The sequence below is a fragment of the Pseudomonas sp. D47 genome (assembly GCF_045447305.1).
In the GTDB taxonomy this organism is placed as follows: domain Bacteria; phylum Pseudomonadota; class Gammaproteobacteria; order Pseudomonadales; family Pseudomonadaceae; genus Aquipseudomonas.
Window position 1 is genome coordinate 1 of the sequence record NZ_JBJGXU010000032.1, and the last position, 56,940, is coordinate 56,940.

Annotated in this window: 48 protein-coding genes and 6 pseudogenes (1 of these 54 only partly in view); 33 read left to right on the top strand and 21 right to left on the bottom strand. The window is 59.2% G+C overall.

The genetic code is table 11. The features are described from left to right. Positions 1-241 precede the first annotated feature (241 nt). Both ACI77I_RS19845 and ACI77I_RS19850 read right to left on the bottom strand, forming a co-directional pair. Complete coding sequence (locus ACI77I_RS19845) at positions 242-517, bottom strand: DUF6124 family protein (RefSeq protein WP_406998240.1); 276 nt, start codon at positions 515-517, stop codon at positions 242-244. A 443-nt stretch (positions 518-960) separates the two neighbouring features. Beyond that, positions 961-1,376 (bottom strand): annotated as a pseudogene (locus ACI77I_RS19850) (NUDIX domain-containing protein). Positions 1,377-1,513: 137 nt separating this feature from the next. On the opposite strand from ACI77I_RS19850, the pseudogene ACI77I_RS19855 reads away from it, so the two are divergent. The 5 genes and pseudogenes from ACI77I_RS19855 to ACI77I_RS19875 form a co-directional block, all read left to right on the top strand. Continuing rightward, positions 1,514-1,867 (top strand): annotated as a pseudogene (locus tag ACI77I_RS19855) (alpha-D-ribose 1-methylphosphonate 5-triphosphate diphosphatase); the annotation flags it as partial. After that, complete coding sequence (phnN, locus tag ACI77I_RS19860) at positions 1,867-2,439, top strand: phosphonate metabolism protein/1,5-bisphosphokinase (PRPP-forming) PhnN (RefSeq protein ID WP_263274771.1); 573 nt, start codon at positions 1,867-1,869, stop codon at positions 2,437-2,439. The pseudogene ACI77I_RS19855 and the gene phnN, both read left to right, overlap by 1 nt. Then, positions 2,430-2,555 (top strand): annotated as a pseudogene (locus tag ACI77I_RS19865) (phosphonate metabolism protein PhnP); the annotation flags it as partial. The gene phnN and the pseudogene ACI77I_RS19865, both read left to right, overlap by 10 nt. Beyond that, a pseudogene (locus ACI77I_RS19870) lies at positions 2,540-2,714 on the top strand (phosphonate metabolism protein PhnP); the annotation flags it as partial. The pseudogenes ACI77I_RS19865 and ACI77I_RS19870, both read left to right, overlap by 16 nt. A 468-nt stretch (positions 2,715-3,182) precedes the next feature. Beyond that, positions 3,183-4,688, top strand: a complete 1,506-nt coding sequence (locus ACI77I_RS19875; protein ID WP_406998241.1) for a M10 family metallopeptidase C-terminal domain-containing protein — start codon at positions 3,183-3,185, stop codon at positions 4,686-4,688. A 17-nt stretch (positions 4,689-4,705) separates the two neighbouring features. On the opposite strand, the gene ACI77I_RS19880 is transcribed toward ACI77I_RS19875, so the two are convergent. Beyond that, positions 4,706-5,419 (bottom strand): ArsR/SmtB family transcription factor, encoded by a 714-nt coding sequence (locus ACI77I_RS19880; protein WP_406998242.1) that lies wholly within the window; start codon positions 5,417-5,419, stop codon positions 4,706-4,708. 75 nt (positions 5,420-5,494) lie between these two features. Here ACI77I_RS19880 and ACI77I_RS19885 point away from each other — a divergent pair, with 75 nt between their 5' ends. From ACI77I_RS19885 to ACI77I_RS19895, 3 genes and pseudogenes are all read left to right on the top strand, one after another. Further along, entirely contained in the window at positions 5,495-6,604 is a 1,110-nt protein-coding gene (locus tag ACI77I_RS19885; RefSeq protein WP_406998243.1) for a cytochrome P450, read from the top strand. A 277-nt stretch (positions 6,605-6,881) separates the two neighbouring features. Further along, positions 6,882-8,903 (top strand): M10 family metallopeptidase C-terminal domain-containing protein, encoded by a 2,022-nt coding sequence (locus ACI77I_RS19890; protein ID WP_242155166.1) that lies wholly within the window; start codon positions 6,882-6,884, stop codon positions 8,901-8,903. 149 nt (positions 8,904-9,052) lie between these two features. Next, positions 9,053-9,250, top strand: a pseudogene (locus ACI77I_RS19895) (type II toxin-antitoxin system HicB family antitoxin); the annotation flags it as partial. Positions 9,251-9,256: 6 nt separating this feature from the next. Here ACI77I_RS19895 and ACI77I_RS19900 read toward each other — a convergent pair. Next, the gene (locus ACI77I_RS19900) at positions 9,257-10,453 is read right to left on the bottom strand and encodes an MFS transporter (RefSeq protein WP_094950739.1); all 1,197 of its coding nucleotides are present in this window, start codon (positions 10,451-10,453) and stop codon (positions 9,257-9,259) included. A 178-nt stretch (positions 10,454-10,631) separates the two neighbouring features. On the opposite strand from ACI77I_RS19900, the gene ACI77I_RS19905 reads away from it, so the two are divergent. After that, the gene (locus tag ACI77I_RS19905; RefSeq protein ID WP_094950738.1) at positions 10,632-11,246 is read left to right on the top strand and encodes a DUF5666 domain-containing protein; all 615 of its coding nucleotides are present in this window, start codon (positions 10,632-10,634) and stop codon (positions 11,244-11,246) included. Positions 11,247-11,359: 113 nt separating this feature from the next. On the opposite strand, the gene ACI77I_RS19910 is transcribed toward ACI77I_RS19905, so the two are convergent. The 8 genes from ACI77I_RS19910 to gcl form a co-directional block, all read right to left on the bottom strand. Continuing rightward, on the bottom strand, positions 11,360-12,364 hold the full coding sequence (locus ACI77I_RS19910) for a sulfate ABC transporter substrate-binding protein (protein WP_406998244.1): 1,005 nt from the start codon (positions 12,362-12,364) through the stop codon (positions 11,360-11,362). Between the two features lie 105 nt (positions 12,365-12,469). Next, positions 12,470-13,294 (bottom strand): ion transporter, encoded by an 825-nt coding sequence (locus ACI77I_RS19915; RefSeq protein WP_406998245.1) that lies wholly within the window; start codon positions 13,292-13,294, stop codon positions 12,470-12,472. 31 nt (positions 13,295-13,325) lie between these two features. Then, positions 13,326-14,198: an urea transporter gene (locus tag ACI77I_RS19920; RefSeq protein WP_242155172.1), complete on the bottom strand. Its 873-nt coding sequence runs from the start codon at positions 14,196-14,198 to the stop codon at positions 13,326-13,328. A gap of 122 nt (positions 14,199-14,320) precedes the next feature. Then, complete coding sequence (pyk, locus tag ACI77I_RS19925; protein ID WP_406998246.1) at positions 14,321-15,736, bottom strand: pyruvate kinase; 1,416 nt, start codon at positions 15,734-15,736, stop codon at positions 14,321-14,323. Next, a complete protein-coding gene (locus tag ACI77I_RS19930; RefSeq protein WP_406998247.1) occupies positions 15,726-17,006 on the bottom strand; it encodes a glycerate kinase in 1,281 nt (426 codons plus the stop codon). Before ACI77I_RS19930 ends, pyk begins: the two co-directional genes overlap by 11 nt. A 169-nt stretch (positions 17,007-17,175) precedes the next feature. After that, positions 17,176-18,066 carry a 2-hydroxy-3-oxopropionate reductase gene (locus ACI77I_RS19935; RefSeq protein ID WP_094950732.1) on the bottom strand — a complete coding sequence of 297 codons (891 nt, stop codon included), beginning with the start codon at positions 18,064-18,066 and terminating at the stop codon, positions 17,176-17,178. 174 nt (positions 18,067-18,240) lie between these two features. Beyond that, positions 18,241-19,023: a hydroxypyruvate isomerase gene (hyi, locus tag ACI77I_RS19940; protein WP_242155176.1), complete on the bottom strand. Its 783-nt coding sequence runs from the start codon at positions 19,021-19,023 to the stop codon at positions 18,241-18,243. A 10-nt stretch (positions 19,024-19,033) separates the two neighbouring features. Continuing rightward, on the bottom strand, positions 19,034-20,809 hold the full coding sequence (gene gcl, locus ACI77I_RS19945; protein WP_094950730.1) for a glyoxylate carboligase: 1,776 nt from the start codon (positions 20,807-20,809) through the stop codon (positions 19,034-19,036). A 256-nt stretch (positions 20,810-21,065) separates the two neighbouring features. On the opposite strand from gcl, the gene ACI77I_RS19950 reads away from it, so the two are divergent. Next, positions 21,066-21,506, top strand: a complete 441-nt coding sequence (locus ACI77I_RS19950) for a heme-binding protein (RefSeq protein ID WP_094950729.1) — start codon at positions 21,066-21,068, stop codon at positions 21,504-21,506. Between the two features lie 117 nt (positions 21,507-21,623). Here the strand turns inward: ACI77I_RS19950 and ACI77I_RS19955 are convergent, their stop codons facing one another. Further along, positions 21,624-22,082 (bottom strand): REP-associated tyrosine transposase, encoded by a 459-nt coding sequence (locus ACI77I_RS19955; protein ID WP_406998248.1) that lies wholly within the window; start codon positions 22,080-22,082, stop codon positions 21,624-21,626. A gap of 207 nt (positions 22,083-22,289) precedes the next feature. Next, on the bottom strand, positions 22,290-22,895 hold the full coding sequence (locus ACI77I_RS19960) for a TetR/AcrR family transcriptional regulator (RefSeq protein ID WP_083359383.1): 606 nt from the start codon (positions 22,893-22,895) through the stop codon (positions 22,290-22,292). Positions 22,896-23,421: 526 nt separating this feature from the next. Between ACI77I_RS19960 and ACI77I_RS19965 the strand changes: the two are divergent. The 4 genes and pseudogenes from ACI77I_RS19965 to ACI77I_RS19980 form a co-directional block, all read left to right on the top strand. Then, positions 23,422-23,816, top strand: a pseudogene (locus tag ACI77I_RS19965) (TolC family protein); the annotation flags it as partial. A 218-nt stretch (positions 23,817-24,034) separates the two neighbouring features. After that, entirely contained in the window at positions 24,035-24,940 is a 906-nt protein-coding gene (locus tag ACI77I_RS19970) for a DUF808 domain-containing protein (RefSeq protein ID WP_094950727.1), read from the top strand. A gap of 65 nt (positions 24,941-25,005) precedes the next feature. After that, entirely contained in the window at positions 25,006-27,015 is a 2,010-nt protein-coding gene (locus ACI77I_RS19975; protein WP_406998250.1) for an FUSC family protein, read from the top strand. 352 nt (positions 27,016-27,367) lie between these two features. Next, the gene (locus tag ACI77I_RS19980) at positions 27,368-27,550 is read left to right on the top strand and encodes a DUF805 domain-containing protein (RefSeq protein WP_263275095.1); all 183 of its coding nucleotides are present in this window, start codon (positions 27,368-27,370) and stop codon (positions 27,548-27,550) included. A 64-nt stretch (positions 27,551-27,614) separates the two neighbouring features. On the opposite strand, the gene ACI77I_RS19985 is transcribed toward ACI77I_RS19980, so the two are convergent. Together ACI77I_RS19985 and ACI77I_RS19990 are read right to left on the bottom strand one after the other, a co-directional pair. After that, the gene (locus ACI77I_RS19985; RefSeq protein WP_406998252.1) at positions 27,615-28,403 is read right to left on the bottom strand and encodes a VacJ family lipoprotein; all 789 of its coding nucleotides are present in this window, start codon (positions 28,401-28,403) and stop codon (positions 27,615-27,617) included. Next, positions 28,396-29,694, bottom strand: coding sequence for a serine/threonine protein kinase (locus ACI77I_RS19990; RefSeq protein ID WP_094950723.1), 1,299 nt, complete (start codon positions 29,692-29,694; stop codon positions 28,396-28,398). The genes ACI77I_RS19985 and ACI77I_RS19990 overlap by 8 nt, the downstream gene beginning before the upstream one ends. A 236-nt stretch (positions 29,695-29,930) precedes the next feature. On the opposite strand from ACI77I_RS19990, the gene ACI77I_RS19995 reads away from it, so the two are divergent. After that, entirely contained in the window at positions 29,931-30,299 is a 369-nt protein-coding gene (locus ACI77I_RS19995) for a hypothetical protein (RefSeq protein ID WP_094950722.1), read from the top strand. Between the two features lie 104 nt (positions 30,300-30,403). Here the strand turns inward: ACI77I_RS19995 and ACI77I_RS20000 are convergent, their stop codons facing one another. Next, positions 30,404-31,957 carry a glycosyl hydrolase family 17 protein gene (locus ACI77I_RS20000; RefSeq protein WP_406998253.1) on the bottom strand — a complete coding sequence of 518 codons (1,554 nt, stop codon included), beginning with the start codon at positions 31,955-31,957 and terminating at the stop codon, positions 30,404-30,406. Positions 31,958-32,289: 332 nt separating this feature from the next. Between ACI77I_RS20000 and ACI77I_RS20005 the strand changes: the two genes are divergently transcribed. From ACI77I_RS20005 to ACI77I_RS20015, 3 genes are all read left to right on the top strand, one after another. Continuing rightward, positions 32,290-33,141, top strand: a complete 852-nt coding sequence (locus tag ACI77I_RS20005; protein WP_094950720.1) for a glycine betaine ABC transporter substrate-binding protein — start codon at positions 32,290-32,292, stop codon at positions 33,139-33,141. A 217-nt stretch (positions 33,142-33,358) separates the two neighbouring features. After that, positions 33,359-33,670, top strand: a complete 312-nt coding sequence (locus ACI77I_RS20010) for a DUF485 domain-containing protein (protein ID WP_094950719.1) — start codon at positions 33,359-33,361, stop codon at positions 33,668-33,670. After that, on the top strand, positions 33,667-35,325 hold the full coding sequence (locus tag ACI77I_RS20015; RefSeq protein ID WP_242155185.1) for a cation acetate symporter: 1,659 nt from the start codon (positions 33,667-33,669) through the stop codon (positions 35,323-35,325). Before ACI77I_RS20010 ends, ACI77I_RS20015 begins: the two co-directional genes overlap by 4 nt. 245 nt (positions 35,326-35,570) lie before the next feature. Here ACI77I_RS20015 and gltA read toward each other — a convergent pair whose 3' ends face one another. Beyond that, positions 35,571-36,860 carry a citrate synthase gene (gene gltA, locus ACI77I_RS20020; RefSeq protein ID WP_094950717.1) on the bottom strand — a complete coding sequence of 430 codons (1,290 nt, stop codon included), beginning with the start codon at positions 36,858-36,860 and terminating at the stop codon, positions 35,571-35,573. A 351-nt stretch (positions 36,861-37,211) separates the two neighbouring features. Between gltA and sdhC the strand changes: the two genes are divergently transcribed. The 11 genes from sdhC (at position 37,212) to ACI77I_RS20075 (ending at position 51,338) form a co-directional block, all read left to right on the top strand. Next, positions 37,212-37,598 (top strand): succinate dehydrogenase, cytochrome b556 subunit, encoded by a 387-nt coding sequence (gene sdhC, locus ACI77I_RS20025; protein WP_094950716.1) that lies wholly within the window; start codon positions 37,212-37,214, stop codon positions 37,596-37,598. Then, the gene (gene sdhD / locus ACI77I_RS20030; RefSeq protein ID WP_003172805.1) at positions 37,592-37,960 is read left to right on the top strand and encodes a succinate dehydrogenase, hydrophobic membrane anchor protein; all 369 of its coding nucleotides are present in this window, start codon (positions 37,592-37,594) and stop codon (positions 37,958-37,960) included. The genes sdhC and sdhD overlap by 7 nt, the downstream gene beginning before the upstream one ends. Positions 37,961-37,963: 3 nt before the next feature. Next, complete coding sequence (gene sdhA / locus ACI77I_RS20035; RefSeq protein ID WP_094950715.1) at positions 37,964-39,736, top strand: succinate dehydrogenase flavoprotein subunit; 1,773 nt, start codon at positions 37,964-37,966, stop codon at positions 39,734-39,736. An 11-nt stretch (positions 39,737-39,747) separates the two neighbouring features. Continuing rightward, positions 39,748-40,452: a succinate dehydrogenase iron-sulfur subunit gene (locus ACI77I_RS20040; RefSeq protein WP_003172807.1), complete on the top strand. Its 705-nt coding sequence runs from the start codon at positions 39,748-39,750 to the stop codon at positions 40,450-40,452. Between the two features lie 261 nt (positions 40,453-40,713). Continuing rightward, the gene (locus ACI77I_RS20045) at positions 40,714-43,545 is read left to right on the top strand and encodes a 2-oxoglutarate dehydrogenase E1 component (RefSeq protein ID WP_242155187.1); all 2,832 of its coding nucleotides are present in this window, start codon (positions 40,714-40,716) and stop codon (positions 43,543-43,545) included. Between the two features lie 44 nt (positions 43,546-43,589). Further along, positions 43,590-44,816: a 2-oxoglutarate dehydrogenase complex dihydrolipoyllysine-residue succinyltransferase gene (gene odhB / locus ACI77I_RS20050; protein WP_242155188.1), complete on the top strand. Its 1,227-nt coding sequence runs from the start codon at positions 43,590-43,592 to the stop codon at positions 44,814-44,816. Between the two features lie 101 nt (positions 44,817-44,917). Further along, complete coding sequence (lpdA, locus tag ACI77I_RS20055; protein ID WP_094950712.1) at positions 44,918-46,354, top strand: dihydrolipoyl dehydrogenase; 1,437 nt, start codon at positions 44,918-44,920, stop codon at positions 46,352-46,354. 202 nt (positions 46,355-46,556) lie between these two features. Beyond that, the gene (sucC, locus tag ACI77I_RS20060) at positions 46,557-47,723 is read left to right on the top strand and encodes an ADP-forming succinate--CoA ligase subunit beta (RefSeq protein WP_094950711.1); all 1,167 of its coding nucleotides are present in this window, start codon (positions 46,557-46,559) and stop codon (positions 47,721-47,723) included. Next, complete coding sequence (sucD, locus tag ACI77I_RS20065) at positions 47,723-48,604, top strand: succinate--CoA ligase subunit alpha (RefSeq protein WP_065872666.1); 882 nt, start codon at positions 47,723-47,725, stop codon at positions 48,602-48,604. Before sucC ends, sucD begins: the two co-directional genes overlap by 1 nt. Before the next feature lie 428 nt (positions 48,605-49,032). Continuing rightward, positions 49,033-50,346 carry a branched-chain amino acid transport system II carrier protein gene (gene brnQ, locus ACI77I_RS20070; protein ID WP_094950710.1) on the top strand — a complete coding sequence of 438 codons (1,314 nt, stop codon included), beginning with the start codon at positions 49,033-49,035 and terminating at the stop codon, positions 50,344-50,346. Positions 50,347-50,579: 233 nt separating this feature from the next. After that, positions 50,580-51,338: a DUF599 domain-containing protein gene (locus ACI77I_RS20075; RefSeq protein ID WP_094950709.1), complete on the top strand. Its 759-nt coding sequence runs from the start codon at positions 50,580-50,582 to the stop codon at positions 51,336-51,338. A gap of 84 nt (positions 51,339-51,422) precedes the next feature. On the opposite strand, the gene ACI77I_RS20080 is transcribed toward ACI77I_RS20075, so the two are convergent. After that, entirely contained in the window at positions 51,423-51,680 is a 258-nt protein-coding gene (locus tag ACI77I_RS20080) for a hypothetical protein (protein ID WP_094950708.1), read from the bottom strand. A gap of 158 nt (positions 51,681-51,838) precedes the next feature. Between ACI77I_RS20080 and ACI77I_RS20085 the strand changes: the two genes are divergently transcribed. The 4 genes from ACI77I_RS20085 (at position 51,839) to ACI77I_RS20100 (ending at position 55,553) form a co-directional block, all read left to right on the top strand. After that, on the top strand, positions 51,839-52,315 hold the full coding sequence (locus ACI77I_RS20085; RefSeq protein ID WP_094950707.1) for a PaaI family thioesterase: 477 nt from the start codon (positions 51,839-51,841) through the stop codon (positions 52,313-52,315). Beyond that, a complete protein-coding gene (locus tag ACI77I_RS20090; protein ID WP_094950706.1) occupies positions 52,312-52,764 on the top strand; it encodes a PaaI family thioesterase in 453 nt (150 codons plus the stop codon). Before ACI77I_RS20085 ends, ACI77I_RS20090 begins: the two co-directional genes overlap by 4 nt. An 89-nt stretch (positions 52,765-52,853) precedes the next feature. Then, entirely contained in the window at positions 52,854-54,758 is a 1,905-nt protein-coding gene (gene htpG / locus ACI77I_RS20095) for a molecular chaperone HtpG (RefSeq protein WP_094950746.1), read from the top strand. 66 nt (positions 54,759-54,824) lie between these two features. Next, on the top strand, positions 54,825-55,553 hold the full coding sequence (locus ACI77I_RS20100) for a dienelactone hydrolase family protein (RefSeq protein ID WP_406998254.1): 729 nt from the start codon (positions 54,825-54,827) through the stop codon (positions 55,551-55,553). Between the two features lie 122 nt (positions 55,554-55,675). On the opposite strand, the gene ACI77I_RS20105 is transcribed toward ACI77I_RS20100, so the two are convergent. Both ACI77I_RS20105 and ACI77I_RS20110 read right to left on the bottom strand, forming a co-directional pair. Then, positions 55,676-56,542, bottom strand: a complete 867-nt coding sequence (locus tag ACI77I_RS20105) for a pirin family protein (RefSeq protein ID WP_406998255.1) — start codon at positions 56,540-56,542, stop codon at positions 55,676-55,678. A gap of 64 nt (positions 56,543-56,606) precedes the next feature. Beyond that, positions 56,607-56,940 carry the 3' portion of an OsmC family protein gene (locus ACI77I_RS20110; protein WP_094950703.1) on the bottom strand. Its footprint extends 83 nt past the window's final position, so the window shows 334 of its 417 coding nt (coding positions 84-417); its start codon lies off the right edge, out of view; its stop codon occupies positions 56,607-56,609.

A 56,940-nucleotide genomic window follows, 5' to 3' on the forward strand; every position in this document is an offset into this window, starting at 1 on the left:
AGCGGAGTGTCAGCCTAAGATGCGGTGACTGACCTGCCGCCTTCGCGAGCAAGCCCGCTCCCACAGGGGATCTCTTCACGGCCCGGTTTTTTCGCAAGCGTTGACATGCATTCGCGCCAACAACAAAGCCCAAGTGTGGGAGCCGGGCTTGCCCGCGATGGCGGCCTATCAGCCAGACATTTATTGCCTGACCCACCGCCATCGCAGGCAAGCCAGCTCCCACAGGAGATCGCCTCAGCCATCAGGCCACGGGACACTCCCGATTCAGCGCTTGATCCACCAACAACTGCGCAATTTCAAGCATCTGCACCACCGCCAGCACTTGCTTGCGGCTTGAGCCATCCAAGTGCTCGGCGCAGTCGTAGGCGCACACAGTCGCGGACTCCAGCATCTCGCTGGCATTGCTCAAGGCAACTTCGGTGCTGAGGCCGGGGCGGACGGTGAAGATGAGGTCGGGTGGGGTTTGTGGGGTGTCATCCGAGGGGGATGGCGGAGGGTTAGGCGTGACTTTTTTCATGCGGTTACTCCTGGAGTTAAAGGAGTCGCCACGATCACTTCCACATGATTGGGTGGCGACTGTACGCAGGTGTGGAAGACCGGACTCCAGGACCCCGGCGCACCCGAAGGTGCCCCGCGCACAGCCGCCATAACACTTTATAGCGGGCATGAAAAAAGCGCCCGCTAGAGGCTATGGGCGCTTATACGCCTGGAGAGTTCGGGCTTCCACACCCGTTCGCTGAATTTGCAGCGACCCGCGAAGGTTAGCGGCGAGGTTGACCGGACGCAACCCGAAATCTGTGTAGGGCAGGTCCTAATGACAACACGGCATCAAAAAGGGTGAGCCGTACGCAGATTGGTCGACCGGGGAATGGGAAACCCGGCAGGGCTTGGCCCTCCTGCGTACGGCTCGGTTCACATAATGCAGAGCGGTTAAATGACTGGCCGTAGGGAAAGTCTTGTTCAGCTTTCGTCAGCACCAAGCCTCTCGATCAGCGTGGTTAGCGCGGCCTTGAAAATCGGATGCCATTCATGGGTGAGTTCGCTGCTCAAGGGATGCCAGAAGAATCGAAACTCATGGCCTCCATCATCTTCTGCAAAATGGAACCCTGTATCTGGAAGGTCTATCGAGACCTGGCATTGGTGAAAAGCCCAGGTTTGGCGGGTGAGCTCGCCATGCCAGGTTCCCAAGTCGCCTATAACTTTGCCGGTTATTCCAGCTTCTTCCTGCAATTCTCGAATAACGGCGGTGTTTGTTGTTTCGCCAGGCTTTACGCTGCCTTTGACCAGCTGGAAACCGGCCTGGGGTGTTCGAATGCCAGTATTTCCAAAGACTGTCTGGTTCGAAGGACTACGGGGCACGCTTTGACGATGATCATTGGGTTTTGTCTTCCACGTTTTTGCGCCCATCAGAAAATCACAGGGCCACTGAATACCTTAAGGCAAGCTCGCTCGCCACAGGGTTGAGTCAGGCAGCCTCCCAACCTTTCACAAAACCTTCATCAGCCCGCCCCCCGCCAGCCATGACGACGCGACGTTGGCCCATGTTGAAGAGTCGGCGCGCTACGGCATGACCATCGCCGAATTCCCCACTACGCTTGAAGCGGCGAAGGGCTGCCAGGCGCTGAACATGAAAGTCTTGATGGGCGCGCCGAACGTGGTGCGCGGTGGGGCGCACTCGGGTAATGTGGCCGCCGTCGGCCTGGCCCGCGCGGTCAAGATGATCAGCCTGGCGCCCGCACACGCGGCGGGCCTGACGGACCGTGGTGAAATTGCTATTGGCCTGCGCGCCGACCTCGTCCAAGCCAGGCGCCGCGAAGGGCTGCCCGTAGTGCAACACGTATGGCGACAAGCGAAGAGGGTGTTTTGATGGCAGGCAGGTTGATCTATCTCATCGGGCCATCGGGTTCGGGCAAGGACAGCCTGCTGGATGCCGCGCGCCCGCGTCTGGCCGAACGCGGTTGCCGCATTGTGCGCCGCGTGATCACCCGTTCGGCGGAGGCTGTGGGCGAGGCGGCCCAGGGCGTGAGCGCGCAGCAGTTTGCCGCGATGGACGCTGAGGGTGCGTTTGCCCTCAGCTGGCACGCCAATGGGTTGTCCTATGGCATTCCCGCGCAAATTGATGACTGGCTGGCGGCGGGGGACGACGTGTTGGTCAACGGCTCCCGTGCGCACCTGGCGCAGACCCGCGAGCGCTATCCCACGGTGCTGGTGTTGCTGCTGACGGTTGATCAAACCGTGTTGCGTCAGCGTTTGATCGCGCGCGGGCGTGAGTCCCTGGCGGAAATAGAGGAGCGCCTGGCGCGCAATGCGCGGTTCACCGCTGACCTGATCGCCGGCAACGGTTCGGGGTTGTTTGTGCTGGATAATTCCGGCCCGCTTGAACACACCGTCGAGCGTTTGCTGTGTTGCCTGGACCCTGGGCACTCGGCATGCGCCTGACCCTGCTCGGCACCGGCGGCGCGCGGCAAGTGCCGGTGTAGGGCTGTGAGTGCATCGCTTGCGCCATGGCGCGCAGCGATGAGCGCCTGCGCCGTCGGCCGTGCAGCGCAAGCCTGTGGAGGTACTGGTGCCAGACTGCTCCATGCCGCCGCAGCCGCAAGCACCGCGTAATCACAATGACCCATGTGGGGCATACGCTGGATAAGTGGTTGCTGGAACACCGTCGGGAACTGCACAAATCTGTGAGTGTAGGTTGGAATGGGCGGGTGATCTGAGTGCAATCCTACTTGGGCGGTTAATTAAAAGGCAGAAGATTGACCACAGCCTGTAGGCGTTGCTTTTATTCAGTGCCGGATAGGGATAGCGGGTCTGAGGTATTTTTTTCTGCGGTGTTTGAATAAGTTTCTTAATGTGCGCAACTCAATATTTGACGATATTGAGTTGGTTTTTCTGAGTGCGTTATGTCACGTCTTTATTGTGGTGTTTGGCGTGATGGCTGCGAAGCGACGCATAAACGTTATGCGCATTTCTTGCAGGTGTGTTTACTGGTTTGCATTGTGAAAAGAATGGCGCTGGCGAGGGCCTTTTCAATGTGGGACTTTTATCGAGCTGGCAACGGAATAGTCAGGTTCGGTAAACACTATAGGGATGGATAATTCTCAATACTCAGAGTATTCATTGCCATGATTCCTTCCGTAAGACCCCAGTCCAGTACACATGCCACTCTCTCGTCCGGAGGGCAGGTGCGTGAGTTTTATAATGGTTTTTCTTCCTTGAGCAGTAATAAGACGTCGTTTACCACCGACCAGGCGGCAAAACACATCACGCGCGCAAACTTCAAGTTTCATGATCGAAATGGCGACAATAAGATTGTGGTGGGTTTTAATTTTTCGGGCGCCTTTAGTGCTGCTCAAAAAGAGCGAGCCAGGCAGGCATTGCAGTCTTATGCAGATGTCGCCAATATTTCCTTTGTCGAAAACGCTAGCCATAGTGATGGTTTCATCACGATCAGGGGCGTGCCGGGTTCAATGTCGGGTGTCGCAACGTTACCCAATCAATACCAATCTCGAGTAACGGCTAATATCGGCACAGGCGGTGCTCAAGATAATCCGCAAATGGGCAGCCAATTTTTGTCCTTGTTGGTGCATGAGTTGGGGCACACCCTAGGGCTGGAACACCCCGGACGTTACGACGGCGGTGGCACTTACGAGCGCAATGCCGATTATGCACAGGACACCAAGGCCCGCAGCGTCATGAGCTATTGGTCGGAACGTAAACAACCGGGGCATGCCTTTAACGAAGTGGAACCCTGCGCCGCTATGATTGACGATATTGCAGCCATCCAACGCTTGTACGGGGCCAATACGCGGACCCGTAATACCGACACCGTTTATGGGTTCAACTCCAACACCGGTCGCGAGGTCTACAGCCTCAAGAGCGCCCGCGACAGGCCGGTGTTCAGTGTTTGGGATGGCGGTGGCAATGACACTCTGGATTTTTCGGGCTTTACCGGCAAACAAAACATCAGCCTCAAGGCCGAGACATTTTCGGACGTTGGGGGATTGCGCGGGAATGTGTCGATTGCCAAGGGCGTCACCGTGGAAAATGCCATTGGCGGTTCCGGCAGCGATACGTTAACGGGGAACGAGCAGAGCAACCGTTTAAAAGGCGGCGGCGGCGCAGACACGCTACACGGCGGTGGCGGGGCCGACACGTTCGTCTATGACCGCGTCAGTGATTCAACGCCGCAGAACCCGGACATCATCAAGGACTTCACCAGCGGTATCGACAAGATCGATGTCGCCGGCGTACTTCGTGAGGCGGGCCTCAAGTCGTTGAACTTCGCTGATCGGTTCAGCGGCCGTGCAGGCGACGCAGTGATCACCCATGACTCGACTACCGGGCGTTCGACGCTGGCCGTGGACACCAAGGGCAGCGGTACGGCTGATATGTTGATTACCAGTCATGGTCAAATTAAACCGTCGGATGTGACCTGGAGCGCTCAGGTGCCGACGGTCACGCCGACGGTGGACGTGATTCCCGCCCCGGTTCCTGAACCAACACCTGCTCCAACACCTGCTCCAATCCCAACCCCAACCCCAACCCCAACCCCAACCCCAGAGCCCACTCCAGAGCCTATTCCAGCCCCCACGCCCACTCCGAAGCCCCGGCTTAGCGGGCAGTTCGCCGAAAAGCTGTTTACGTTGTTAAGGACATTCATGGACAAGGCTTTTTCGATATTCAAGTAAGTGCAGAGCCCATTCGATCAAGCCTCGGTCAGCGCGGGGCAGGCCGGCGCTTCGAGACCAAACCGGCTCGCCAGCGCCTTGCGGCCCTTGGGCGTCAAACCGAGCGCCCGACTATCCAGGTCCTGGGTGACCCAATGGTGGCCAATAGCATTTTGTAGAAACGCTGCTCCCAACGCGCCGGCCAAATGCGGACGGCGCACGCTCCAGTCCAGGCACGCGCACGCAAAATGCCGTCGTTGCGTGCGCAGTGTTGCCACATCAATCCCCAGTTCTATCAGCGCTGTTTCACCGGGCGCGGTGAGCTGGTAAGTCCCCTCGCCAATCAGCCAGCCGGACGCGATGAAATGGTCATGCAGCTGCACCGCCAGCGTGCCGGCCATGTGGTCGTAGCAGGTGCGTGCGAACTGCAGGCGGGTGGGCGTGGTCGGGACGAAGGCCTTGCGGGTATTGCGGCTGATCACCATCAAACCCTCGATGGCCTGGGCCACATGGGGGCCGGCCAGGCGGTAGTAGCGATGGCGTCCCTGGGTGTGCAGCTTGAGCAGGCCATCGTCCTTGAGCCTGGCCAGGTGGGCGCTGGCGGTGGAGGCGCTCACCCCGGCAATCGCGGCCAGCTCGGTGCTGGTGCGCGCATGGCCATCCATCAGCGAGCAGAGCATTTTCGTGCGCGCAGGCTCGGCGATCGCCCCCGCCACTTGTGAAAGCGCCGTGTCATCGTCATGGGCGTTCATATTTCGTTCCTGAGCGAATCATTGCCGTGAGAGAGGGCAGATAGTAACGCTTCTTTTGCGAACAGGACGTACCGAATGACACCGCTGCAAGCCGCTACCCATGCTGACCCTTATGCGTATTACGCAGCCCTGAGACGCAACGATGAGCTGTTGTTCGATGCTGACCTTGGACTGTGGATCGCCAGTAGCGCCAAGGCCGTCGAAGCCGTGCTGAAGCATCCCGACTGTCGGGTACGCCCGTCACACGAGCCCGTGCCTGCGGCTATCGCAAACGGTGCGGCGGGGCAGGTCTTCGCCAGGTTGATGCGTATGAACGAGGGGGTGGCCCACCAATGCCCGAGGGCCGCGGTCGAGCCTGCGCTGGCCAGGTTGGATGCGCTGCACATTGCAGGAGTGGTGAGGCAACTCAGCGCTTGCATGCATAGCCTGGATGATTGGATGTTTACCTTGCCCGTCTCGGTAGTCGCGTATCTGCTGGGTGTGCCCGGCGAACGGTTAAGCACGGTCGCCGGTTTGACACGGGATTTTGTCGCCTGCCTCTCGCCGCTGAGCCGCGAAGCTCAATTGCGTAATGCCGATGCCGCCGCTGCAGATTTGGGGCAGATGTTCAGTGGTGTACTTGAGCAGACAGGGTTGCTTAAGCCGCTTCTCGAAGGCGATTGGGGTAACCCCGACGCACTGACTCCCAACTTGATTGGGTTACTGTCCCAAACGTGCGAAGCGAGTGCCGGCCTGATTGGCAATACGCTGGTGACACTTGTTCGGCGGCCCGACCTGCTTGAGCACATCCAGCGAGTGCCGGCCTTGGTGACAGCGCTGGTGGAAGAGGTGGCCCGCTATGATTCGCCGGTACAGAACACCCGGCGATTTGTGGCCGGCCGCTGCTCGATTGGCAAGCGTAGCTTAGGCAAGGGCGACACCGTTCTGGTGTTGCTGGCTGCTGCGAATCGGGACCCCGAAGCGAACCCCGATCCGGACAGTTTTCTGCTTCAGCGACCCCATCGGCGGTTGTTCAGTTTTGGCGTTGGCAGGCATCAATGCCCAGGCCAAAAGCTCGCGTTGGCCATCGCATCACAAGCGCTGCGGGAATTGCTGCGTCAGCCGAGTGTATGGGCCAATGCTTGCCAGTACGGTTACTGGCCGTCGCTGAATGGGCGTATCCCGCGGTTTCAAAGTGGGGTGTAAACCCATAACCCGTTCATAAAAAACTGTGGCTTAACGGTCGTGCGGGAACGCAATGTTTAAGTGGCTGTGTAATTGTAGAATTTTATGTGCGTTGTTGCCTTGGTTAATCAATAACTGCGGTCGTATGGTGGGGTTCAGGTGTTTTAATGTTTGAACATGAAATACTATCGGGTTGGCGTTAGATAGTTATCTGTGGGAGTTTGTGGTCGCCGTTAACTGGGGTTGCTGCCATTGCGACCCTTGTTGGCTGATTATAAAGTTTTCCAAAGGGTGTTTTATGAGAGTCGCTAATTCGCTTGTTAATCAATCTGTACGCAGCAATGAACTTCCTACGTTAAATGCTCCTGCTGTCTCACGCGTTACGTCTGTTTCCGGTGGCGTCACTCAAAAAGCCTCTTACAGTACAGACGATGCGGCCAAGCAGATCCTGCGAGGCGGCTATCGGCATTACGACCGCAATGGCGACGGCAAAATTGAGCTTTCTTTTACGTTGGGTGAGCAGTTTTCAACGCAACAAAAAGTGTCTATTCGCCAAGCACTGCAGGCCTGGCAGGATGTGGCCAATATTGTATTCAAAGAAGGCTCAACCGACAGCGACGGTTCAATAACGATCAACGCCGACCCTAATACCAGTGGCGGGAGGGCGCAGTTACCTAATGGGTATTACGGTGACGTGGCGGCCACTATCGGAACGCAGGGGGCTGCCGAATCCCCTAATAATGGCGATTATTTTTTATTAGCCGCCATTCATGAAGTGGGGCATGCGCTGGGCCTTGGTCATCCAGGCGATTATGGTAAAACCGTGCTCAGCTATGCCGATGCCGTCTACAAGCAAGACACCAGAGCCCACAACGTCATGAGTTATTGGGACGCGAACAATCAACCGGAGCATGACTTCAAGCACCTGCAACCCTCAGTGCCACTGAAAGATGATATAGCGGCCATACAGAAACTCTACGGTGCCAACCCCGACACTCGCAATACCGACACCGTTTACGGTTTCAACTCCACGACTGGCCGTGACCACTTGAGTCTTAAGTCGGCGAACGACACGGCTATATTTTCTGTCTGGGACGGCGGTGGCAATGACACGCTGGATTTTTCCGGTTTTTCCCAGGATCAGATCATCAATCTGCACGCTGAGTCGTATTCCAGTGTTGGCGGCTTGAAGGGCAATGTTTCCATTGCCAAGGGCGTTGTCCTGGAAAACGCTATCGGCGGTTCAGGCGACGACGATATCTATGGCAACGACGTTGGCAACAGGCTCCGTGGTGGGGGCGGTGCAGACAGGTTGATAGGTGGCGGTGGCGCGGATGTTTTTGTTTACGACAGGGCAAGCGACTCTACGCTCAGCAGGCCAGACGAAATTCTGGATTTCACCAGCGGGACGGACAAAATTGATCTTTGCGGTCTATTGAAAAACGCCCCGACCAAGCACTTCAATGTGGTTAAGCAGTTTACCGGGCGCCCCGGCGAGATCGTCCTGAGCCACGATCCGCGCAGCGGGAACGCCAGCTTGAGCCTTGACCTGACGGGCCAGGGCAAGGCGGATTTCTTTATCAAGAGTGTCGGGCGCATTCAGGCCAGTGACATTGTCACGGGCGGGGAGCCCGCGCCTGGGGCTACCACGCTTAAACCAACCCCCAAGCCTGGCCTCAACCCCGACGATACTGTCTATGGGTTCAACGCCAACACCGGCGATAGCTCCACCAGCCTCCACGCCGGCAGCGGTGCACCGAGCTTTCTGGTAGAGGATACCGGCGGCAATGACACCCTGGACTTTTCCGGCTTCAAGCAAGACCAGCGCATCGACTTGCGCCATAACGCCTCCTCCAGCGTGGGCGGCTTGCGCAACAACGTTGCAATAGCCAAAGGCGTCATGGTGGAGAATGCGGTCGGCGGCTCAGGCAGAGACCGAATCGTAGGCAACGCCGTGAGCAACGTCATCACTGGTGGTGGCGGCGGTGATGAACTCTGGGGCGTGGGCGGTAAAAACACGTTCAAATATGACAAGGTCACTGACTCAAGCGGTTACGATCCTGATCGCATCATGGATTTCGCCAGTGGCGAAGACACGATTGACCTGACGGCACTGGCCGCAGAGTTGGGAACCCCTTTGCGCCTCGTCGACGCCTACACGGGGCGTATTGGCGATACCGTCGTCAAACACGACCGACACAGCGGCCGTTCCATTGTGGGAATAGACCTGTTGGGGCGGCGTCAGTCGGACTTCCTGATTAAAAGCGCGCGTTTGATCAGGCCGCAGGATGTGCTCGGTCTGACTTCTCGTCAGCGCTGAAAAGCGACACGGCAAAGCGCTGACAGCGCTTAGGCGTTGATCAGCGCCTGCACATACTCGACCCACGACGACGTCGCCCTGGAATAAATTCAGCGGGTTTCCAATATTCCGTCATACAGCCGTCAATCCGACCTGGGCATTATCACGCCCACGAAGATTACGCGGGGATGGGCTGGGGCATGTTGGAGTTGGACATCTCGCCTTATCTGGGCAAGACCGAGAAGGTCAATGTGACCTTGCCCGGTTATGTCATTCAGCGCATCGACCGTGACGTGCGTGAACACAAGGTCAAAAGCCGCTCGTCATTTCTGGCAGGTGCGGCTTTGGAGAAGTTGGTGCGCTCCTAAGCGCAATCAGGCTGTCGCGACCGACACCTGGCGCGACGCACTCAGGAACCGCAACAACGCCAGCAGCGGGAACGCACTGCCCACTAGCATCACGCCCAGCCAGCCGCCGTGTTCATACACGCTGCTGGCAATCGCCGAACCGAAGGCGCCGCCGATGAAGATGCTGGTCATGTACAGCGCGTTCAGGCGGCTGCGGCTGTTAGCGTCGAGGGCGTAGACGGCGCGTTGGCCCAGGACCATGTTCATCTGCACGCAGAAGTCCAGGACCACGCCGGTCACCGCCAGGCCAATCACGCTGTACAGCGGGTGTACGAAGGCCGGCAGGAAGCTCAAGGCGCCAAACAACATGGCCAGCAGCGAGGCGCGATGCGTGTGGCCGGCATCGGCCAGGCGGCCGGCGATGGGCGCGGCGATGGCGCCGATGGCACCCACCAGGGCGAAGATCGCGATCTGGGTTTGGCTCAGGCCATGGTTACGTACCAACTCCAGCGGGGCGGCGGTCCAGAACAGGCTGAAGGTGGCAAACATGCAGCCTTGGTAGAACGCGCGTTGGCGCAGCACCGGTTGCTCGCGCAGCAGGGTGCCGAGGGAGCGCAGCAACTGGCCGTAGCTGGCGCTGTGGTCGGGCTGGCGCTTGGGGATGGTCATCAACAGCACCACGCTGATAAACGCCATCAACGCGGCGGCGGCCATGAACATCGTGCGCCAGCCGAAGTGATCGGCCACCACACTGGACACCGGCCGTGCCAGCAAAATACCCAGCAACAGTCCGCCCATGATGCTGCCGACCACACGGCCACGGGATTCGGCAGGCGCTAGGTGCGCGGCCAGCGGGATCAGAATTTGCACCGAGACGGAACTGAATCCGATCAGCAACGACACAAGAAGGAACAAATTCGGCTGCTCGGTGAACGCAGCACCCAGTAGGCTGGCGATGGCCAGCACCGTTGTGGCGATCATCAGCTTGCGGTTTTCCAACAGATCGCCCAGCGGCACCAGGAAGAACAGGCCCAGGGCATAGCCGATTTGCGTGAGGGACACGATCAGGCTGGCCATCGCGGGAGTCAGGCCGATGTCTGGCGCGATCAACTCGATGATCGGTTGGGCGTAGTAGATGTTGGCAACAATGGCGCCGCAACAGAACGCAAACAGCATCACCATCCCGCGGGTCATGGTGCTCGTAGCGTGTGGGGTAGCGTTCATGGTGTTCTCGTAAAAGCGAAGGAAGATGGCGTGCGAGAATAAAGACAAGACCTGGCAGCGAGTAGGCCGTTGACGGTGATAACACTCATGCCCGGAATTAATGACTGAAACGTTAACTTTCGGGTCGAAGGGCAATGATACATTCAGTCACAACTGCCGAAACAGGAAATCCACTTTCATGAAAATCACGCTGAACAAGATGATCCTGGCTTCAACCCTCGCCGCGGCCATGGCCATTGGGCTGGCGAACGCCGCCGATGCCCCGCGCGTTGGTGTACGTGGCGCCATCACGGCGATGGACGGCGATGCGATGCACGTCAAGGTCAACAGCGGTGAGGACGTCATCGTGCACCTGACCAAAGACACCCAAGTGCGTGCCGTGACCCTGGCCAAGATCGATGAAATCAAGCCCGGCAGCTACATTGGCTCCGCCGCCATGCCCAACGCCGATGGCACCCTCACGGCCCTGGAAGTCCACGTGTTTCCACCGGCCATGGCCGGCACGGGCGACGGGCACCGCGCGTTTGACTTGAAAGAAGGCAGCAGCATGACCAACGGCACCGTCGGCGACTTGGTGGTCAGCAACGGGCGCACCTTGACCGTGAAATACAAAGGCGGCGAACAGAAGATTGTGGTGCCCGATGATGTGCCGATCGTCAACCTGGAGCCAGGGGATCGCAGCTTGCTCAAACCGGGGGTGAAGGTGGTGATGTTTGCGGCGCAGGGCGCGGATGGGACCATCACCGCACAGGCCATCTCAGCCGGCAAAGACGGCGTGACACCGCCGATGTAACTGACCCAATGATGAGCAAAATGTGGGAGCTGGCTTGCCTGCGATAGCATCACCTAGGTATGCCTGACACACCAAGGTGCCTGCATCGCAGGCAAGCCAGCTCCCACATTCAGTTATTGGCCGCTGTAGATCTGGTCAAAAACCCCACCATCATTGAAGTGGGTTTTCTGCACGGTGCGCCAGTCGCCAAAGGTCTTCTCGACCGACAGGAAGTCGACTTTCGGGAAGCGGTCGGTGTACTTGGCCAGCACCTTTGGGTCACGTGGGCGCAGGTAGTTGTTGGCGGCGATTTCCTGGCCTTGCGGCGACCACAGGTATTTCAGGTAGTCTTCGGCGGCGACGCGGGTGCCTTTCTTCTCGACCACTTTGTCGACCACCGATACCGGCGGCTCAGCTTCGGCGGAGACGCTTGGGTAGATCACTTCGAACTGATCACGGCCGAATTCACGCGCGATCATTTCCGCTTCGTTTTCAAAGGTCACCAGCACGTCGCCAATCTGGTTGGTCATGAACGTGGTGGTGGCTGCACGGCCGCCGGTATCCAGCACAGGCGCCTGCTTGAACAGCTTGCCGACAAAGGCCTTGGCCTTGTCTTCATCGCCGCCGTTCTTCAGCACATAACCCCAGGCCGACAGGTAGGTGTAGCGGCCGTTACCCGAAGTTTTCGGGTTCGGCACGATCACCTGCACACCCTCTTTGAGCAGGTCTGGCCAGTCTTTCAGGGCTTTGGGGTTGCCTTTGCGCACGATAAACACGGTGGCGGAGGTGAACGGCGCGCTGTTGTTCGGCAGCCGGGTCACCCAGTTGTCCGGCACCAGTTTGCCGTTGTCGACCAGGGCGTTGATGTCGGTGGCCATGTTCATGGTGATCACGTCAGCCGGCAGGCCGTCGATCACCGAGCGCGCTTGTTTGCTGGAACCGCCGAAGGACATCTGCAAGGTCAGCTTGTCGTTCGGATGCTCGGCTTCCCAGTGCTTCTGGAAGGCAGCGTTGTAATCCTTGTAGAAGTCGCGCATCACGTCATAGGAGACGTTGAGCAGTGTGACGGGGGCAGCCTGGACGGCGCCCGCCAGGGCAAGGCCGGCGGCCAGAAGAGAGGCGCTAACGAGTTTTTTCACTGCTCATTCCTTGTTGTTCGAGAAGCTTGTCGATTGAGTGGGGGCAATTTGCCACCGACTATAGCCGCGCCCGCATAGACGTTTAAAGATTAAAACGAACTTTGCTTATTCCACTTTACGAAACAGATTGCTGCCACAGCGCGAGCAAAACGCCGCGTTGGGTTCATGGCTGTCTTTTTTGCACACCGGGCAGTCGTGTTGCAACTGCTCCCCGCGCATGGCGCTGGCCAATTCGGCGGTAAAAATCCCGGTGGGCACGGCGATGATCGAGTAACCGGTGATCATCACCAGCGACGAGATCACCTGGCCTAATGGCGTCTTCGGCACGATGTCGCCAAAGCCCACGGTGGTCAGGGTCACAATCGCCCAATAGATGCCCTTGGGAATGCTGGTAAACCCATGTTCCGGGCCTTCGATCACGTACATCAAGGTGCCGAACACCGTGACCAGGGTGCACACGCTCACCAGGAACACCACGATCTTTTGTTTGCTGCCGCGCAGCGCCGCCATCAGGTAGTTGGCCTGCTTGAGGTACGGGCTGAGCTTGAGCACGCGGAAGATCCGCAGCATCCGAATGATGCGGATGATCAGCAGGTACTGCGCGTCGCTGTAATACAGCGCGAGAATGCCGGGCACGATGGCGAGCAAATCCACCAGCCCATAAAAACTGAAGGCGTAGCGCAACGGCTTGGGCGAGCAATACAGGCGCAAGCCGTACTCGATGGCGAAGATCACCGTGAAGCCCCACTCGATATAGGCCAGCAGATTCGAGTAGTTCTGGTGAACCTGGTCGATGCTGTCGAGCATCACGATCACAATGCTGGCGAGGATGATCAGCAACAAAATGCCGTCAAAGCGGCGCCCGGCCGCTGTATCGCTTTGGAAAACCATGACGTAGAGGCGCTGACGCCAGTCGTTGTTACTGTCCATAAAACCCGCCTAAATCGAATATCGGGCAAGCCTAGGGGGATTCGAACGGGCTGTCCACGCGGGCTTTGAACAATCGCTGGCTGGCGCGTACCAGCCAGCAGGCGAGGATAAACGGCGCGGTCAGCGCCGGCAGTTGCAGGGCGCTGAACCCCGGCGTGAGCGTGATTGCCAGGCCGATGCCGAGCAGCGGCAACCAAGGCTGGCGGCGCGTCTGGCTCAACGCCAGCGCGGCCAATGCTGGGTTATAGCTGTGCAGGCCGAGAAGGGCGCTGCTGGTTTCGCCCATCAGCAGGGCGATCAGCACGCCACTGGCGGCACCGATCAGCGCCCACAGCGCGGCACGACGGTCGGCCAGCAACAGCCCAAACGCAATCAGGGCGCCGGCCAGTGGCTGGTCCAGCAGCATGATTTGTGCGAGCCCGGTGAAGGGCGCAGTGAGCACGCCGAGGGTGTCGGGTTCGCTCAAGGTGAAGGTGCCTGCAGGCACTGTGCCCAGCAGCAACCAGGCGAGGCCGACAAAAGGCGCGGTATAGGCGGGCAAGTCATCCGCTTGCGTGGCATGTTTTAACCATTGGCGCGTGAGCATCGCACTCAAGCCGCCGCACGCCAGGATCAGCGGCGGCAATAAGGCCGACCACGCGAAGTGCTGGCTGATCAACAAGCCCAGCAGCACGCCGTTGTAGCTATAAAGGCCGGCCTGGCGCTCAGCCTTGGGGTAACCCCGGCGCTGGGCCGTGAGTAAACCCGCCACACCACCCAGCAGCGCCCCGCCGAACAAGGCCGGGGCGCCGATCAGGATGGCCAGCAGGCACAGCAGGCCACACAGTGGCTGGCGTTGCAGGAAGATCTGGCTGAAGCCGTTGAGCAAGGCTTCGGCCCAGTCGGGGCAGGGTGGGTTGTGCATTGTGGTTTAGTCAGTGAGACCGAGTTGCCCCCAATCGCAGGCAAGCCAGCTCCCACTTTTGAATGTATTGGCACATCAAAATGTGGGGGCCGGGCTTGCCCGCGATGAGGCCCCAACAGGCGCTAAATCAATGTCTCGATGCGCAGCGAATTGGTCGACCCCGGCTTGCCAAACGGCACCCCGGCGGTAATCACCAACGTATCCCCGCGCTGCGCCATCCCTTGGGCCTGGGCAATCTCCAACGCGGTGGAACACACCTCATCCACTTGGCGCAGCCGATCATTCACAACCGAATGCACGCCCCACGCCACGCTCAAGCGCCGCGCCGTGGACAGGTTCGGCGTGAGGTTGAGGATCGGCGCCACCGGCCGTTCCCGCGCGGCGCGCAGGCTGGAGCTGCCGGACTCGCTGTAGTTCACCAGCACCGCCACCGGCAGGATGCTGCTGATGCGCCGGATCGCGCAGCTGATTGCATCCGACACCGTGGCATCGGCCTTGGGCCGGCTGACGTCCAGCTGTGTCTGGTAATCCGGGCCGTTTTCCACTTGGCGGATGATCTTGCTCATCATCTGCACGGCTTCCAGTGGGTATTCGCCCGAGGCGGTTTCCGCCGACAGCATCACCGCGTCCGCGCCTTCGGCCACCGCATTGGCGACATCGGTGACTTCAGCACGGGTCGGCGCCGGCGAGAAGCGCATGGACTCAAGCATCTGCGTGGCCACCACCACTGGCTTGCCCAACTGGCGGCAGGTGCTGATGATGTCTTTCTGGATCTGCGGCACGCTTTCGGCGGGCACTTCAACGCCCAGGTCGCCTCTTGCCACCATGATTGCGTCACTCAGCTCGGCGATTTCCTGCAAACGTTGCACGGCCGATGGCTTTTCGATCTTGGCCATCAGGAACGCCTTGTCGCCGATCAACTCGCGGGCCTCGCGGATATCTTCCGGGCGCTGCACAAACGACAGCGCCACCCAGTCCACGCCCAGTTCCAGGCCGAAGCTCAGGTCGCGGCGGTCCTTGGCGGTCAGCGGGCTGAGTTCCAGCAAGGCTTGCGGGACATTCACGCCTTTGCGGTCAGACAGTTCGCCGCCATTCAGTACGGTGGTGTCGATGGCGTTGGCATGTTTGGTGATCACCCGCAGGCGCAACTTGCCGTCGTCCAACAACAGGTCCATGCCCGGCTCCAGCGCCGCGATGATTTCCGGGTGGGGCAGGTTGACCCGGCATTGGTCGCCCAGTGTCGGGTCCAAGTCCAGGCGCAGGGCCTGGCCGCGCACCAGTTGCACTTTGCCCTCGGCAAATCGCCCGACCCGCAGCTTCGGTCCTTGCAGGTCCATGAGGATGCCCAGCGGATAATTCAGCTGGCGCTCCACCTGGCGAATCCACTGGTAGCGCTGGGCGTGATCGGCGTGATCACCGTGGCTGAAATTCAGGCGGAAAATATTCACCCCGGCTTCCACCAACTCGCGAATATCGTCAATGCTGTCGGTCGCCGGGCCGAGGGTGGCGAGGATTTTGACCTTCTTGTCAGGCGTCATGTTGGGCAGTCTCAAGAATCAGGATGGCGCGGAAATCGTTGACGTTGGTGCGGGTCGGCTCGGTGACGATCAAACCGTCGAGGGCAGCGAAATAACCGTAGCCATTGTTGTTATCAAGCTCATCGCTGGCCGATAGGCCCAAGGCTTCGGCGCGGGCGTAGCTGGTTGGGGTCATGATCGCGCCGGCGTTGTCTTCCGAGCCGTCGATGCCGTCGGTGTCACCGGCCAGGGCGTAGACGCCGGGCAGGCCCTTGAGGCTGTCGGTGAGGCTCAGCAGGAATTCGGCATTGCGCCCGCCACGGCCATCGCCGCGCACGGTGACGGTGGTTTCACCGCCGGAGAGGATCACGCACGGCGCCGCCAATGGCTGGCCGTGTTGCACGATCTGGCGGGCGATACCGGCATGAACCTTGGCCACGTCCCGTGCTTCGCCTTCGAGGTCGCCGAGGATCAACGGGCTGAACCCGGCTTGGCGCACTTTCACCGCCACCGCTTCGAGGGATTGTTGTGGGCGGGCGATCAATTGGAAATGGCTGCGCGCGAGCAGCGGGTCGCCGGGTTTGACGGTTTCCGACGCCGGGTTCTGCAACCAGCTGCGCACCGAGGCGGGCGCATCGATGCCGTAGCGCTTGAGAATCGCCAGGGCTTGTTGCGAGGTGCTTGGGTCACCGACGGTGGGGCCGGACGCGATGACGGTGGCCTGGTCGCCCGGCACATCGGAGATCGCGTAGGTGTACACCGTCGCCGGCCAGGCTGCCTTGGCCAGTCGCCCGCCCTTGATCGCCGAGAGGTGCTTGCGCACGCAACTCATCTCGCCGATGGTCGCGCCGGATTTGAGCAGGGCTTTGTTGATGGCCTGTTTGTCGGCCAGGGTGATGCCTTCGGCGGGCAGCGCCAGCAAGGCAGAGCCGCCACCGGAGAGCAGGAAAATCACGCGGTCGTCTTCGGTCAGGTTGCTGATCAGTGCCAGCACGCGCTTGGCCACCGCCAAGCCCGCCGCATCGGGGACCGGGTGCGCAGCTTCGACCACTTCGATTTTTTTGCACGGAGCGCCGTGGCCGTAGCGGGTGACCACCAGGCCCGAGACGTCGCCCTGCCAGCAGTTCTCGACAACGAGGGCCATGGCCGCCGCGGCTTTGCCGGCGCCGATCACAATCACCCGGCCGCTGCGGTCGGCGGGCAGGTAAGGTTCAAGGACTTGCCGGGGGTGGGCGGCGTCGATGGCTGTGGCAAACAGCTCGCGAAGCAGGTGTTGCGGATCGACCGACATAAGCGGGCTCCCGGGGGATTTTTGTTTTTAGGTTTGAAACGTGGAACTGGGACAAAAATGTGGGCGCTGGCTTGCCTGCGATAGCGGTCTGTCAGACAACTGATCTGTCACTGAAAAACCGCCATCGCAGGCAAGCCAGCTCCCACACAGGTGTGCATTTCAAATTGAATTACTTATCGCGAATCGAAAAATTCGCCATATGCTCCAACCCCTTGATCAGCGCCGAGTGGTCCCAGTTGCCACCGCCAATCGCTGTGCAGGTGCTGAACACCTGCTGGGTGCCGGCGGTGTTCGGCAGGTTGATCCCCAGTTCCTTGGCCCCGGCCAGCGCCAGGTTCAAATCCTTCTGGTGCAGGTTGATACGGAAGCCCGGATCAAAGGTGCCCTTGATCATGCGTTCGCCATGCACTTCGAGGATCTTCGACGAAGCAAAACCACCCATCAGCGCTTCACGCACCTTGGCCGGGTCGGCGCCGTTTTTCGAGGCGAACAGCAGCGCTTCGGCCACCGCCTGAATATTCAACGCGACGATAATCTGGTTGGCCACCTTGGCGGTCTGGCCATCGCCATTGCCGCCGACCAGGGTGATGTTCTTGCCCATGCTCTGGAACAGCGCCAGGGCGCGTTCGAAGGTGTGCGGCTCGCCCCCGACCATGATGCTCAAGGTGCCGGCCTTGGCGCCGACTTCACCACCGGACACCGGGGCGTCGAGGTACTGCGCGCCGGTCTTATTGATCTTGGCGGCAAAGGCTTTGGTGGCGGTGGGCGAGATTGAACTCATGTCGATCACCACCTTGTTCGGCGACAAACCGGCCGCAACGCCATCGGCGCGGAACAGCACGTCATCGACCTGCGGGGTGTCCGGCACCATCACGATGATGAACTCGGCTTCCTGGGCCACTTGCTGCGGGTTGGCCAGGGCCACGGCGCCGGCGTCGATCAGCTCGGCCGGGGCTTTGCCGTGGTGCTCGGACAGGAACAGTTGGTGGCCGGCCTTTTGCAGGTTGGCGGCCATGGGTTGGCCCATGATGCCGGTGCCGATAAATCCGATTTTAGCCATGATCAAAATCCTCTTTTTATTAGATGGGCAGGCCTGTCTCGGGTCTGCCAAACACCGAAGATCTGCTGTGGGAGCTGGCTTGCCTGCGATAGCGCTCGATCCGTTACAGATTGATCGCCTGATACACCGCCATCGCAGGCAAGCCAGCTCCCACATTGTTCTGTGGTGTGTCTGTTAGATCGCGTTGTGGGTTTTGAGCCAGCCCAAACCCGCTTCAGTGGTGGTCAACGGCTTGTACTCACAACCAACCCAACCCGCGTAACCAATGCGGTCCAAATGCTCGAACAGGAAGCGGTAGTTGATCTCCCCGGTTCCGGGCTCGTTACGCCCCGGGTTGTCGGCCAGTTGGATGTGGTTGATCTCACCCAGGTGCGCAGCCAGGGTCCGGGCGAGGTCGCCTTCCATGATTTGCATGTGATAGATGTCGTATTGCAGGAACAGGTTGGCGCTGCCCACTTGCTCGCGAATCGCCAGGGCCTGGGCGGTGTTGTTGAGGTAAAAGCCGGGGATGTCACGGGTGTTGATCATCTCCATCACCAGCTTGATGCCCGCGGCTTGCAGCTTGTCGGCGGCGTACTTGAGGTTGGCGACAAAGGTTTTTTCCACGGTTTCGTCGTCAACGCCTTGCGGCCGGATTCCCGCCAGGCAATTGATCTGGGTATTGCCCAGCACCTGGGCGTAGGCGATGGCCAGCTTTACCCCAGCACGGAATTCCTCGACTCGGTCCGGGTGGCACGCCAGGCCGCGTTCGCCCTTGGCCCAGTCGCCGGCCGGCAGGTTGAACAGCACTTGGGTCAGGCCGTTGGCGTCCAGTTGCGCCTTGATTTGGGCGGAGCTGAATTCGTACGGGAACAGGTACTCGACACCCTGGAAGCCGGCATCGGCAGCCGCTTTGAAACGGGCGAGAAAGTCCTGTTCGGTAAACAGCATCGACAGGTTGGCGGCAAAACGCGGCATAAGGTTCTCCTTAATCGAGCAGGGAAATGGCAGTCGGCGCATCGTTGCCGACCAGGGCCAAATCTTCGAATTCGTTGACGGCGTTGATCTCGGTGCCCATGGAAATATTGGTCACGCGCTCCAGAATAATCTCAACAATCACTGGCACCTTGAACTCTTCGATCATTTCCTTGGCCTTGCGCAACGCCGGCGCAATCTGGTCCGGTTCGAATACGCGCAGGGCCTTGCAACCCAGGCCTTCGGCGACGGCGACGTGGTCGACGCCATAACCGTTGAGTTCCGGGGCGTTGAGATTGTCGAAAGACAGCTGCACGCAGTAGTCCATTTCAAACCCGCGCTGGGCCTGGCGGATCAAACCCAGGTAGGAGTTGTTCACCACCACGTGGATATACGGCAGCTTGAATTGCGCGCCCACGGCCAATTCTTCGATCATGAACTGGAAGTCATAGTCGCCCGAAAGCGCCACGACTTTGCGGCTTGGGTCAGCCTTGACCACCCCGAGCGCCGCCGGAATGGTCCATCCCAACGGGCCGGCTTGGCCGCAGTTGATCCAGTGGCGTGGCTTGTAGACGTGTAGGAACTGCGCGCCGGCAATCTGCGACAGGCCGATGGTGCTGACGTAGCAGGTGTCTTTGCCGAACACCTGGTTCATCTCTTCGTACACGCGTTGCGGCTTGACCGGCACGTTGTCGAAGTGGGTCTTGCGGTGCAAGGTGGCCTTGCGTTGCTGGCAGTCATGCAGCCAGGCGCTGCGGTCCTTGAGCTTGCCTGCGGCTTTCCACTCGCGGGCCACTTCAATGAACATCGTCAGCGCAGACCCTGCGTCGGAAACGATGCCCAGGTCCGGGGTGAACACGCGGCCAATCTGCGTGGGCTCAATGTCGACGTGAATGAATTTGCGCCCCTCGGTGTACACCTCCACCGAACCGGTGTGGCGGTTGGCCCAACGGTTGCCGATGCCCAGCACCACGTCCGATTTGAGCATCGTCGCGTTGCCATAACGGTGCGAGGTTTGCAGGCCGACCATGCCCACCATCTGCGGGTGATCGTCCGGGATCGTGCCCCAGCCCATCAGGGTCGGGATCACCGGGATGCCGGTCAATTCGGCGAACTCCACCAGCAGCTCGCTGGCGTCGGCGTTGATCACGCCGCCGCCGCTCACCAGCAAGGGGCGTTCGGCTTGGTCCAGCAGCGCCAGGGCTTTCTCGACCTGGATGCGCGTGGCCAATGGCTTGGCCAGCGGCAGCGGTTGGTAGGCGTCGATGTCGAATTCGATCTCGGCCATCTGCACGTCGAACGGCAGGTCGATCAGCACCGGGCCAGGACGGCCGGAGCGCATTTCATAGAAGGCTTTCTGGAAGGCATACGGCACTTGGCCAGGCTCCAGCACAGTGGTCGCCCACTTGGTCACCGGCTTGACGATGCTGGTGATGTCGACGGCTTGGAAGTCCTCTTTGTGCATCCGTGCACGCGGGGCTTGGCCGGTGATGCACAGAATCGGGATCGAGTCGGCCGAGGCGCTGTACAGGCCGGTGACCATGTCAGTGCCCGCCGGGCCCGAGGTGCCAATGCACACGCCGATATTGCCGGCCTTGGTGCGGGTGTAGCCCTCGGCCATGTGCGAGGCGCCTTCAACGTGGCGAGCAAGGACGTGATCGATGCCACCGACCTTCTGCAAGGCCGAATACAGCGGGTTGATGGCGGCGCCTGGGATACCGAAGGCGGTGTCCACACCTTCACGGCGCATCACCAGGACGGCGGCTTCGATTGCTCTCATTTTGCTCATGGTTTTGGTGCCTCTTGCGTTTTGTAATTGTATACAAGTTGTGTCTGGTCAAAGTGTATTCACGGCGAGCGGCGCAGGTCAATGCATTTTATAAATGCGCCTTTACGTTCGTCGGAAGCGCTTTTTTCGACGTATGGAGCGTTTGTGCGAAAATATTGTATACAAAAACAAATGTCATTGTGTTCTATTTGTTCGATTGGGCATCTGATCAAACAGACCTCCACCGCTTTCTCAATAACAAAAGAAGGACGGCACCATGAGCGCTTTAACCTTGAAACTCGCCACCCAACTGGCCAGCCAGGCCCTTCACGCAGGCCGAACCATTTCAGCCGCACCGCTGACCATTGCAGTGCTCGACAGCGGCGGGCACTTGGTCACCCTGCAACGCGAAGACGGCGCCAGCCTGCTACGCCCGCAAATCGCCATCGGCAAGGCCTGGGGCGCGATTGCCCTGGGCAAGGGCTCACGTTTGCTGGCACTGGACGCCCAGCAGCGCCCGGCGTTTATCGCGGCGTTGAACAGCCTGGGGCAGGGCAGCGTGGTGCCGGCGCCGGGCGGGGTATTGATTCGGGATCAGGCGGGTGCGGTGCTGGGGGCGATTGGGATCAGTGGGGATACGTCGGATATTGATGAACAGTGTGCGATTACGGCGATTGAGGGGGTGGGGTTGTTGGCGGATGCAGGGGTTTCTGCCTAGCCTTCGGTGACAGGTAGATTGCTATCGCGGGCAAGCCCGCTCCCACATTGGTCGGTGTGCACACCACTAACCCTGTGGGAGCGGGCTTGCCCGCGATGGCGGCGACTCGGTCTACAGTCAAAGCCAGGTCGCATCCCATAAGGGGTAGTCGCCAAACTTCTTCACCAGGCCTGCTCTCAATGGGTTGGCCACAATGTAGCGAGCTATGCCCTCCAGGCTTTCCTCACGGCGCACGGCATGATCGTGAAAGCCAGGTTGCCAAAGACGGCCTTGGCGACCGGCAACACCATTAATGATTCGAGTACTTTTGGATTTTACTTGGCGCATCAGGTCGCAAAGGGAGCCTTTCTCCAGAGAGATAAGCCAGTGGAAATGGTCAGGCATGACCACCCATGCCAAGGATGTCGCCAGGCCTTGGTTCTGGGCGATTCGAAATTGTTGTACCACCAGTCGGCCTAGCTTGAAGTCCTGGAAAATGGGCTCGCGATCAAGGGTGTTGCTGGTCAGCAAGTAGATACGGTTGGATTCGTTGTAACGACCGATGCGCAGTCGTTTTGATGCGGGGAGATCAGGCATTCCATGGCCTCTCTTCAGATGGTGTTCTGAGAGGCTAGGTGTGGAAAGCTGGGGTTGATTAGCAGGCTTTTGGCAGGATGTGTCTGGGAGGGCGCTATCGCGGGCAAGCCCGCTCCCACATTGGTTTTGCGGTGTTCATACATAGTGTGTCTGGCATAGATTCCAATGTGGGAGCTGGCTTGCCTGCGATGGCCACACCACGGTCTATCAGTCCGGCTCACACCCCTTCAACACCAACCGAATAATCGTCTGCGCCGCTGCTTCATAATCCGCCTCATCCAGCTTGGCTTTCCCGGTTACCGCCGATATCTGCCAATCAAAATCGGCATACGTCTGCGTCGCCGCCCAGATGCTGAACATCAGGTGATTGGGGTCAATGGCCGCGATCAGGCCACGGTCCACCCAGCTCTGGATGCAGTCGATGTTGTGCTTGGCCTGGGCGTTCAGCTGCTCGACCTGCTGGCTGCTCAGGTGCGGCGCGCCGTGCATGATTTCGCTGGCGAATACTTTGGAGGCAAACGGCAGGTCGCGGGAGATGCGGATTTTCGAGCGGATGTAATTGCTCAGCACCACCGCCGGCTCACCGTCGGGATTGAACGGCGTGGACGCCGCCAGGATCGGCTCGATAATACTCTCGAGCACCTCGCGATAGAGGTTGTCCTTGGACTTGAAGTAGTAGTAAACGTTGGGCTTGGGCAGCCCGGCCTTGGCGGCGATGTCGCTGGTTTTGGTCGCGGCGAAGCCCTTGTCGGCAAACTCCTCGCTCGCCGCCCGCAGGATCATTTCTTTATTGCGCTCGCGGATGGTGCTCATAGACCAGCAGTTTCCTTGCCAAGACAGGCGGTTGCGCATGGTAGCACCGGCTTGACGCAGCGCTCAAGAATGCAGGCGCAGCCTTGCACGCCGGGCGTTGCAGCTGACTTTTTCTGTGTGGATGCTGAACGTATTCATGGTAGTACCGGCACCGGCTGGGCGCGCTGCTAGAGTTCGGATCAGCGACGCGGCCAATACGGTCGCCGTTCAGTCCAGTATTGGGCGTTCGAGTGAGAAACCGTGGAGAAAAGCAGGCCACGTACGTTCGCCTGAGTCATAGGCGCGTTGTTGCTGGTCGCGCTGTCGATTGGCCTGGGCATGCACTTCTTTGGCGGCGCCCACAAAGGCAGGCCAGTACCAGCCCGGTGCTAACGTGATCAAAGTGCTCGACCGCGTGCAGCAACGGCTGCCCACGTTACGCGCGAGCCTGCCGGGCACCCAGACCATCCGCGCCTCGTTTACCGATGTGCAGTACGAGCTGGGGCTGGCGATATTGCTGGTGGTGATCGTGATCTCGCTGTCCATCGCGCTGGGTGGGTTGTTTTCGTTGCCGAACCGCATTTGGACGTTGGGCCCGGCGTTGGAGACGACTGTTGATGGCGGTGCGCGGGAGGCGGCGGCCAAGCAGGCTGAGGCGAGTTATGACCAGATCGCGGCGAATTATCGGGGCACGGTGCTGAGTGCGTTGCAGAATGTTGAGGACAATTTGTCGGCGATCAATCATCTGCAAACCCAGGCGGATGCTTTCCAGCAGGTGTACCAGCGCAATCAGCAGCTGTTTGGGAGTCAGGAGGCGCAGTTGCGTGCTCAGCAGTGGGTGTTGCTGCAAGCTGAGCAAAACTTGCGCGACACCCAAGGCAGTTGAGCCAAGGCCGTGTCGCGCTGATTCAGAGCCTGGGCGGCGGCAGGCAGGCACCCTGATTAGCTGAGACATCGTAATCCAACTGTGGGAGCTGGCTTGCCTGCGATGGCGGCCTGTCGGTTGGCCGGGTTACCCACTGATTCAAACCTGCGTGCGGCCAGCGGGGTTAACGGGGCGAATCAGATCAACAGCAATCCTCCGTGCAGTAGAGAGACCTATATTCCCTCCCGGTCGCCGCGTTATATTCGCGGCACTTTAACCGCAGGATGAACGCGTCATGGCAGGAAGCAGTTTGCTGGTACTGATCGACGACATCGCCGCCGTCCTCGACGATGTGGCGTTGATGACCAAGATGGCTGCCAAAAAGACCGCCGGGGTGCTCGGTGATGATTTGGCGCTTAACGCCCAGCAGGTCTCCGGGGTTCGTGCCGAGCGGGAAATTCCGGTGGTGTGGGCGGTGGCCAAGGGCTCGTTTCTCAACAAGTTGATCCTGGTGCCCGCGGCGCTGTTGATCAGTGCGTTTGCACCGTGGGCGGTCACGCCGTTGTTGATGTTGGGCGGCGCTTATCTGTGTTTCGAGGGCTTTGAAAAGCTCGCGCATACGTTTTTGCACAAGCGCACCGAGGAGCAGGCGCATCTGGTCGAGGCGGTGGCGGACCCGGCGACTGATCTGGTGGCGTTTGAGAAGGACAAGATCAAGGGCGCGATCCGTACCGACTTCATTCTCTCGGCGGAAATCATCGCCATCACCCTGGGCACTGTGGCCGATGCGCCGCTGATGCAGCAAGTGGTCGTGTTGTCGGGCATTGCCATTGTGATGACCATCGGCGTTTACGGCCTGGTTGCCGGTATCGTCAAGCTCGATGACCTGGGCCTGTGGCTGACGCAAAAGCCCGGCCAGGCGGCGCGTAGCATCGGTGGGGCGATTCTTCGCGCCGCGCCTTACATGATGAAAAGCCTGTCGGTGATCGGCACGGCGGCGATGTTCATGGTCGGCGGCGGGATTCTCACCCATGGCGTGCCGGTGGTGCACCACTGGATCGAGACGGTAAGCCAGAGTGTCGGCGCGATGGCGTGGTTGATGCCGACGCTGCTCAATGCGGTGGCTGGGATTATCGCCGGGGCAGTGGTGCTGGCGGTGGTTTCGCTGGTGGGCAAGCTGTGGAGTGCGGTGAAACGCTAGATTGGCATTCGCTGCGAATATAGATACGATGCTAATCATTAGCTTGCTATCTAAGTGTTCGCTGAATGAAGCTTCCCGCGTTTCAACTGCCTGACTTCTGGCAAGCCACCCTGGCGCCCTCGCGTACCGATCTGCTGTTTGCCTTGCGCAACATGATCGCTGGCGGGGTCGCGTTGTATCTGGCCTTTTGCTTTGACTTGCAGCAGCCGCAATGGGCGCTGACCACGGTGTTTATCGTCGGCCAGTCCACCAGCGGCATGGTCCTGGCCAAGGGCGCCTATCGGTTGCTGGGCACGTTTGTGGGCGCCGTGGCTTCCATCGCGATGATTGGCATGTTCGGTCAGGCGCCATTGCTGTTCCTGCTGTGCATGGCGTTGTGGTTGGCGTTTTGCACCACGGGGGCGTCGTTGCTGCGCAATCATGCCTCTTATGGCTTTGTGCTGGCGGGCTACACCACGGCCATTATTGCCTTGCCCGCGACCGCCGCGCCGCTGGGCGTGTTCGATGAGGCAGTGGCGCGCTGCCAGGAGATCAGCCTGGGGATCCTCTGCGCCACGATCGCCAGCACGATCTTATGGCCGCGCCGGGTTGAGCAGACCCTCGCGGTTCAAGGTCGTGGCGCCTGGCAGGCGGGAATGCGCGCAGCGGCCTCGGAGCTGCTGGGGGCGGATCAGCGCAAGGGCTTGCTGGAGGCACTGGGCCGCTTGGTCGCGGTGGACGCCCAGCGCGACCATGCCTGGTTTGAAGGCCCCAAGGGGCGGCGCCGCTCCCAGGCGTTGCGGGTGCTCAGTCGGGATCTGCTTGGCCTGCTGCGCGCAGCGCGAGGCGTGGCCCGTCAACGGATGATGCTGCCTGACACGACGCTCATTGCGCCTTGGGTGGATGAGGTGGCCGCGACGTTGCAGCAAGAGCGGCATGAGGCGCTGCCTGAATTGTCCCGTCGCCTCATGCTGGCGCTGGATGACCCAGATTTGAGCCCAGAGGCGCACTTTTGCCTGATGCAATTGGCCCAGGTTCTGCGGTGGGTGAAGCTGGGCGAGCTGACCCTGGCGGCCGTTGAGGCGGGCAGGGTGCCGCCCGGCGCGCCTGGGGCCATGTCCTGGCATCGGGATATCGAGCAGGGCGTGCTGGGTGGGTTACGCAGTGCATTGGCGTTTTTGGCCGTCGCGGCGTTCTGGGTGTTTACCGCCTGGCCGTCGGGGTTGGGTGCGGTGTCGATCAGCGGTGTGGTACTGAGCCTGTTTGCCGCGCGGGAAAACCCTTCGGCCGCCAGCCTGAATTTTCTCAAGGGCATCGCGCTGTCGATCCCGGTAGCCGGCGTTGTGCGTTTTGCTTTGCTGCCTGGGTTTGATGGTTTTCCGTTGCTCTGCCTGGCGTTGGGTGTGCCGCTGTTTTTCGCTTCGCTGTGCATGAGCCGGGTGAAGCTTGCGGCCACCGCTTCGGCGTTCTGCATCTTCTTCGTCAATAACATCGGGCCGAGCAACCTGATGACCTACGACATCGCCGCCTTTCTGAACAAGGCCATCGCAACCCTAGTGGGCGTCGGGATTGCGGTGGTGGTGTTTCGGTTGATCCAGCTCAACCCCGGCGAGCACCACTATCGGCGGATGTTCAAGGCTTCGTTGTTTGACCTGGCGCAGCTGACATCGCGCCCTTTGGAGCAGGCCGAGAGCTGGTTTGGCGGGCGTATGGCCGATCGCTTGATTCGCCTGTCGCGCTACAGCGAAGCCTTGCCCGCCGACCGCCGCCGCCATTGGGACAACGGCTTGTTGGGGCTGGACCTGGGCGATGAATTGCTGGAACTGCGCGCAAGCCTATCGAACAGCCAAGGCTTGCTGGCGATTGAACGCGATGGGTATTTACGGCAGTTGGCGGCGGCGCTCAAGCGAGGTGGGCCGAGCAAGCCAAATGCGTCGTTGCTGGATGCGCCCAGCGCTGCGTTACTGGAAGCGCTCGAACAGCCATTGGCGCTGGCCGAGCAGGATCGCGAGATGGCCCGGGCGGCGGTGCTGCAGTTGCGGTTTACCTGGCAGAAGTGGTGTCAGCGGGGCAGCTATTCGACCACTGGGTTCTAGGCGTGGAACGGCATAGCGAGCAACGAATAGCTGATTCATTCTCTGGTACAGATTTAAAGCTGTTTAAGCTGAACCCTACAGTTCGGATTTACAGGCATTTATAGGACGCGTCGAGCTGCTTCATGTGAAGCGGCACGATAAAAGTGGATCGTTAAGAGGTTAAGGATGAACTGGTGTTTTCAAGCGATAAAAAACTATGCCAAGTTCAGTGGGCGAGCCTGTAGACGCGAGTACTGGGCGTTTGCATTGATGGACATAATGATCGTTTGGGGGGGCTATTTTAGTGGCGTATCTGGCAAATGTTTCTTCGAGTCCGTGGTTTATCGTCCCATTTGGTTTGTACGTGTTATTGATGATTCCCCCCGCAGTGTCGGTGACATTCCGCAGGCTTCATGATGTAAACATTACGGGGGCGTATGCACTGTGGTTTTTGATACCGGTTGTTGGTTTTATAATGGTGTCCATCCAGTTGTTCACTCAAGGCGATAAGGGGGAGAACGATTACGGTGAGCCTCCTGGTAAAAATATTAGCTGAGTAAGTGAGTAAAATCAGCGCAATAAAAAAGGCCATTCAATCGAATGGCCTTTTTTGTGGGCGTTTACTCGGCGATCTGCAACTTGCGCGATTCGGTATAGATGTAGCGCACTTTTTCATACTCAAACGGCGAGTTCATCTGACCGTAGCGGAAGCTGGTCTGGTAGCGCTTGTCGACCGCGCGCAAGGCCCAGATTTCCGGGTGGTTTTCGCTGACTTTGGACACGTTGAGGAAGTTGATCTGGGTTTCGGCGCCGTAGTCGACGATCAGGCCGGCGGTGTCGCGCAGGTTCGAGGGGCCGAAGATCGGCAGCATAACGTAGGCGCCGCCGGGTACGCCGTAGAAGCCCAGGGTCTGGCCGAAGTCTTCGCTCTGGCGCGGCAGGCCCATGGCGGTGGCCGGGTCCCACAGGCCGGCGATGCCGATGGTGGTGTTGAGCAGCAGGCGCCCGGTGGTTTCCAGGGAGCGATGGCCCTTGAGTTGCAGCAGGCTGTTCATCAGGTTGGGCACGTCGCCCAGGTTGTTGAAGAAGTTGCTCACGCCGGTGCGCAGGAAGCTCGGTGTGACATAGCGGTAGCCGTCAACCACTGGCAGGAACACCCATTGGTCGAAGCGGTAGTTGAAGTGGTACACGCGGCGGTTCCACGATTCCAGCGGGTCGTACACGTTGAGCGCGGTCAGCGATGAGCGCTCGAACTCGCGCTGGTCCAGGCCCGGGTTGAACTTGAGCTTGGTCAGCAGCTCCTTGAAGCCGTCAGAGTCGACCTTGACCGGTTCGTGCGCCTTGCTGTTGTCGGCATTGGCGACGCCCGCGCACATCAGGGCGGCGAGCAGCAGAAGATATTTAGCCACGGAAGAACTCCAGCATGGCGTCGGCGTTGACGCGGTAATTGAGGTTGCCGCAGTGGCCGCCCAGCGGGTAGACGGTCAAGCGATCGCCGAAGGTTTTACGCAGGAAGCCGAGGTCGCCCGGGCCGAGGATCACGTCGTCGGCGTTGTGCATGACCGCGATTTTCGGGCTGCTGTGCAGGTAGTCCTTGAGCGCATACAGGCTCACTTGGTCAACCAGTTGCAGCAGGCTGCCGCCGTCGGAGCGCGCGCGCCACATCGGGATCACTTGTTCGGTGAGGTAGCAGTCGAAGTCGCATTGCAGCGCACGCTTGAGGAACGGCGTGAGGCTGGTGCCTTCGGTGATCGGGTATTTAGGCGGGATGATCAGGCCGCGACGGTTGATCAGGTCCGAGGTGAAGGCAATGTCGGCCGCCGAGAAGCGGAATGAGGTGCCGATCAGCATCGCCATCTGTTCGTTGGTCAGGTGCTGCTTGGAGTTCTGGAAGTCGTAGAGCAGGGCGTCATTGAGGTCGATGTAGCCCTTTTGCTGGAAGTAACGGGTCAGTTTGCTCAACACCAGCTCATAGAAGGTGGTGGTGTTGTTGATGCCCTTGACCTCGGTCTGTACCAGCTTGTCGAGGTTGGTGATCGAGGTGTAGAGGTTGACCGGCGGGTTGAGCAGCAGCACTTTCTTGAAGTTGAAGCTGCGACGGGTTTCGTCGAGCTTGCTGACAAACGCCGCATCCAGGGCACCCAGGCTGTAGCCGGTGAGGTAAAAGTCGGTCACCGGCAGCGAGGCGTTTTGCGCGCGCACGGCCTGCATGACGCGGTACATGTCTTCGGCGTCTTCCTGGGTGATACCCGGCGTGGCGAAGCGCGAGGCGGCGCTGATGAAGTCGAAGCTGGTCGGCGACGACAGCTGCACCACGTGGTAGCCGGCCTGGTAATAGAGCTTTTTCAGGTATTCGTTGATGCTGCTGTCAAACCGCGCACCGGTGCCTGCGATCAGGAAGATCAGCGGCGCGGCGCGGTCTTGCTTGGCGATGCGGTAGGTGAGTTTCTTCACCGCCCAGAAGTTGTCCGGCAGGCTGAACTCGCGCTCGGGGCGCATGTTCAGCGTGTAGTCGGACTGGTTGATCTCGTCGTCGCTCGGCAGTTTAGGCCGCAGGTCAGGCGGCGTGGTGGCGATGGTCGCTTCGAACGGGTTGGTCAAAGGGTAGCCATAGCTGGCCTGGTCGATATCGACGGCCAGTGCTGACGCACTCAAAAATAGGCTGCCCAGAAAGGCAGCGCAGCGCAAGGAACGGAGCATGACTTAATCCCTAAGAGGAAAGGTGCTGAATGAAGTTCGCAGGCTATGACCACCGCGTTGCCACCGAAGTGCCAGCGTTCGGCACGAAAAGTCGGAAAAAAACGTCGGAATCGGGGTAATAGTAGCCAGAAGATACACTTTGCCACGCGTTGATGGACACTAATTGTGTGTATGCGCCTTGCTAACGGCCGCAGGCGCATTAAGCTGAGCGCCGTTTTTGCCTATCGGAGTGCTACATGTCCCGCCGTCTGCCGTTGATTTTGCTGCTTATTGCCTTGCCGTTATGGCTGGCCGCCAGTTATGGCGCACGTTACGGTTTTATGGAGGATGGCCAGTGGGTTGGCATCTGCGCCGATGAGGCCAGCCGTTGGGAATGTCAGCTGCGTTCGAACTTGGGGCTGATGATCCACTTCAAGGTGCTGGGCTGGGCGGCGCTGGTTGCGTCGGTGCTGGCGTTCTTTGTGCCGGGCCGTTTGGGATGGGGGTTAGCGGTACTGGGGCTGGTGTTCGGGTTTCCCGCGCTGGCGTTGTACAACACTACGTTTGCGGTGTTTGCGGTGGTGATTGCGGGGCTGCGGTTGGTCAGGAAGCCTCGGGCTGCCTGATAGGGCCTCATCGCGGGCAAGCCCGCTCCCACATTTTGACGGTGTGAACACAATCAAATGTGGGAGTTGGCTTGCCGAGTCGTCGCAACGCTGCGATAGCGGTCTTAAGCCTTGCGCACCCGCAAGCAACGCCACAACGCTACAACCATCAGCACGCTGACCACCGCCCAACCCCACGCCTGCTGGTTCAGCAACCCTTCGCGATACAGTTGCGGCGCGATGCCGGCACCGATGATAAAGGCCAGCAGCGCAATCTCCCGACGCGGCCCAGTCACCGGGCGAATCAGGTAAACCAAGGCCGGCAGCACCAGTGCCGCACTTGGGAAGCTGCGATAACGCGGGTCAAACACCAGCGCCAACATCATCACCGCACCGGCGAATCCGGCGATTGCCAGCAGCCAGCCCGCGCGTCGCTCCAGCCAGTTGAAGGCCTGCTCGCGCCAACCTTCGCGGGCGCTCAGTGTCAGCGCGGCATGGGCCAACACCAGCAGGTTCAACACCACCAGCAAGCCTGCCCACACCCATTCATCGTTGAAGCGCGCGGTCACGCGGGTCAGTTCGGCCCAGGTGCCGATGGAGCAGGCTGCCACGGCGCCGAGCAATGGCAGCATGAGTGCGGCGCGAGTACTGCGAACGCGCCCGCCGAGTGCCAGGGTGCCCAGCAGGATAGTCCCGCCCACGCCCAGCCATAGCGGCCAGTACGGCACATTGGTCACCGGCCCGGCAAGGATGCCCTTGTCCTGGCGATCGGCATCAAACAGCCCCCAATAACCGCCGACGGCGCCTTCACTGGCGCGTTTCCACGGTTGGTCAAAGGCTTCGATCAGGTTGTAGCGCCAGCCATTGGCCTCGGCCATCGCCACAAAGCCGCGCATGAACTTGGCCTCGTTGACCCGGCTAGGCACCGCGGTTTCACGCTGGCGGCCTTCACTGGGCCAGCCGGTCTCGCCGATCAGCACGTCTTTGGGCGCGAACTTGTGGCCGAAGGTCTGGCGTACATCACCTACGTGTTTGAGCGCCTGGTCGATCCCCGATGGGTCATCTTCCCAGTACGGCAGCAGGTGAATGGTCAGGAAGTCTACCGCCGGGGCGATTTGCGGGTGTTGCAGCCAGAACTCCCACACGTCGGCATAGGTGACTGGCTGCTTTATCTGGCTTTTGACTTTATGGATCAGCGTCACCAACTGCTTGGCGGTGACTTCCTTGCGCAGCAGGGCTTCGTTGCCGACGATGACCGAGGTGATCACATCGGGGTTGGCGTTGGCCGCCGCGATCAACTCGTCGACTTCTGTTTCGGTGGCCACCGGGTCACTGCTGACCCAGGCGCCGGCCATCACCTTCAGCCCGTGCTTGCGCGCCATGCCCGGCAGGGCTTCCAAGCCGGTCATGGAGTAGGTGCGGATGCACTCGAAGCGGGTGGCCAGCAGCGCCAGGTCGGCGTCCATGCGCTCGGGGCGCAGCGTGAACGGCTGATCGAACGGCGATTGGTCTTTGTCGAACGGCGTGTAGGAGGCACATTGCATTTTGTGGCTGGCGCTGGCCACGTCCGGCAACACCACTGGCCGGCCGAGGCCGTACCAATAGCCGACAAGGGCGAGCACGCCGAGGATTAAGGCGAAGAAATAGGGCAGGGCAGGGAAGCGGGCAGTCGCGGGCATGGTCGGCTTATCTGGAGGAGCAAAGGCGCGCATCTTACCCGGAATTAGCCCGTCCCAGTGGGGCTGCATAATTTAGACATGCAAAGTTCGGGCGGGATTTTGTTGCGATGTCCTACAAATCGTCCTGCTGGCGATGTGATGTCGTTTCCTGCTTACCTGAGGTCGCAGTCAGAGCAGGTCCAAGGCCCCGTCAGGTTGATGATCGAAGCGTCAGCACTCCACTGATGTCGCCGCCGTCGGATCGATGCGCGTGAAGGGGGCGCGGTGCACCACATAACAACAGGTTGACGTCGCTCGGCATCCGCCGGGCGCAGCACTTTCGGGGAAGTACTATGAAGATGCGACGACTCTTGGGCGCAGCTGCCACTCTGGTAGTTGCGATGGGCTCCACACTGGCCAGCGCCGACAGCAAAACCCTGAGCATCGGCTATGTAGACGGCTGGTCCGACAGCGTTGCCACCACTCACGTGGCGGCAGAAGTGATCAAGGAAAAGCTCGGCTATGACGTGAAACTGCAAGCCGTCGCCACCGGGATCATGTGGCAGGGCGTGGCCACCGGCAAGCTCGACGCCATGCTCTCTGCCTGGCTGCCCGTGACCCACGGTGAGTACTGGGCCAAGAACAAGGACAAGGTGGTCGACTACGGCCCCAACTTCAAGGATGCAAAAATTGGCCTGATCGTGCCGGAGTACGTCAAGGCCAAGTCCATCGAAGACCTCAAGACCGACACCACCTTTAAGAACAAGATCGTCGGCATTGACGCAGGCTCAGGCGTGATGCTCAAGACCGACGAAGCCATCAAGGCCTATGGCCTGGACTACAAGCTGCAAGCCAGCTCGGGCGCCGCGATGATCGCCGAGCTGACCCGTGCCGAAGACAAGCAGGATTCCATTGCGGTGACCGGTTGGGTGCCGCATTGGATGTTCGCCAAGTGGAAACTGCGTTTCCTGGACGATCCAAAAGGGATTTATGGTGCTGCTGAAACCGTCAACAGCATCGGCAGCAAGGGCCTGGAGAAGAAAGCGCCGGAAGTTGCCGCTTTCCTGAAGAAATTCCAGTGGGCCTCCAAGGATGAAATCGGCGAAGTCATGCTCGCGATTCAAGAGGGCGCCAAGCCTGAAGCAGCGGCCAAGGACTGGGTTGCCAAGCACCCTGAGCGTGTGGCTGAGTGGATCGGTAAATAACACCCGAAGCGTCTAAATAGCACCTTGCAAGCCCGCCTGGCGTTCTCGTCCGGCGGGTTTTGTCGTTTCTGGGGTAAAGGCTGTCACTTTAATCAGTTCAAAGTTGGCGCGAACCCTAATGTCGTTCTAATACTAAGGTCGTCTGGAACCTGTTCTGCAGCCGCATACAGTGGATACGTTCCAATAATAAAAAAGCTGTGCTGCGAGGATAAAAACAATGAACGACAGCATTTACCTCTCGATTCAAAACAGCCCGCGTTTCAAGGAGCTGGTGAGAAAAAGGGAAAGGTTCGCCTGGATTCTCTCGGCGATCATGCTAGGGCTGTACTCCGGATTCATCCTGTTGATCGCCTACGGGCCACACATTCTGGGGGCCAAACTCAGCCCCGGCTCATCCATCACCTGGGGCATCCCCATCGGGGTCGGGCTGATTATCTCGGCCTTTGTCCTCACCGCTATCTATGTGCGACGCGCCAACGGCGAATTCGACGACCTGAACAATGCGATTCTCAAGGAGGCTGCGCAATGATCCGTCGTCTATTGGCTGTATCCGGCGTTTCGCTGTTTGCTCCAGCTGTTTGGGCGGCGGATGCATTGACCGGTGAAGTGCACAAACAACCGCTGAATATTGCAGCGATCCTGATGTTCGTGGCGTTTGTCGGTGCGACGTTGTGCATCACCTACTGGGCGTCCAAGCGCAACAAGTCGGCGGCCGACTACTATGCAGCCGGCGGCAAGATCACCGGTTTCCAGAACGGCCTGGCGATTGCGGGCGACTATATGTCGGCGGCGTCCTTTCTAGGCATTTCCGCGCTGGTGTTCACCTCCGGTTACGATGGCCTGATCTACTCGATCGGCTTCCTGGTGGGCTGGCCGATCATTCTGTTCCTGATCGCCGAGCGCCTGCGTAACCTGGGCAAGTACACCTTTGCTGACGTAGCGTCCTATCGCTTGGGGCAAACCCAGATCCGCAGCCTGTCGGCCTGTGGCTCGCTGGTGGTGGTGGCGTTCTACTTGATCGCGCAGATGGTCGGCGCGGGCAAGCTGATCCAGCTGCTGTTCGGCCTCGATTACCATGTGGCGGTGATCCTGGTGGGCATCCTGATGTGCATGTATGTGTTGTTCGGCGGCATGCTGGCAACCACCTGGGTGCAGATCATCAAGGCGGTGCTGTTGCTGTCCGGTGCCTCGTTCATGGCGCTGATGGTGATGAAGCACGTCAACTTCGACTTCAACATGCTGTTCTCTGAGGCGATCAAGGTTCACCCTAAAGGTGAAGCGATCATGAGCCCGGGCGGCCTGGTGAAAGATCCGATCTCGGCATTCTCCTTAGGCCTGGCGCTGATGTTCGGTACCGCGGGCCTGCCACACATCCTGATGCGCTTCTTCACCGTCAGCGACGCCAAGGAAGCGCGTAAGAGCGTGCTGTATGCCACTGGCTTCATCGGCTACTTCTACATCCTGACCTTTATCATCGGCTTCGGCGCGATCCTGCTGGTCAGCACCAACCCGGCGTTCAAGGATGCTGCAGGCGCCTTGCTCGGCGGTAACAACATGGCGGCGGTGCACCTGGCCAATGCGGTGGGTGGCAGTATCTTCCTGGGCTTCATCTCGGCCGTGGCGTTTGCCACCATCCTCGCGGTGGTTGCCGGTTTGACCCTGGCCGGTGCTTCGGCGGTGTCCCACGACCTGTATGCCAGCGTGATCAAGAAAGGCAAGGCCAACGAGAAGGATGAGATTCGCGTGTCGAAGATCACCACCATCGCCCTGGCGGTGCTGGCAATCGGCCTGGGTATCCTGTTCGAAAGCCAGAACATTGCGTTTATGGTCGGCCTGGCGTTCTCCATTGCCGCCAGCTGTAACTTCCCGGTGCTGCTGCTTTCGATGTACTGGAAAAACCTCACCACCCGTGGCGCCATGATTGGCGGCTGGCTGGGCTTGATCAGTGCCGTCGGCCTGATGATCCTCGGCCCGACCATCTGGGTGTCGATCCTGCACCACGAAAAAGCCATCTTCCCGTACGAATACCCAGCGCTGTTCTCGATGATCATTGCGTTCGTCGGTATCTGGTTCTTCTCCATCACCGACAAGTCGGCGGCGGCAGAGAAAGAACGTGCGCTGTATTTCCCGCAGTTTGTGCGTTCGCAGACTGGCCTGGGGGCGAGTGGGGCGGTTAACCACTAAGGGTTGTCGCTGGATAAAGAAATGCCCCGGTCGAAAGGCCGGGGCATTTTTTTGCCTGTGGTTATGGGGTTGCTGGGCCATTGCTATCGCAGGCAAGCCAGCTCCCACATTCGGCCGAGTACACCCCTTGGAATGCAGTCAAAAGTGGGAGCTGGCTTGCCTGCGAGGGCGACTGCACAGGCGACACAAACAAAAACGGCCTCCACTAGGGAGGCCGTTTTCAGTGCAACTAAGCGGTTGATGGCTTACTTGCGATCTTCCAGCTTGGTGATGTCACGCGACTCGTAGCCGGTGTACAGCTGGCGCGGGCGGCCAATCTTGTACGGGCTGGAGAGCATTTCTTTCCAGTGGGAGATCCAGCCCACGGTCCGCGCCAGGGCGAAGATCACGGTGAACATGCTGGTTGGAATGCCGATCGCCTTGAGGATGATCCCCGAGTAGAAGTCGACGTTCGGGTACAGCGAGCGTTCGATGAAGTACGGGTCGGTCAGGGCGATCTCTTCCAGGCGCATGGCCAGTTCGAGTTGCGGATCGTTGTTGATGCCCAGTTCTTTCAGTACTTCGTCGCAGGTCTGCTTCATGACGGTAGCGCGTGGGTCGCGGTTTTTGTAAACCCGGTGACCGAAGCCCATCAACTTAAACGGATCGTTCTTGTCCTTGGCCTTGGCGATGAACGTGTCGATGTTCGAGACATCGCCGATTTCATCGAGCATGGTCAATACGGCTTCGTTCGCACCGCCGTGGGCAGGGCCCCACAGTGCGGCGATACCGGCGGCGATACAGGCGAACGGGTTGGCGCCCGAAGAGCCTGCCAGACGTACGGTAGAGGTGGAGGCGTTTTGCTCGTGGTCGGCGTGGAGGATGAAGATCCGGTCCATTGCCTTGGCCAGCACCGGGCTGATCGGTTTGATCTCGCACGGGGTGTTGAACATCATGTGCAGGAAGTTTTCCGCGTACGTCAGGTCGTTGCGCGGGTACATCATGGGTTGGCCCATGGAGTACTTGTAAACCATTGCGGCCAGGGTCGGCATCTTGGCAACCAGGCGGATCGCGGAAATTTCGCGATGCTGCGGGTTATTGATGTCCAGGGAGTCGTGATAGAAGGCCGACAGGGCGCCGACCACGCCGCACATGACGGCCATCGGGTGGGCGTCGCGACGGAAGCCGTTGAAGAAGGTCTTCAACTGCTCGTGAACCATGGTGTGGTTCTTTACAGTGCTGACGAACTGGGCTTTTTGCGCAGGCGTTGGCAATTCGCCATTTAGCAGCAGGTAGCAGGTTTCCAGGTAGTCCGACTTCTCAGCCAGTTGCTCGATCGGGTAGCCCCGGTGCAGCAGAATGCCATTGTCGCCGTCGATATAGGTGATCTTCGACTCGCAAGAGGCGGTCGACATGAAGCCTGGGTCGAAAGTGAAACGGCCCGTGGCCGTCAGGCCCCGTACGTCGATAACATCGGGACCAACGGTGCCGGTTAAAATGGGCAGCTCGACGGGGGCTGCGCCCTCGATGATCAACTGCGCTTTTTTGTCAGCCATGTGGCCTCCTATTTATGCTTCAAATCATCAGACAGACCCCCCACGCAGGGCCCGCACCACTATAGTGAGATAAATTCAGATGTCAATTTGCCTAAAGTCTTGCTCCAGAAGGCTTTAACCGTACTTTTTCGTCGAAATTGACTGCCATTTACGCCTTTTATACCGCCAGCGCAATCAGCTATTAGGGTGAGGTGTGCGCGTTGTCATTAGTAGCCTAACTGTCTATACTCGGCCACCGACCGCCAAGGGCTTTTGGGCTTGCTTTCATTGGGGGTCGCACTCCCTGGGTGGTGCTTACCTGACCAGTGCACTCCCCGACAACTTTGCCCTGATTGTTAGGGGCTCTTAAGTGTGAAAAAAGCCGTGAATAGCCAACGACCTGTAAACCTAGACCTAAGGACCATCAAACTCCCCATCACCGGCGTTACGTCGTTCCTGCACCGTGTTTCCGGCATCATCCTGTTCCTGGGCTTGGGCATCATGCTTTATGCATTGAGCAAATCCCTGGGTTCCGAGGAAGGTTACGCCGAGGTGAAGGCATGCTTGACCAGCCCGCTGGCCAAGTTCGTAGCATGGGGCCTCCTGTCCGCTCTGCTTTATCATCTGGTAGCCGGCGTGCGCCACTTGATCATGGATATGGGCATCGGTGAGACGCTGGAAGGCGGCCGCCTGGGCTCGAAAATCATCATCGCCATTTCCGTGGTGCTGATCGTTCTGGCAGGAGTTTGGATATGGTAACCAGCGTTACGAACCTTTCGCGTTCGGGCCTCTATGACTGGATGGCGCAGCGTGTGTCTGCGGTTGTTCTCGCGGCTTATTTCATTTTCCTGATCGGATACCTCGTCGCAAACCCGGGCATTGGCTATGAACAATGGCACGGCCTGTTTTCCCACAATGCGATGCGAATCTTCAGTCTGCTGGCACTTGTAGCCCTGGGCGCACACGCCTGGGTCGGCATGTGGACCATCGCGACCGACTACCTGACGCCGATGGCGCTGGGCAAGTCCGCGACTGCAGTCCGTTTCCTCTTCCAGGCAGTATGCGGCGTCGCGATGTTCGCTTACTTCGTCTGGGGTGTGCAGATTCTTTGGGGTATCTGAGTCATGGCTAACATTCCAACTATTTCCTTCGACGCCATCATTATTGGTGGCGGCGGTGCTGGCATGCGCGCTGCGCTGCAGCTGGCCCAGGGCGGTCACAAGACTGCCGTGATCACCAAGGTGTTCCCAACGCGTTCCCACACCGTATCGGCCCAGGGTGGCATCACCTGCGCCATCGCGTCCGCTGACCCGAACGATGACTGGCGCTGGCACATGTACGATACCGTCAAAGGTTCCGACTACATCGGTGACCAGGACGCTATCGAATACATGTGTCAAGAAGGCCCGGCCGCTGTGTTCGAGCTGGACCACATGGGTCTGCCGTTCTCGCGTACCGAGCAAGGTCGTATCTACCAGCGTCCATTCGGCGGCCAGTCGAAGGATTACGGTAAGGGCGGCCAGGCTGCGCGTACTTGCGCTGCGTCCGACCGTACCGGTCACGCGCTGCTGCACACGCTTTATCAGGGCAACCTGAAAGCCGGCACCACGTTCCTGAACGAGTACTACGCGGTTGACCTGGTCAAGAACGCACAAGGCGAGTTCGTCGGTGTGATCGCGATCTGCATCGAAACCGGTGAAACCACCTACATCCGCGCCAAGGCTACTGTTCTGGCGACCGGCGGTGCAGGTCGTATCTACGCATCGACCACCAATGCCCTGATCAACACCGGTGACGGCGTCGGCATGGCCCTGCGTGCAGGCGTTCCGGTACAAGACATCGAAATGTGGCAGTTCCACCCGACCGGTATCGCCGGTGCCGGTGTACTGGTTACAGAAGGTTGCCGTGGTGAAGGTGGTTACCTGATCAACAAGCACGGCGAGCGTTTCATGGAGCGTTATGCTCCGAACGCGAAAGACCTTGCCGGTCGTGACGTTGTGGCCCGTTCGATGGTTAAAGAAATCATCGCCGGCAACGGCTGTGGCCCGAACGGCGACCACGTACTGCTGAAGCTCGATCACCTGGGCGAAGAAGTCCTGCACAGCCGCCTGCCAGGTATCTGTGAGCTGTCCAAGACCTTTGCACACGTTGACCCGGTGGTTGCTCCGGTTCCGGTTGTTCCAACTTGCCACTATATGATGGGCGGCGTGCCGACCAACATTCATGGCCAGGCGATCACCCAGAACGCCGAAGGCGTGGACGAGATCATTCATGGTCTGTTCGCGGTAGGCGAAGTGGCCTGCGTATCGGTTCACGGCGCCAACCGCCTGGGCGGTAACTCGCTGCTCGACCTGGTGGTATTCGGCCGCGCGGCCGGCCTGCACCTCGAGAAGGCACTGACCGACGGCATCGAATACGATGACGCTACCGACGCCAATATCGAAGCTGCCCTGGCGCGTCTGAACGCTCTGAACGAGCGCACTGATGGCGAAGACGTAGCAACCCTGCGTCGCGAGCTGCAAAACTGCATGCAGAACTACTTCGGTGTATTCCGTACCGGCGAATACATGCAGAAGGGTATTGCCCAGTTGGCTGACCTGCGTACGCGCATCGCCAACGTCAAGATCAACGATAAGAGCCAGGCGTTCAACACCGCTCGTATCGAAGCCCTTGAGCTGCAAAACCTGTTGGAAGTGGCTGAAGCGACTGCGATCGCCGCCGAGGTTCGTAAAGAATCCCGTGGTGCTCACGCTCGTGAAGACTTTGAAGATCGCGACGACGAAAACTGGTTGTGCCACACCCTGTACTTCCCGGGTGACAAGCGCGTAACCAAGCGTGCCGTGAACTTCTCGCCGAAGACAGTTCCGACCTTTGAACCGAAGATTCGGACTTACTAAGGGTGGCTGCCATGTTGAAAGTCAGTGTTTACCGCTACAACCCTGATCAGGACGCTGCGCCGTTCATGCAGGAATTTCAGGTCGATACCGGTGGTAAAGACCTGATGGTGCTGGATGTATTGGCACTGATCAAAGAGCAGGACGAAGGTTTTTCTTATCGTCGCTCTTGCCGTGAAGGTGTGTGCGGTTCCGACGGCATGAACATCAACGGCAAAAACGGCCTGGCGTGCATCACGCCGCTGTCCGCCGTGGTTAAAGGCAACAAGCTGATCGTTCGTCCTCTGCCAGGTTTGCCGGTTATCCGTGACCTGGTCGTCGATATGAGCATCTTCTACAAGCAATACGAGAAAGTTAAGCCGTTCCTGCAGAACGACACGCCGGCTCCGGCCATCGAGCGTCTGCAGTCCCCTGAAGAGCGTGAAAAGCTCGACGGTCTGTACGAGTGCATCCTGTGCGCTTGCTGCTCGACTTCGTGCCCGTCCTTCTGGTGGAACCCGGACAAGTTCCTGGGTCCAGCTGCCCTGCTGCAAGCGTACCGCTTCCTGGCAGACAGCCGTGACACCAAGACGTCCGAGCGCCTGGCTTCACTGGATGACCCGTTCAGCGTATTCCGCTGCCGTGGGATCATGAACTGCGTCAACGTATGTCCCAAAGGCCTGAACCCGACTAAGGCCATTGGTCACATCCGTAACATGCTGCTGCAAAGCGGCGTGTAAGCGACGTTGTAGCAAAGCAGGACCGTTGTGCCCGTAAATGCTACGGCGCAGGCTTCAACCGGCGCCGTAGTTTTAACTTGAGCAGCGACTTACAAAGCCGCGGCTCTTATTTTGAAGAAATGAGACAAGCAGGGGCATTCGGGTTGGTACCCGAACTATCAGCGTGATCCTAAGTGGCTTGTTTTGGTCGCTGCACTTGGCCTTTTGCAAGCAAACTCGGTGTTTTCGCCGGTGGTGTCCCCAAATCGAGGGTGACCAAGCATGCAAGAAAGCGTGATGCAGCGCATGTGGAACAGCGGCTATCTTTCAGGTGGTAACGCTGCCTATGTGGAAGAGCTTTATGAGCTCTACCTGCACGACCCTAACGCTGTGCCAGAAGAATGGCGCACCAAATTTCAGACGTTGTCTTCAGACGGCAACGCTGCCACCGATGTATCGCACGCAACAATTCGCGATCAGTTTGTGCTGCTGGCAAAGAACCAGCGCCGCGCTCAGCCGGTTTCCGCCGGGAGCGTGAGCAGTGAGCACGAGAAGAAGCAAGTTGAAGTATTGCGACTGATCCAGGCCTACCGTATGCGTGGCCACCAGGCGGCCCAGCTTGACCCGCTGGGGCTCTGGCAGCGTCCTGCACCTGCAGACCTGTCGATCAATCATTACGGCTTGACCAATGCCGATCTTGATACGACCTTCCGTGCCGGCGACCTGTTCATCGGCAAAGAGGAAGCGAGCCTACGCGAAATTCACGAAGCGTTGCAGCAGACATATTGCCGCACCATCGGCGCTGAATTCACGCACATCACCGATTCCGAGCAGCGCCACTGGTTCCAGCATCGTCTGGAAGGTGTGCGTGGCCGTCCGGTATTGTCCGACGATGTGCGCAGCCACCTGCTGGAGCGCGTGACCGCAGCCGAAGGCCTCGAGAAATACCTGGGTACCAAATACCCGGGCACCAAGCGTTTCGGCCTGGAAGGCGGCGAAAGCCTGATTCCAATGCTCGACGAGCTGATCCAGCGTTCCGGTTCCTACGGCACCAAGGAAATCGTGATCGGCATGGCTCACCGTGGTCGCCTGAACGTGTTGGTCAACACCTTCGGCAAGAACCCGCGCGAGCTGTTCGACGAGTTCGAAGGCAAGAAGAAAGTCGAGCTGGGTTCCGGTGACGTTAAATACCACCAGGGCTTCTCGTCCAACGTGATGACCACCGGCGGTGAAGTTCACCTGGCCATGGCCTTTAACCCATCCCACCTGGAAATCGTTTCTCCAGTGGTCGAGGGTTCGGTGCGTGCTCGCCAGGATCGCCGTAACGATTCCACCGGTGAAAAAGTCCTGCCGATTTCCATCCACGGTGACGCGGCATTCGCCGGTCAGGGTGTGGTCCTGGAAACGTTCCAGATGTCGCAGACTCGCGGCTTCAAGACCGGCGGTACGGTTCACATCGTCATCAACAACCAGGTGGGTTTCACCATCAGCAACCCGCTGGACGCACGCTCTACCGAGTACGCGACCGACGTTGCCAAGATGATCCAGGCGCCGATCCTCCATGTGAATGGTGATGATCCGGAAGCCGTGTTGTTCGTGACCCAGCTCGCCATCGACTACCGCATGCAGTTCAAGCGTGACGTGGTCATCGACCTGGTTTGCTACCGCCGTCGCGGTCACAACGAAGCGGATGAGCCGAGCGGCACCCAGCCGTTGATGTACCAGCAGATCACCAAGCAGCGCACCACTCGTGAGCTGTACGCCGAAAGCCTGACCAAGGCCGGCGTGGTTGACGATGCGCGTGTTCAGGCGAAAGTCGATGAGTACCGCAACGCGCTGGACAACGGTCTGCATGTTGTAAAAAGCCTGGTTAAAGAGCCGAACAAAGAGCTGTTCGTGGACTGGCGCCCGTACCTGGGCCACGCCTGGACGGCGCGTCACGACACCTCGTTCGACCTCAAGACCCTGCAGGAACTGTCCGCCAAGCTGCTGGAAATTCCAGAAGGCTTCGTGGTGCAGCGCCAGGTTTCGAAGATCTACGAAGACCGTCAGAAGATGCAAGCCGGCGGCCTGCCGATCAACTGGGGTTACGCCGAAACCATGGCGTACGCGACCCTGGCGTTCGAAGGTCACCCGATCCGCATGACCGGCCAGGACATCGGCCGTGGTACGTTCTCGCACCGTCACGCGGTATTGCACAACCAGAAAGACGCGGGCACCTACATCCCGTTGCAGAACCTGTATGAAGGCCAGCCACGTTTCGATCTGTACGATTCGTTCCTGTCCGAAGAAGCCGTATTGGCGTTCGAATACGGTTACTCGACCACCACGCCTCAGGCGCTGGTGATCTGGGAAGCCCAGTTCGGCGACTTCGCCAACGGTGCCCAGGTGGTTATCGACCAGTTCATCACCAGCGGCGAGCATAAGTGGGGCCGTTTGTGCGGTCTGACCATGCTGCTGCCACACGGTTATGAAGGTCAGGGTCCGGAGCACTCCTCGGCCCGTCTGGAGCGTTACCTGCAGTTGTGCGCTGAGCACAACATCCAGGTGTGCGTGCCGACTACCCCGGCCCAGATCTACCACCTGTTGCGTCGTCAGGTGATCCGCCCGCTGCGCAAGCCGCTGGTAGTGCTGACTCCGAAATCGTTGTTGCGTCACAAATTGGCCATCTCGACCCTGGAAGATCTGGCCGACGGTTCGTTCCAGACCGTTATTTCAGAAATCGACACCCTGGACGCGGCCAAGGTCACTCGCCTGATCCTGTGCAGCGGCAAGGTTTACTACGATTTGCTGGAAAAACGCCGTGCCGAAGGCCGCGAAGACATCGCCATCGTGCGGATCGAGCAGCTTTACCCGTTCCCGGAAGACGACCTGATGGAGGCCATCGCGCCTTACACCAACCTCACCAACGCGGTGTGGTGCCAGGAAGAACCGATGAACCAGGGCGCGTGGTACAGCAGCCAGCATCATTTGCGTCGCAGCGTCGGTAACCACAAGACAGGCCTTGGCCTTGAGTACGCCGGTCGTGATGCTTCTGCTGCACCTGCGTGTGGTTATGCGTCGATGCACGCCGAGCAGCAGGAAAAACTGCTGCAAGATGCTTTCACTGTTTAACGCCTTCGCGCTGACTGAAACCGAATTTTAAGGACCCACAGATAATGGCTATCGAAATCAAAGCCCCGTCATTCCCGGAATCGGTTGCCGATGGCACCGTTGCCACCTGGCACAAGAAACCAGGCGAGGCCGTCAAGCGTGACGACCTGATCGTCGACATCGAAACCGACAAAGTCGTGCTCGAAGTGTTGGCTGAAGCTGACGGCGTACTGGGCGCAATCGTTGCCGAAGAAGGCGCTACCGTTCTGTCGAACCAGGTTCTGGGCTCGATCGAAGAGGGCAGCGCTGCCGCTGCTCCTGCTGCCGCCGCTGCTGCACCGGCCGCGGCTTCTGCTCCAGCTGCCGCTCCGGCTGCTGGTGGCGAAGACCCAATCGCCGCACCGGCTGCTCGTCAACTGGCTGAAGAAAACGGCATCAACCTGGCGTCCATCAAGGGCACCGGCAAAGACGGCCGTGTGACCAAGGAAGACGTGGTTGCCGCGGTTGAAGCCAAGAAAAACGCTCCAGCTGCCGCACCTGCCAAGGCTGCTGCCCCGGCTGCCGCTGCGCCTGTGTTCGCCGCTGGCGACCGCACCGAGAAGCGCGTACCGATGACTCGGGTACGTGCCACCGTGGCCAAGCGCCTGGTTGAAGCACAGTCGAACATGGCGATGCTGACCACCTTCAACGAAGTCGACATGACCGAAGTCATGGCCCTGCGTTCGAAGTACAAAGACCTGTTCGAGAAGTCCCACAACGGCGTGCGCCTGGGCTTCATGTCGTTCTTCGTGAAAGCGGCCACCGAAGCGCTGAAGCGCTTCCCGGCAGTCAACGCTTCCATCGACGGCAGCGACATCGTTTACCACGGCTATGCAGACGTCGGCGTTGCCGTGTCCAGCGACCGTGGCCTGGTGGTTCCGGTTCTGCGTAACGCCGAGCTGATGAGCCTGGCTGAAATCGAAGGCGGCATCGCTGGCTTCGGTAAAAAAGCCCGTGACGGCAAGCTGACCATCGACGAGATGACCGGCGGTACCTTCACCATCACCAACGGTGGTACCTTCGGTTCGATGATGTCGACCCCGATCGTCAACCCGCCGCAAGCTGCGATCCTGGGCATGCACAACATCATCCAGCGTCCAATGGCCATCAACGGCCAAGTCGTGATCCGCCCAATGATGTACTTGGCACTGTCTTACGATCACCGCCTGATCGATGGTAAAGAAGCCGTGACTTTCCTGGTGACCATCAAGAACCTGCTGGAAGACCCGGCTCGTCTGCTGCTGGATATCTGATAGAAGCAGCTGCAGGCCTCAAGTGACAGGCTGCCGGATAAGGCAGCTGGGCTTGGGGCTTGCGGCTTGAAAGCTTGCTGCTAAATAGAGGAACTATTTTCATGTCGCAGAAATTTGACGTTGTAGTGATTGGTGCTGGTCCTGGCGGCTACGTTGCCGCGATCAAGGCCGCACAACTGGGCCTCTCGACTGCTTGCATCGAAAAATACACCGACAAGGAAGGCAAACTGGCGCTGGGCGGTACTTGCCTGAACGTCGGTTGCATTCCTTCCAAGGCGCTGCTGGACAGCTCCTGGAAATTCCACGAAGCCCAAAGCGGTTTCGCGATCCACGGCATCAACCATGCTGGCGTGACCATGGACGTGCCAGCAATGGTCGGCCGTAAAGCCAACATCGTTAAAGGCCTGACTTCCGGCGTTGCCACCTTGTTCAAGGCCAACGGCGTTACTTCTCTGCAAGGTCACGGCAAGCTGCTGGCCGGCAAGAAAATTGAAATCACCAAGCCTGACGGTTCGGTAGAAGTCATCGAAGCCGAGAACGTGATCCTGGCGCCAGGCTCGCGCCCAATCGACATTCCGCCTGCTCCAGTTGACCAGAACGTGATCGTTGATTCGACCGGCGCCCTGGAATTCCAATCCGTTCCTAAGCGTCTGGGCGTGATCGGCGCTGGCGTAATCGGTCTGGAACTGGGTTCGGTATGGGCCCGCCTGGGTTCCGAAGTGACCGTTCTGGAAGCCCTGGACACGTTCCTGCTGGCTGCCGACACCGCGGTGTCCAAAGAAGCGTTGAAAACCCTGACCAAACAAGGTCTGGACATCAAGCTGGGCGCCCGTGTTACCGGTTCCAAGGTCAACGGCGAAGAAGTCGTGGTGACCTACACCAATAAAGAAGGCGAGCAGACCATCACCTTCGACAAGCTGATCGTAGCCGTGGGTCGCCGTCCAGTGACCACCGACCTGCTGGCTTCCGACAGTGGCGTGAACATCGACGAGCGTGGTTTCATCCACGTTGACGATCACTGCGCTACCACCGTTCCAGGCGTGTACGCCATCGGCGACGTGGTTCGCGGCATGATGCTGGCGCACAAAGCTTCCGAAGAAGGCATCATGGTTGTCGAGCGCATCAAGGGTCACAAAACCCAGATGAACTACGACCTGATCCCGTCTGTTATCTACACACACCCGGAAATTGCATGGGTCGGTAAGAACGAACAGCAGTTGAAAGCTGAAGGCGTTGAAGTTAACGTCGGCACCTTCCCGTTTGCTGCTTCTGGCCGTGCCATGGCAGCCAACGACACCGGTGGTTTCGTCAAAGTCATCGCTGATGCCAAGACTGACCGCGTATTGGGCGTCCACGTGATTGGTCCAAGCGCCGCAGAATTGGTTCAGCAAGGCGCGATCGGCATGGAATTCGGCACCAGTGCCGAAGACCTGGGCATGATGGTCTTCTCCCATCCGACTCTGTCCGAAGCGTTGCATGAAGCAGCGTTGGCAGTGAATGGCGGCGCCATCCACATCGCCAACAAGAAGAAGCGCTAAGCGAGATAATAAGAAACCACGGCGGTTGCCCGTCGTGAGCCTTGCGCGCAAGACTCACCGCGGAATGTCCGCTGGACGCAGTCTTGCGCAGCTTTACGGGCGTTAAGCCCTGGAAGTTGTGCAAGCAGCAGTCACAGGTGGCGCGGCACTCATAATGAGCGCAGCGCCGAATGCGCAGTACCTAACGAAGACGGTAAAAAGCATGAATCTTCACGAGTATCAGGGTAAGCAGCTGTTCGCTGAATACGGCCTGCCAGTATCCAAGGGTTACGCAGTAGACACCCCGGAAGCAGCAGCAGAAGCTTGCGACAAAATCGGTGGTACCGAGTGGGTTGTCAAAGCCCAGGTCCACGCTGGTGGTCGCGGTAAAGCGGGCGGCGTTAAGCTGGTTCGCAGCAAAGAAGACGCCAAGGCCTTCGCACAGCAGTGGCTGGGCAAGCGTCTGGTGACTTACCAGACTGATGCCAATGGCCAACCAGTCACCAAGATCCTGGTTGAATCGTGCACTGATATCGCTAAAGAGCTGTACCTGGGCGCTGTCGTTGACCGTTCGAGCCGTCGCATCGTGTTCATGGCTTCCACCGAAGGTGGCGTGGACATCGAGAAGATCGCTCACGAAACCCCAGAAAAAATTCTGAAAGCCACCATCGATCCACTGGTTGGCGCTCAGCCATTCCAGGGTCGCGAGCTGGCTTTCCAGCTGGGCCTGGAAGGCAAGCAAGTTACCCAGTTCGCCAAGATCTTCGTAGGTCTGGCCAAACTGTTCAAGGATCACGATCTGGCCCTGCTGGAAGTGAACCCGCTGGTGATCAAGGCTGACGGCGATCTGCATTGCCTCGATGCCAAGATCAACATCGACGCCAACGCCATGTACCGTCAGCCTAAGCTGAAGACTTTCCACGATCCGTCGCAAGACGATCCGCGCGAAGCGCACGCTGCCAAGTTCGAGCTGAACTACGTAGCCCTGGAAGGTAACATCGGTTGCATGGTCAACGGTGCTGGCCTGGCCATGGGTACCATGGACATCGTCAACCTGCATGGCGGCAAACCAGCCAACTTCCTCGACGTGGGCGGTGGTGCTACCAAAGAACGCGTAACCGAAGCCTTCAAAATCATCCTGTCCGACTCCAACGTCGCTGCAGTATTGGTTAACATCTTCGGCGGCATCGTTCGTTGCGACATGATTGCCGAAGGCATCATCGGTGCAGTGAAAGAAGTCGGCGTTAAAATCCCGGTTGTTGTTCGCCTTGAAGGTAACAACGCTGAACTGGGCGCTAAAGTACTGGCAGAAAGCGGTTTGAACATCATCGCGGCTACCAGCCTGACCGACGCTGCTCAACAAGTTGTCAAAGCTGCGGAGGGCAAATAATGAGCGTCCTGATCAATAAAGACACCAAAGTTATCTGCCAGGGTATTACCGGTTCGCAAGGTAGTTTCCACACCCAGCAAGCCATCGAATACGGCACCAAGATGGTGGGTGGCGTTACTCCGGGCAAAGGCGGCACCGAGCACCTGGGCCTGCCAGTGTTCAACACCGTGAAAGAAGCAGTAGAAACCACTGGCGCCACTGCCAGCGTGATCTACGTTCCAGCTCCTTTCTGCAAGGACTCCATCCTGGAAGCAGCATTCGGCGGCATCAAGCTGATCGTTTGCATCACCGAAGGCATTCCTACCCTGGACATGCTGGACGCTAAAGTTAAGTGCGACGAGCTGGGTGTTACCCTGATCGGCCCTAACTGCCCAGGCGTGATCACCCCAGGCGAATGCAAGATCGGCATCATGCCAGGTCACATTCACTTGCCAGGTAAAGTCGGTATCGTTTCGCGTTCCGGCACCCTGACTTACGAAGCTGTTAAGCAAACTACTGACGCCGGTTTCGGTCAGTCGACTTGCGTCGGCATCGGCGGTGACCCGATCCCAGGCTCCAACTTCATCGACATCCTGAAGCTGTTCCAGGAAGACCCGAAGACCGAAGCGATCGTAATGATCGGTGAGATCGGCGGTTCGGCTGAAGAAGAAGCGGCTGCCTACATCAAGGCCCACGTGACCAAGCCAGTTGTTTCCTACATCGCTGGTGTGACTGCCCCTGCGGGCAAGCGCATGGGCCATGCTGGCGCAATCATCTCTGGCGGCAAAGGCACTGCAGACGAGAAGTTTGCTGCCCTTGAAGACGCAGGCGTTAAAACCGTGCGTTCGCTGGCAGACATCGGCAAGGCTTTGTCCGAGCTGACCGGTTGGGCTGTCAAGTAAGCCTCGCGCTTAGCTGACGCTTTACCAAGCAAAGGCCACCTTCGGGTGGCCTTTGTGCATTCTGGGTATTCTCATCAGATTGGATGCCCCGTCCACCTGTGGGAGTTGGCTTACCTGCGATAGCATCGACGCGGTTTGCCTGATGGGCCGAGTCGCCCGCATCGCAGGCAAGCCAGCTCCCACATGGGTCTGTATTGCCAAATTTAAGTATGAAAATGCGACATTTGGATGTCGCTTATCGGACAGTTCGCCCCGCAACAGTGCGTTTGTCGCCCAAATTCGTTAGGCTAGCCGCCTCTTTATGCGCCCGCATCTCAAAAGGAAGCCGCGCGCTAGACCGGTCGGTCCCCATAAGGACCGGCAGCAGTTCCCTCATCCATAGGGAATCCCTCTCTAAATTCCGATTCAGTAGTGTGGTATTTCCTCAAATGAAAGTGTTGAAGAGCCAGGATGTCCTGGCGTTAGGCTTTATGACTTTTGCCCTGTTCGTGGGCGCCGGCAACATCATTTTTCCGCCTATCGTTGGTTTGCAGTCCGGGCCTCATGTCTGGATGGCGGCGCTGGGCTTCCTGATCACCGCGGTCGGTCTGCCGGTGGTCACTGTGATCGCCCTGGCCAAGGTCGGCGGCGGTATGGACGCGCTGAGCAGCCCGATCGGCAAGATCGCCGGCGGCCTGCTCGCGGCGGCGGCGTACTTGGCGGTAGGGCCGCTATTCGCCACCCCGCGTACCGCGACCGTTTCGTTTGAAGTGGGCCTGGCGCCGCTGACCGGCGAAAGCCCGCTGGCGCTGTTCCTCTACAGCTCGGTGTATTTTCTGGTGGTGTTCTTTGTTTCTCTGTACCCGGGCCGCCTGCTGGACACTGTCGGTCGCTTCCTGGCACCGCTGAAAATCATCGCCCTGGCGATCCTCGGCATCGCCGCGTTTGCCCTGCCGGCCGGTGACATCGGCGTTGCCACGCCGGAATACGTCGCCGCACCGTTTTCCCAAGGCTTTATCAATGGCTACCTGACCATGGATACCCTGGGCGCGCTGGTGTTCGGTATCGTCATCGTCAATGCTATCCGTTCCCGTGGTGTTGAATCGCCACAGCTGATCACCCGTTACGCGATCATTGCTGGGCTGATTGCCGGCGTGGGCCTGGCGCTGGTCTACATCAGCCTGTTCCGCCTGGGTTCTGGCAGCCATGCCGTGGCCGCCGGTGCCGGTAACGGCGCCGCCGTGCTGCACGCTTACGTGCAACACACCTTCGGCTCCCTGGGCAGCGGCTTCCTCGCCGTGCTGATCTCCCTGGCGTGCCTGGTAACCGCCGTGGGCCTGACCTGCGCCTGTGCCGAGTACTTCAGCAAAATCCTGCCGCTGTCCTACAAGACACTGGTCGTAATCCTGGCGCTGTTCTCGTTGTTCGTGTCCAACCTGGGCCTGACCAAGCTGATTGCCTTCTCGATCCCGGTGCTCACGGCGATCTACCCGCCGTGCATCGTGTTGGTGGCCCTGAGCTTCTGCAAAGACTTCTGGCTGGAGCAGGGCCGTATCGTTGGTCCGGTGATGCTGGTGTCGTTCATCTTTGGCTGCATCGATGCACTCAAGGGCGCGGGCCTGGCGGATTGGATGCCGACCCAACTGGCGCACCTGCCGCTGAGCGAGCAAGGCCTGGCGTGGCTGGTACCGTCGGTGATGACGTTGGCCGTTGCCGTGTTGGTTGACCGTATGCTCGGCAAGCGTAGCGAAGCCATCGCTTAACGTAGCTTCTGGGCTGTACCGAAATGCCCCGTATCAATCGATACGGGGCATTTTTTTATGCGTGTATGACTACAACCCTCTAAAGTTGGAGTTCGGTCAATGTGGGGTCAGGCTTGCCTGCGATAGCGGCGGACCAGACGGCGCGGTAGTGACTGCACAGACGCCGTCGCAGGCAAGCCAGCCCCCACATGTTGAGCCACGTTCGTCCCCATCCACTGTGTCTAAGGACCCGCATGTCGTTCGTCGAAACCAATCAGATCCACCTGCTTGCCGCGCTGTGGTTCGTCCTGTGCTGGGGCGGTTACACCCGTTACGCCACCTGGAAAGCCCGTGACACCGCGTGCCTGGCCAGCGTGCTGCACCTGTATCGTGAAGACTGGATGCGCCGCATGCTGCTGCGCGATAACCGTATTGCCGACGCCAGCGTGGTCGGCAACCTGGAGCGCAACGCCTCGTTTTTCGCCTCCAGCACGCTGATCATCCTCGCCGGTATTCTCACCGTACTGGGCGCTTCCGAGCGGGCGGTGTCGTTGCTGGCGGACATACCCATGGTGCAGCAAGCCTCTCAGGGCATGTCGGAAATCAAACTGCTGTGCCTGGCGCTGGTGTTCGTCTACGCCTTCTTCACGTTCAGCTGGTGCATGCGCCAATACAACTTTGCGGCGGTGCTGGTGGGGTCGGCGCCGATGATCGGTGAGCGCCATGTGTCGGAGCAGGAGCGCAAGGCATTTGCCCTGCGGGCGGCGCGGGTGATTTCCATGGCGGCCAACCAATTCAACTTTGGGCTGCGTGCTTATTACTTCGGCATGACCATGCTGGCTTGGTTTGTCAGCCCGTGGTTGTTCATGTTGATGAGCAGCGGCGTCGTGGTGGTGCTGTATCGCCGAGAATTTCATTCCGACGTATTGCAAGTGATGGTATATACCCCGACCGACATGCCGGTATCGGAAGTGGCTAAAGAAACGGTGTCTTCACTCGGGCCGCAAGGTTAGTCCAACTTTTTTGCCACGGATAAAACAGCAGACAAAGAAAAGCCCGCTATATAAGCGGGCTTTTTTGCAGCAGTAGCCAGGCGATTATTGCTTGGCAGGTTCTGCTGGTGTGGCAGGTGCTGCTTCTTTCGCGGCGGCAGCGTTCGATTCAGCCTGAGCTTTGGCAGCATCGGCGTTTTCTTTCGCAGCGTCGTTCACTTTATCCTGAGCTTTGGCCATGTCTTTCTGAGCTTGCTCAGAATGCGAAGCTGCATCTTGGGCTTTGTCTTCGGATTTTTTATCGCAGGCAGCGAGGCCGAGGGCAGCGGCGAGCATCATGGAAATAGCTAAAGTCTTGCGCATTGGGTGTTTCTCCTTATTGAAGATATCTACTGGCCTTTCGAGCTTGGGCAGCCAGCATTAGTTCCTTTTGTTTCAAAGATATATAAAACACGGCCCTCAAGGAACTTTCACCCGTCATCCCATACTCCACCCGTCAACACTAATAAGAGTCTGTACACATGACCGAAAATCCCTTGCAGGAGCGCGCCACGCGCTTTGTTTCGGCTCTGCGCCATTGTCAGGTGCTGGGCATTACCGTTCATGCCGCAGGCTTGGAGGGCATCACGCTGCTGCTGCCTTACGCGCCCTCTATCGTCGGCGACCCGCAAACCGGCGTGATTCACGGTGGCGCGCTGACCTCTTTGATGGACACCGCCTGCGGCATGGCCACGTTGTGCGTATTGCCCGAGTTCGAGGTATGCCCGACCCTGGACCTGCGTATCGACTACATGCATCCCGCCGAGCCGCACAAACCGGTGTATGGCTTTGCGCAGTGCTACCGGGTCACCACCGACGTGATTTTCACCCGTGGTTTCGCCTATCAGGATGACCCGCAACAGCCCATTGCCCATGTGGTAGGCACGTTCATGCGCATGGGCAAGCGCCTTAAGGGCGCACAAGGATTGGGCAGCACGATCAAGGGAGAGCAGGCATGACACATCGATTCAAAACCCGTCTCGAACAAGCCCATGAGCGCGGTGACTACGAGGCTCTGCTCAACCTTGTGCCCTACGCCAAGCTGATCGGCATCGAATGCACGCGTTTGGGCGATGAATTGCTGTTCCGCCTGCCGGCCAACAAGGACAACATTGGTAACCCGATATTGCCGGCGCTGCACGGAGGGGTGATTGCCGGCTTCATGGAGCTGTCGGCGGCGTTACATTTGCTGGTATTTACCGGTGCGCCGGGCCTGCCGAAAATCATCGACTTTTCCCTGGATTACCTGCGCGCCGGGCAGTTCCGCGACACTTACGCCAAATGCCAGGTGTGGCGCCAAGGCCGCCGGGTTGCCAATGTGGCGATCACCGCCTGGCAAAGCACCCCGGCCGAACCGATTGCCACCGCCCGTGCACATTTCAAAATTGAGGAATCGGCGCGCCCTTGAAATCCTGGTCTTAGCCCCCAACTTTGATGACAACCCGCCGCCAACCCTCAAGGGCGCGGCCACTGCCATCCAATTGGAGTTTGATGACCATGAGTGTGGAAACTCAAAAGGAAACCCTGGGCTTCCAGACCGAGGTGAAGCAACTGCTGCACCTCATGATCCATTCGCTGTATTCCAACAAGGAAATCTTCCTTCGCGAATTGATCTCGAACGCCTCTGACGCTGTCGATAAATTACGTTTCGAAGCCCTCTCCAAGCCTGAGTTGCTGGAAGGTGGCGCCGAGCTGAAAATCCGTGTGAGCTTCGATAAAGACGCCAAAACCGTCACCCTCGAAGATAACGGCATCGGCATGAGCCGTGAAGACGCGATCACCCACCTGGGTACCATCGCCAAATCCGGCACCGCCGATTTCATGAAGAACCTGTCGGGCGACCAGAAGAAAGATTCGCACCTGATCGGTCAATTCGGTGTGGGCTTCTACTCGGCCTTCATCGTCGCCGACAAGGTAGAAGTATTCAGCCGTCGCGCCGGCCTCGACGCCAGCGAAGGCGTGCACTGGTCGTCCAAAGGTGAAGGCGAGTTCGAAATCGCCACCATCGATAAGGCTGACCGTGGCACCCGCATCGTGCTGCACCTCAAATCCGCTGAAGATGAATTCGCCGATGGCTGGCGTCTGCGCAACATCATCAAGAAGTACTCCGACCACATTGCACTGCCGATCGAGCTGCCGAAAGAACAAGCAGCCCCTGAAGGCGAAGAGCAGCCTGCCCTGGAATGGGAAGTGGTCAACCGCGCCAGCGCCCTGTGGACGCGCCCTCGCACCGAGGTGAAGGATGAGGAATACCAGGAGTTCTACAAGCACATCGCTCACGATTACGAAAACCCGCTGAGCTGGAGCCACAACAAGGTCGAAGGCAAGCTGGAATACAGCTCGCTGCTCTACGTACCGGCGCGTGCTCCGTTCGACCTGTACCAGCGTGAAGCGCCTAAAGGCCTGAAGCTGTACGTGCAGCGTGTGTTCGTGATGGATCAGGCGGAGTCCTTCCTGCCGCTGTACCTGCGCTTCATCAAAGGCGTGGTCGACTCCAACGACTTGTCGCTGAACGTGTCGCGGGAAATCCTGCAGAAAGACCCGATCATCGACTCCATGAAGTCGGCGCTGACCAAGCGCGTGCTCGACATGCTGGAAAAACTGGCGAAGAACGAGCCTGAGCAATACAAGGGTTTCTGGAAAAACTTCGGTCAGGTCATGAAAGAAGGCCCGGCGGAAGACTTTGCCAACAAGGAAAAAATCGCCGGCTTGCTGCGGTTTGCCTCGACTCAAGGCAGCGATGCGGAGCAAATCGTCTCCCTGGCCGAGTACCTGGCCCGCGCTAAGGAAGGTCAGGACAAGATCTACTACCTGACCGGCGAGAAATACGAAGCCGTCAAAGACAGCCCGCACCTGGAAGTCTTCCGCAAGAAAGGCATCGAAGTGCTGCTGCTGACCGACCGTATCGATGAGTGGCTGATGAGCTACCTCAGCGAGTTCGACGGCAAGACCTTCGTCGACGTGGCCCGTGGTGACCTGGACCTGGGTAACCTGGACTCCGAAGAAGAGAAGAAAGAAGCCGAAGAAGTCGCCAAGGCCAAAGAAGGTCTGGTTGAGCGGATCAAGACAGCCTTGGGCGATGCGGTCAGCGAAGTGCGGGTTTCGCACCGTCTGACCGACTCCCCTGCGATTCTGGCCATCGGCGAGCAGGACCTGGGCATGCAGATGCGTCAGATCCTCGAAGCCAGCGGTCAGAAGGTTCCGGATTCCAAGCCGATCTTCGAATTCAACCCGGCTCACCCGCTGATCGAGAAACTTGACGGCGAGCAAAGCGAAGAGCGTTTTGGCGACCTGTCGCACATCCTCTTCGATCAGGCGGCCCTGGCCGCTGGGGACAGCCTGAAAGACCCGGCCGCTTACGTGCGCCGACTGAACAAGCTGTTGGTTGAACTGTCGGTTTAACACCGTTGTAGAAAAACCCGCTTCGGCGGGTTTTTTTTGTTTAACGCATCCCAACTGGAGTAAATGATGAGCCAAGTCACAGTACGTTCCGTGGTCTATCAGATTGATGGCCAGTCTTATGAAAGTCGCCTGGCCTTCGATGCCAGCCACAAAGGCCCGCTGCCGGGCCTGCTGATGGCGCCGAACTGGATGGGTGTGAGTGCGGGTGCCGAAGACATCGCCAAAAGCGTTGCCGCCAAGGGCTACGTGGTGCTGATCGCCGACCTGTACGGGCAAACCGTACGCCCCTCAAATGGCGATGAAGCGGGCGCGGCGATGATGCCGTTGAAGAATGACAACCCGGTACTGATCAAGCGTATGCAGGCAGCGTTTGAGCAACTGCAAAGCCAAACCGAAGCGGCCGTTGAGGCCTCCAAGCTGGCGACCTTCGGCTTCTGCTTTGGCGGTTTCTGCTCGCTGGAGCTTGCGCGTACCGGCGCGCCCTTGAAGGCTGCCGTATCGTTCCACGGCACTATCGACACGCAGAACCCGGTTGGCGCGAAGAACGTCAAGGGCTCGGTGTTGGTGCTGCACGGCGCGTCCGACCCATTGGTGCCCAAAGAACAGCTGCCGGCGTTTGAAGATGAAATGAACGCAGCCGGTGTGGATTGGCAGTTGCTGAGCTACGGCGGTGCGGTGCATTCCTTCACCGACCCGCACGCCAATGTGCCGGGCAAGATGATGTACGACGCGAAGACCGCTGCGCGGGCGTTCCAGTCGATGCATAACTTGCTGGATGAAGTGTTCAAGGGCTGACCATGTGATCGTTCCCACGCTCCGCGTGGGAATGCCTGGCTAGACGCTCTGCGTCTGCTCTTTGTGACGCGGAGCGTCACGGGCTGCGTTCCCACGCAGAGCGTGGGAACGATCATCCAAAGCTATTTCACAGGCAACTCAATCCTTTCAGTTTCGCCCGGCACCGTCGGCCAATCCCCAGCCGCCCAACGCTGCCGCGCTTGTTCGATCATGGCCGGGTCGCTCGCCACGAAGTTCCAATTGATCCGCCGTGGCCCATCCAGCGGCGCGCCGCCAAACACCACCAGATGGCAATCGCTTTCAGCAAACAGCGTCATTTCCTGCCCCGCAGGCAATACCGCCAGGCTATGCACCTCCAACGCCTCGCCATCCAACTGCGCTTCACCCTCCAGCACATACACCGCGCGTTCCTCGTGCTCATCCGGGATCAGCAGGGTCGTGGCCGTCTGCATCCGCACTTCGGCATACAGTGTTGGCGACAGCACTGGCACCGGCGATTTGAGGCAGAAACCAGAGCCTGCGATCAGGCGGATCTGCACGCCCAAATTGTCGCTGACCGGCAAACTCGCTGCCGAGTGATGGCTGTAATGCCCTGGCCCGGTCTCGTGATCCTTAGGCGAGGCCAGCCATACTTGCAGGCCATGCAGGCTGAAACCTGCGGCCTTGAGCGCCTCGGGCGTTCGTTCGACGTGGGCGATGGCACTGCCGGCGGTCATCCAGCTGACGTCACCGGCGTGCACCACCTGGTCCGAGCCGAGGCTGTCCTTGTGTTGCAGTGCGCCCTCAAACAGATAGGTCAGCGTGGACAGCCCGATATGCGGATGCTGGCGGATGTTCATGCCGGTGCCGGCTGTATAGCGGGTGAGCAACAGATGGTCGAAAAACACAAAAGGCCCGACGCTGCGGCATTCGCGCGAGGGCAGCGGGCGCAGGATCGGCTGGCCTTCAACCTCTTCGGCGCGTGGGCGAATCACGGTGAGGGTGGTCATGGTGCGTCCCTGTCTGAGCGGGTTAGATGGCAGTGAGCATAACCCGCTCGACAGGGCGTTGGCGCTATTGGCTGAAGGCGCCTTCCGATAATTTCGTCTCGATAGTGACCTCAGCCGTGGTCATCAGCTTGTGCACCGGGCAGCGATCTGCCACGCGGTGCAGCTCGTCGCGCTGCTCGTCAGTGAGCACGCCTTTGAGGGTCAGCTTGACGCTGAGCTTGTACTTGCCTTTTTGCTCCTCGGTACTGTCGTGGGTGACTTCCACGGTCACGCCGGTCAGCGGGATGCTTTTTTTCTGGGCGTAGAGCTTGACGGTCAAGGCTTTGCACGATGCCAGGGCGGCATCGAAATAGTCGTGCGGGGAGGGCGCCGAGTCGTCGCCGCCCAGGCTCTTGGGC

What these genes read in the sequence shown, in the direction of transcription:
- ACI77I_RS19845 (WP_406998240.1), bottom strand. Translation starts at nt 517, where the DNA reads ATGAAAAAAGTCACGCCTAACCCTCCGCCATCCCCCTCGGATGACACC.
- phnN (WP_263274771.1), top strand. Translation starts at nt 1,867, where the DNA reads ATGGCAGGCAGGTTGATCTATCTCATCGGGCCATCGGGTTCGGGCAAG.
- ACI77I_RS19880 (WP_406998242.1), bottom strand. Translation starts at nt 5,419, where the DNA reads ATGAACGCCCATGACGATGACACGGCGCTTTCACAAGTGGCGGGGGCG.
- ACI77I_RS19885 (WP_406998243.1), top strand. Translation starts at nt 5,495, where the DNA reads ATGACACCGCTGCAAGCCGCTACCCATGCTGACCCTTATGCGTATTAC.
- ACI77I_RS19890 (WP_242155166.1), top strand. Translation starts at nt 6,882, where the DNA reads ATGAGAGTCGCTAATTCGCTTGTTAATCAATCTGTACGCAGCAATGAA.
- ACI77I_RS19900 (WP_094950739.1), bottom strand. Translation starts at nt 10,453, where the DNA reads ATGAACGCTACCCCACACGCTACGAGCACCATGACCCGCGGGATGGTG.
- ACI77I_RS19905 (WP_094950738.1), top strand. Translation starts at nt 10,632, where the DNA reads ATGAAAATCACGCTGAACAAGATGATCCTGGCTTCAACCCTCGCCGCG.
- ACI77I_RS19915 (WP_406998245.1), bottom strand. Translation starts at nt 13,294, where the DNA reads ATGGACAGTAACAACGACTGGCGTCAGCGCCTCTACGTCATGGTTTTC.
- ACI77I_RS19920 (WP_242155172.1), bottom strand. Translation starts at nt 14,198, where the DNA reads ATGCACAACCCACCCTGCCCCGACTGGGCCGAAGCCTTGCTCAACGGC.
- pyk (WP_406998246.1), bottom strand. Translation starts at nt 15,736, where the DNA reads ATGACGCCTGACAAGAAGGTCAAAATCCTCGCCACCCTCGGCCCGGCG.
- ACI77I_RS19930 (WP_406998247.1), bottom strand. Translation starts at nt 17,006, where the DNA reads ATGTCGGTCGATCCGCAACACCTGCTTCGCGAGCTGTTTGCCACAGCC.
- ACI77I_RS19935 (WP_094950732.1), bottom strand. Translation starts at nt 18,066, where the DNA reads ATGGCTAAAATCGGATTTATCGGCACCGGCATCATGGGCCAACCCATG.
- hyi (WP_242155176.1), bottom strand. Translation starts at nt 19,023, where the DNA reads ATGCCGCGTTTTGCCGCCAACCTGTCGATGCTGTTTACCGAACAGGAC.
- gcl (WP_094950730.1), bottom strand. Translation starts at nt 20,809, where the DNA reads ATGAGCAAAATGAGAGCAATCGAAGCCGCCGTCCTGGTGATGCGCCGT.
- ACI77I_RS19950 (WP_094950729.1), top strand. Translation starts at nt 21,066, where the DNA reads ATGAGCGCTTTAACCTTGAAACTCGCCACCCAACTGGCCAGCCAGGCC.
- ACI77I_RS19955 (WP_406998248.1), bottom strand. Translation starts at nt 22,082, where the DNA reads ATGCCTGATCTCCCCGCATCAAAACGACTGCGCATCGGTCGTTACAAC.
- ACI77I_RS19960 (WP_083359383.1), bottom strand. Translation starts at nt 22,895, where the DNA reads ATGAGCACCATCCGCGAGCGCAATAAAGAAATGATCCTGCGGGCGGCG.
- ACI77I_RS19970 (WP_094950727.1), top strand. Translation starts at nt 24,035, where the DNA reads ATGGCAGGAAGCAGTTTGCTGGTACTGATCGACGACATCGCCGCCGTC.
- ACI77I_RS19975 (WP_406998250.1), top strand. Translation starts at nt 25,006, where the DNA reads ATGAAGCTTCCCGCGTTTCAACTGCCTGACTTCTGGCAAGCCACCCTG.
- ACI77I_RS19980 (WP_263275095.1), top strand. Translation starts at nt 27,368, where the DNA reads ATGATTCCCCCCGCAGTGTCGGTGACATTCCGCAGGCTTCATGATGTA.
- ACI77I_RS19990 (WP_094950723.1), bottom strand. Translation starts at nt 29,694, where the DNA reads ATGCTCCGTTCCTTGCGCTGCGCTGCCTTTCTGGGCAGCCTATTTTTG.
- ACI77I_RS19995 (WP_094950722.1), top strand. Translation starts at nt 29,931, where the DNA reads ATGTCCCGCCGTCTGCCGTTGATTTTGCTGCTTATTGCCTTGCCGTTA.
- ACI77I_RS20000 (WP_406998253.1), bottom strand. Translation starts at nt 31,957, where the DNA reads ATGCCCGCGACTGCCCGCTTCCCTGCCCTGCCCTATTTCTTCGCCTTA.
- ACI77I_RS20005 (WP_094950720.1), top strand. Translation starts at nt 32,290, where the DNA reads ATGAAGATGCGACGACTCTTGGGCGCAGCTGCCACTCTGGTAGTTGCG.
- ACI77I_RS20010 (WP_094950719.1), top strand. Translation starts at nt 33,359, where the DNA reads ATGAACGACAGCATTTACCTCTCGATTCAAAACAGCCCGCGTTTCAAG.
- ACI77I_RS20015 (WP_242155185.1), top strand. Translation starts at nt 33,667, where the DNA reads ATGATCCGTCGTCTATTGGCTGTATCCGGCGTTTCGCTGTTTGCTCCA.
- gltA (WP_094950717.1), bottom strand. Translation starts at nt 36,860, where the DNA reads ATGGCTGACAAAAAAGCGCAGTTGATCATCGAGGGCGCAGCCCCCGTC.
- sdhD (WP_003172805.1), top strand. Translation starts at nt 37,592, where the DNA reads ATGGTAACCAGCGTTACGAACCTTTCGCGTTCGGGCCTCTATGACTGG.
- sdhA (WP_094950715.1), top strand. Translation starts at nt 37,964, where the DNA reads ATGGCTAACATTCCAACTATTTCCTTCGACGCCATCATTATTGGTGGC.
- ACI77I_RS20040 (WP_003172807.1), top strand. Translation starts at nt 39,748, where the DNA reads ATGTTGAAAGTCAGTGTTTACCGCTACAACCCTGATCAGGACGCTGCG.
- ACI77I_RS20045 (WP_242155187.1), top strand. Translation starts at nt 40,714, where the DNA reads ATGCAAGAAAGCGTGATGCAGCGCATGTGGAACAGCGGCTATCTTTCA.
- odhB (WP_242155188.1), top strand. Translation starts at nt 43,590, where the DNA reads ATGGCTATCGAAATCAAAGCCCCGTCATTCCCGGAATCGGTTGCCGAT.
- lpdA (WP_094950712.1), top strand. Translation starts at nt 44,918, where the DNA reads ATGTCGCAGAAATTTGACGTTGTAGTGATTGGTGCTGGTCCTGGCGGC.
- sucC (WP_094950711.1), top strand. Translation starts at nt 46,557, where the DNA reads ATGAATCTTCACGAGTATCAGGGTAAGCAGCTGTTCGCTGAATACGGC.
- sucD (WP_065872666.1), top strand. Translation starts at nt 47,723, where the DNA reads ATGAGCGTCCTGATCAATAAAGACACCAAAGTTATCTGCCAGGGTATT.
- brnQ (WP_094950710.1), top strand. Translation starts at nt 49,033, where the DNA reads ATGAAAGTGTTGAAGAGCCAGGATGTCCTGGCGTTAGGCTTTATGACT.
- ACI77I_RS20075 (WP_094950709.1), top strand. Translation starts at nt 50,580, where the DNA reads ATGTCGTTCGTCGAAACCAATCAGATCCACCTGCTTGCCGCGCTGTGG.
- ACI77I_RS20080 (WP_094950708.1), bottom strand. Translation starts at nt 51,680, where the DNA reads ATGCGCAAGACTTTAGCTATTTCCATGATGCTCGCCGCTGCCCTCGGC.
- ACI77I_RS20085 (WP_094950707.1), top strand. Translation starts at nt 51,839, where the DNA reads ATGACCGAAAATCCCTTGCAGGAGCGCGCCACGCGCTTTGTTTCGGCT.
- ACI77I_RS20090 (WP_094950706.1), top strand. Translation starts at nt 52,312, where the DNA reads ATGACACATCGATTCAAAACCCGTCTCGAACAAGCCCATGAGCGCGGT.
- htpG (WP_094950746.1), top strand. Translation starts at nt 52,854, where the DNA reads ATGAGTGTGGAAACTCAAAAGGAAACCCTGGGCTTCCAGACCGAGGTG.
- ACI77I_RS20100 (WP_406998254.1), top strand. Translation starts at nt 54,825, where the DNA reads ATGAGCCAAGTCACAGTACGTTCCGTGGTCTATCAGATTGATGGCCAG.
- ACI77I_RS20105 (WP_406998255.1), bottom strand. Translation starts at nt 56,542, where the DNA reads ATGACCACCCTCACCGTGATTCGCCCACGCGCCGAAGAGGTTGAAGGC.